Genomic DNA, 57,671 nt, shown 5'->3' on the forward strand with positions numbered 1-57,671 from the left:
TAGCGATAAAATTGTTTTACATAGCGCAAAAATGCCAAATAGTAAGCAGAAGATAATTATTAAGAGAACATACGTGTTTTTATATAGGGGTAATTGCCGCTTTTTTGTTTTCTTATTAATTTTCATGTAGCAAAAGTTAAAAACCTGTAAATAAGATGTATATGTGTAAATACATGTTTTTTTACTTGTCCAGATTTAGTGTCTCACATGAAGATGTGGAACTATGTTGAAAATTTGACTTATATATTGATTGTTAAAATAGCATTTACAAAAGCGTAAACTCCAAAGAACAAGCAAAATAAAGTAACAATTAAAATAGTTAAGTTTGTTGACGGTTGACGTTGATTTTGTGATGTCATAGCGCTGATTATTAATTTTACATTACAAATGTTTAAAAATCAAAACCTGTAGACATCGGTAAAAACACGTATTTTTTAAATAGTCTCTATTTTGGCTGGTAAATACTTGTTTTTATGAATACTTAGAAATTTTCAATGCTATTTTAAATATAGATTTTTCTTTTTGTAGTCAATGACTGCTTTTCCCTTTTTAAGTACGTCTGCGCCAATAATGCCATGTACTGGTAATGCATCTTGCATGGTTAAGGCTTCATTAACGTGTGTAAGGTCAAAAATAACCACTTCAAGGTTCTTCTTGTTCCATCCTTTAATATGTAGTATGTTGTCTTTAGATGCTTTGGTGTGAAGGTTGCTACCTCCGGCTCCGGAAGCTTTAATCTCAGATTCTTCAGTATGTAAATTAAAATGCTCTATACAGTCGGTACCTACACAGGTGTTAGAGGCACCTGTATCTAATATAAACCTGCCAGATATACCATTTAAATGAGCTCTTACTTCAAAATGATTGGTATTGGTATACGTTAAAGGAATTTTAGTGTATCCTTTTTCTTTTAGAAAATGTTTTAAACTTACTGTTTCTTCCATGATTTGGTTTGATGCCCCAAAATTATAATTTTTATTGAAGATTACAGTTTTTTGTGAAGGTATAATAAGATGAAGTGTAAAGAAAGAAGGTTATAGAGGTAGGTGTAATTTCTTTTTTAGTAAGATAGTACAAGCTATGCTTATAGAGTGATAATTTTATGCCGATTCCAGAGGATTAGAGCCTGCTTTTTTTATTTTTGCTTCATGATTACAGATACACATACACATTTATATTCCGAAGCCTTTGAGGAAGATAGAGATGAAATGATTGCCCGCGCAAAAGAAAACGGGGTAGGAAGGTTTTTTCTTCCAGCAATAGATTCAACTTATACAGATAAAATGTTGACGCTTCAGAAGGCATATCCAAAGGAAATTTTTTTAATGTTCGGGTTGCATCCCACACATGTAAAAGAAAACTATAAAGAAGAGTTGGCGCATGTTGAAGAGATGATGGCAAAGCACACTGCTTATGCGGTTGGGGAAATAGGGATGGATTTGTATTGGGATAAAACCTATATAAAAGAGCAAAGAGCTGCGTTTAAAATGCAAATTCAATTAGCTAAGAAAAATAAAATGCCTATTGTGATTCATTGCAGAGAAGCCTTTGATGAAGTGTTTGAGGTGTTGGAGGAAGAAAAAGGGGATGATCTTTTCGGGATTTTTCATTGCTTTACTGGAACTATTGAGCAAGCTCATAAGGCTATCTCTTATAATATGATGTTGGGTATTGGTGGAGTGGTAACGTTTAAAAATGGAAAAATAGATATGTTTTTAAAAGAAATTTCACTTGATAATATAGTGGTAGAAACAGACGCACCTTATTTGGCTCCGGTTCCGTATCGTGGAAAAAGAAATGAGAGTTCTTATATAGTGAATGTGGTGGAGAAATTGGCTACTATCTATCAAAAAACACCAAGTGAAATAGCTTCAATAACAACAGAAAACTCTAAAAAGATATTTGGTGTATAATGGGAGTATACAGGTCTAAAATACTATTGATATATACAGGTGGTACTATTGGTATGATGAAAGATTATGAAACAGGTACACTCCGTGCTTTTGATTTTGATCAGTTACTGAGTAGGATACCTGAGTTGTATCAAATTGATTGCGATATTGAGACTGTATCTTTTGAAGTGCCTATAGATTCGTCTAATATGAATCCTTTGTATTGGGTAGAGTTGGCAGAGATTATTGAGCAGCACTATAAACAGTTTGATGGATTTGTTGTGTTGCATGGTAGCGATACGATGAGTTATACTTCTTCTGCTTTAAGTTTTATGTTGGAAAACCTTACCAAGCCAGTTGTGTTTACCGGATCTCAATTGCCTATTGGAGATTTGAGAACCGATGCTAAAGAGAATTTAATTACTGCAGTACAAATAGCTTCGTTAAGAGAAAAAGGGCAAGCTTTGGTGCAAGAGGTGTGTTTGTATTTTGAATATAAGCTGTACAGGGCTAATAGAACTACTAAGGTAAGTGCCGACGATTTTGAAGCTTTTTTGTCGTTAAATTATCCTCCGCTAGCAGAAAGTGGGCTTCATTTGAAAATTTCTAGAGAAAAATTATTGAATAAAAATAATAAAAATGACCTTAAGGTTCATAAAAAAATGGACAATGCTATTGCTATTGTAAAATTATTTCCGGGAATTACAGAGGGCGTTTTGTCTTCGATGATGTTAAATCCGAATTTGAAAGGAGTTATTTTAGAAACTTTCGGAGCCGGAAATACGACTACAGAAGCATGGTTTTTGAATATTTTAAAAGAAGCTGTAAATCAAGGTGTTATGGTGGTGAATGTTTCGCAGTGTATGGGAGGAAGTGTTTCTATGGGGCAGTATGAAACCAGTACAGCACTAGAAAAAATGCGTGTAGTAAGTGGGAAAGATATGACCACTGAGGCGGCATTGACTAAATTGATGTATTTGTTAGGTGAAGGAATTCAGCCACGTGTTTTCAAAACAATCTACGAAACATCGCTTCGAGGTGAGCTATCCTAAAATTAACTCCTTAAATTTTATCATTCCAAAAAAAATTTGTTATTTGCTGCCCTGAAAAAGTAACGGAAACAGAGAGGTGGCCGAGTGGTCGAAGGCGCACGCCTGGAAAGTGTGTATACGTCAAAAGCGTATCGAGGGTTCGAATCCCTTCCTCTCTGCTTATTTTTTTTACAAATTGAACTAAAAATTTTATATCTTTAAACCCTATTAACTAACAAATTTTAAGTCGAAAGAAATGAAAAGAGTATTCTCAATGTTTGCTTTTGCAGCATTAACAATTTTAAATGTTGCCACTGTAAGTGCACAAGAAGAGACCACAAAAGGATTTCACCAGGAATTGAAAGAGCGTTTCATCCAGGGGGGGCCTGAATTTATGGGTATCGTATTATTGTGTTTAATTTTAGGTTTAGCTGTGGCTATTGAAAGAATTATCTATTTAAACATGGCTACTACTAACACTAAGAAATTAGCTGCTAATGTAGAAGAGGCACTTACGTCTGGTGGTGTAGAAGCTGCAAAAGAAGTATGTAGAAACACAAAAGGACCTGTTGCTTCAATCTATTACCAAGGTTTAGATAGAATTGACGAAGGTCTTGATGCTGTTGAAAAAGCTGTTGTAGCTTATGGAGGTGTTCAAATGGGGCAGTTAGAGAAAAATGTATCTTGGGTGTCTTTATTTATTGCTGTAGCTCCGATGCTTGGTTTCATGGGTACGGTAATTGGTATGATTTTGGCATTCGATAAAATTAGTCAGGCTGGTGGTCTTGATGCATCGTTAATCGCAGGTGATATTAAGGTTGCGTTATTAACAACTGTATTTGGTCTTATCGTGGCTATTATTCTTCAAATTTTCTACAACTACATCATTGCTAAAATTGATAGTATTGTAAATGATATGGAGGATGCTTCTATTATTTTAATAGATTTATTAATTAGAAACAAAGTACAAGGTTAATCTAATTAATAATTTAATCCACTTAAGAACATTTATAAGATTTAATTATGCAACAAAAAGTATTTAATATAGGTATTGTAATTTTAGGTGTCATTTGCTTTGTATTTTGGTATCTATTATTAGGAAGTACCGATCCGTATTCAGATATCTTATTCTATGTTTCTTATATCTTATTAGCAATAGCTGTTGTAGGAGTAGCGATATTTAGTTTAATAAATATCTTCTCTTCAGGTGAAAAGATTAAAAGAACATTAATAGGATTAGGAGCGTTAGCCGTTGTAGTTATCTTAGGATTTGTATTTGCAAGTTCGGGTAATATCAACGTACAAGATTTATCAGATCAAGGTATTACAGTTTCAGAATCTACTTCTAAAACTGTTGGAGCTGGTTTGGTTATGTTTTATATCCTAACAGCAGTAGCAATACTTTCTATGGTATTCGCTGGAGTTAAAAAATTGATTAAGTAATTTATTATGGCAAAAAGAGCAGCACCGGAAGTAAACGCAGGTTCTATGGCGGATATCGCCTTCCTTCTGCTTATCTTCTTCTTGGTAACTACTACCATTGAAACCAATCAAGGGTTAAGTGCAAGGTTACCTGAAAGACAACCAGTAACAGAAGATGCACCTCCTTTAAGGAAGCGAAATGTGTTCGAGGTTATGGTTAACCAAAATGACCAGTTGTTAGTAGAGAATGAGTTAATGGAGATAGGTGATCTTAGAGAAGCAGCTGTAGCGTTTTTAGATAATGGAGGTGATGGTTCTTGCGCTTATTGTCAAGGTACTAAAGATGTAAACTCTTCAGTAAACCCTAATAAAGCTATAATTTCTTTACGTAACCAACGTGGTACTTCTTATAAGATGTATGTTGCAGTTCAGAACGAACTTCAGGCAGCATACAACGTGTTAAGAGAGCGTGAGCGTGAAAGATTATATCCTAATGAGGTTAGCTGGACAGAGATGTGGGCGCAGTATAATGCTGCTAAAACATCTGATGCTAGAAAAGATGCTTTAAAGCCTAAGATTGAAAAGTTACAAGAACTTTTTCCATATAAATTATCGGAAGCAGAACCTAAAAAAGATTAAAACTCATAACTATGTCTAAATTTAAGAAAAAGAAATCAGGTGATTTACCAGCGGTATCTACGGCATCGTTACCAGATATCGTATTCATGTTACTTTTCTTCTTTATGACGGTAACAGTTATGAAAGATAGTGACCTGATGGTAACTAATAAGGTACCAACAGCGTCTGAAGTACAGAAATTAGATAAGAAAGATCCTGTTATGTATATATATGCAGGAAAACCTACTATGAAATACCAGAAAAAAGCAGGTACTTCAAATAAGGTTCAGATAAACGATAAGTTTGTTGTTCCAGATGAAATTCCAAATTTTGTTTTAGAATATCAGTCTGGTTTACATCAAGATTTACAAAATCGTTTTATCACAGCATTAAAAATCGACGAAGACACAAACATGGGTATTGTTACCGATGTTAAAGAAGCGTTGAGAGATGCGAATGCATTAAAGATTAATTATATTACAAAAGACGGCGATCCTCTTGTTGGCTTAAAAAAGTAAATATTATTAATCTTTACAGATATAAAAAAAGCGTTTCAGAAATGGAACGCTTTTTTTATTTTATGATATTTGTACTATGAGAAATATTGTTTTTACATTATGGGTTGGGGTGTTAGGTGTTGTTGCCGTGAATGCGCAGGCAAGCGTTATAGATAGCTTGCATTATAAATATGTAGATGATACTTATTATGAAGATCAGTTTTATGCTGGTATGGTGTATAATGTTTTGTATAATGGACCTGAGAATCTCTCTCAGAATAACTTTTCTAATGGGTTTTTAGTTGGCTTTATTAAAGATATGCCTATTAATAAACAACGTAATAAAGCAATTGGTTTAGGAGTAGGGTATAACAATATGTCTTTTTATTTTAATATGCGTGCTGCTAAGAGTAACGGTATTATTACCTATGATTATATAGATAGTAATACCTCTTATAAACGAAGTAAGATTGAAACTCATGCTATTGAGATACCTTTAGAGTACCGTTGGAGAACTTCTACGGCTACTTCTACTAAGTTCTGGAGAGTTTATACAGGTGTGAGGGTTAGTTATGCATTTTCGCGGATTTCTAAATATATCTCGGAAACTGAAAAAGACGTGTTTGAAAATACAGATATTAAGCCTTTGCAATGTTCGGGTTATATAAGTATTGGGTATAATACTTGGAATTTGTATGGTAGTTTTGCTTTTACTAAACTTTTTGAAGATGGTGCTAAAATAGAAAGTACCGGAGAGCCGTTAGATATGAGTTATTTAAGTGCAGGGTTGATGTTTTATATTTTATAACCAGTATTGAAAAGTTAATAGCTGGGGTAAAATTCCTGTTATAATGCCAATAATTAGTTCTGTATTACTATGTGCTTTTAAATACAAACGTGATGAGGCTACAAAACCAGCTGCTATAATGAGAAGTGCTAATAGCAAAGTAATGTCTATAGCATAGTGTATCCCTAATCCTATAATAAACATCATAAGTCCCGAAATACCTGTCATATGAATACTTGCCTTTACTTTAAAAATAGCCATAATTAAACAAGCTAAAGTACTTCCTAATATACCTAAGAAAAAATAGTATAGTTCGGCAGCGTCTATTTTTGGAAGTAACTTAAGTAAAATAGTTGCGGTAATAAGAAGATTTATAAACAAGGGAAGTATCCGTTCTCTTGCATTACTAATTTCATAATCTGCCAAAAAACGAAACTTTTTTAAAATTATAGCTATTAATAACGGAACAATAATGGTTAAAATAGCAATAGAAATATAGGTTGCATTTTTAATCTCGGTAGAGTAGAATATAGGGCATATTCTATAAAATAGTAAAACCCCAAATAAAGGCATACTAATAGGGTGAAATACAACAGAGATGCTTCTAAAAAACCACTTCATATTACAGTTGTTTTCTTAAGCGTGCTACCGGAATATCTAGTTGTTCTCTGTATTTGGCAATAGTTCTACGGGCAATAGGATACCCTTTTTCTTTTAATATAACGGCTAGCTTATCGTCTGTTAAAGGCTTTCTTTTATCTTCATCAGCTATAATGTCCTTAAGTATCTTTTTAATTTCGATAGTAGAAACATCTTCTCCTTCATTGTTTTTCATGGCTTCAGAGAAAAATTCTTTAATTAGCTTGGTGCCATAAGGGGTTTCTACATATTTACTGTTGGCTACTCTAGATACGGTAGATACATCCATCCCTATAATATCGGCAATGTCTTTTAAGATCATTGGACGAAGTTTCTGTTCATCTCCAGTTAAGAAATATTCTTTCTGATATTCCATAATAGCGCTCATGGTAACATAAAGTGTTTGTTGGCGTTGCAATACAGCGTCTATAAACCATTTGGCGGCATCTAATTTTTGCTTAATGAATTGTACGGCATCTTTTTGAGGTTTAGATTTGGTAGCAGATTCTTTATAACCGGCTAGCATATCTTTATAATCTTTAGATACGTGTAATTCAGGAGCATTTCTACCGTTTAAAGTAATTTCTAGTTCACCGTCTCTAATGCGAATAGAAAAGTCGGGAACCACATGTTCTACCACTTTATTGTTGGTGTATGAGCCTCCCGGTTTCGGATTCAGTTTTTCAATTTCATGAATAGCCCCTTTTAGCTCTTCTTCCGTACAGCTACATTTTTGTAAAAGCTTTTCGTAGTGTTTCTTGGTAAACTGCTCAAAAGCACTATCAATAATTTGTATAGCTAATTCGGTTCTTGGGTTTTCTTTTTTACGTTTTAATTGTATAAGTAAGCACTCTTGTAAGTTACGTGCTCCAACGCCTGCAGGATCCATTTCGTGTACCACATTTTTTAGCATACGTTCAATGTCTTCTTCAGTGGTAAAGATGTTTTGGGTAAAGGCTAAGTCGTCCATAATATCTAGTATGGTACGCCTTATATAACCACTTTCGTCTATACTCCCTATTAAGAAATAGGCTATTTCTCGGTCGGTATCACTTAAACTAAAGGTGTTTAATTGGTTTTCTAAATGTTGATGAAATGAAAAAGTAGCTTCAAAGGGCATGGTTTTTTCTTCATCATCACTACTATAGTTATTTGCCTGAAGTTTGTAATCAGGTACTTCATCATCACTTAGATACTCGTCAACATTAATGTCTTCGGCATCTATACGTTCATTATCGTAATCATCGTAATCGTTTTCAAACTCGTCTTTCGTGTCTTCATAGGTTTCTTCCTTCCCTGTATCCAGAGCAGGATTTTCCTCAAGTTCTTGTTTAAGACGTTGTTCAAAAGCCTGTGTAGGCAACTGAATCAATTTCATTAATTGAATTTGTTGCGGCGATAACTTTTGCGATAATTTAAATTGTAAATGTTGTTTTAACATTGATGTATGATGACTTTGTTATAAAAGTAAAAAAAACAATCTACAGCCCATAAGGTGTAGATTGTTTTTGAATTATTTTTAACGGTATTTCTTAAAATTCTGCATTCTTTGGCGTTCTTGGGAAAGGAATAACGTCTCTAATATTAGTCATACCTGTAGCAAACAATACCAAACGCTCAAATCCTAAACCAAAACCACTATGTACTGCGGTACCAAATTTTCTTAGGTCTAAGTACCAAGAAAGTTCTTTTTCATCAATACCCATAGCTTTCATTTTTTCTACTAACACATCGTAACGTTCTTCTCTTTGCGAACCTCCCACGATTTCACCAATACCAGGGAAAAGAATATCCATAGCTCTTACGGTTTTACCATCTTCATTTAAACGCATGTAGAAAGCTTTAATTTTAGCAGGGTAATCAAATAATATTACCGGACACTCAAAGTGCTTTTCTACTAAATAACGCTCATGTTCACTTTGTAAGTCGGCACCCCATTCTTCAATAAGGTATTCAAATTTTTTCTTTTTATTAGGCTTAGAGTTTCTCAAGATCTCTACTGCTTCTGTATAGCTAACACGCTTAAAGTTGTTATCAAGAATAAAGTCTATTTTTTCTCTTAACGGCATAGGACTTCTTTCCGTTTGAGGCTTTGTTTTTTCTTCGTCTAATAGTCGTTTTTCTAAGAAAGCTAAATCATCAGGGCATGTTTCTTTTACGTACGCTAAAACATATTTAATAAAGCTTTCAGCTAAATCCATGTTACCATCTAATTCCATAAACGCTACTTCTGGTTCTATCATCCAGAATTCTGCTAAGTGACGCGTAGTGTTAGAGTTTTCTGCTCTAAATGTTGGACCAAAGGTATATACTTTACCCATTGCCATAGCGTAGGTTTCAGCTTCTAACTGACCAGAAACGGTAAGGTTGGTTTCTTTACCAAAAAAGTCTTCTGTAAAGTCTACATCACCAGCCTCTGTTAACGGTGGGTTTTTAGCATCTAACGCAGATACTCTAAACATTTCTCCGGCACCTTCGGCATCACTACCTGTAACGATAGGGGTGTTTACATAGTAAAATCCTTCTTTTTGAAAAAACTGGTGTACCGCAAACGATAGGGCAGAGCGCACACGCATTACTGCACTAAATGTATTGGTACGTACTCTTAAATGAGCGTTGGCTCTTAAGAATTCTAAAGAGTGTTTTTTAGGCTGAATAGGATATTCTTCCGGATTAGACGCTCCTAATATGATGATTTCTTTTACTTGTATTTCAAAATTTTGTCCACTTCCTTTACTTGCAACCAGAGTTCCTTTTATTTCTGCAGCAGCACTAGTGGTAATTTTTTTAAGAACTTCCTTATCGGTATTCTCAAAATCAATAACACACTGAATATTATTTATGGTAGAACCATCGTTCAAAGCAATAAAACGATTAGATCTAAAGGTTCTTACCCATCCTTTAACAACAACATCTTGTTGTAATGTACCATTTGTTAGCAGTTCTTTTACGCTATAATTTTTCATTGTATTATCTATTCATTATACGAAAGACAAAGATAGTTTTTTACTCTATTTGTAGAAAATACTAACTGGTTAATTGATAGTTAAGACGAAAAATATTTTAAAAAGACTGATTTTTAGAGGTTAAGTTGAAAAATAAGCTTGTAAGATATCTAATAACTTTAGTATATTTGTTTTCATACTCATGCTTAACGTAGTTAAGTAAAAGTAGGTTTGGGGGTGTAAGGCCTGTTAATTTTATTAACAGGCTTTATTTTTTTGCTACTAAATATGTTTCTTTTTCTTATTTTTTAGTTGGTTCATTTTCAGGTTCTTTCTCCATATCATCATCTCCATCTTCTTCGTCATCATGTGTTAGAATATCAATGTTAGGTTCAATAAATTCTTTTTTATTGGCAACACTACGTTCTAAAGATAATAGTAATGTAGGAAGTAATACCAAGTTAGATAACATGGCAAATAATAAGGTGAATGAAACGAGTCCTCCTAGCGCCTTTGTTCCGCCAAAACTTGATATCATAAATACAGAGAATCCGAAGAATAGTACTATTGAGGTATAGAACATACTAACACCACTTTCTCTAAGAGCTGCAAAGACCGATTTTTTAATCTTCCAGTTGTTTAATTTAAGTTCTTGTCTGTATTTGGCAAGAAAGTGAATAGTGTCATCTACCGATATACCAAAGGCAATACTAAAAACTAATATCGTTGAAGGTTTAAGAGGAATGCCTAGATACCCCATCATACCACCGGTAATTAATAATGGTAAAATATTGGGTATTAGCGATACAATAATCATTTTAAACGACCTGAACATATAGGCCATTAATAGTGAGATAAGGAAAATTGCCAAAGCAAGTGAAACAATCAAGTTGTTTATGAGGTAATTGGTTCCTTTAGTGAACATATATGCTTTACCTGTTACGGTAACGGTGTATCTGTCTGCAGGGAATAATTTATCAATTTTGGTTTTTAAATCGTCTTCAATTTTCTCCATTTCATCGGTGCCAATATCTTTCATAAAGGTAGTAATACGAGCAACTTGGCCATCTTCACCTACAAAGTTAGAAAGTACGTTGCCTTGTACTCCTCCATTTTTTAGGTAGGCAAGTATAAATGAATTTTCTTGAGAGGTAGGTAGATCGTAATATTTAGGATTACCATTATAAAATGCCTGTTTTATATACTTGGCTAAATTAACAACCGATAAAGGTTGTGATAGGTGAGGAGTTTCTTCTATAAGTTTTTGAAGCTCTTCCATTCTTCTAAGTGTAGGAAGCTTCATAACACCATTCTTTCTTTTGGTATCAATCATTATTTCAAGTGGCATGATACCATCAAATTCTTTCTCAAAAAACTTAATATCTTTAAAGAAGGAGGCGCTTTTAGGCATGTCTTCAATAATACTACCCGAAACACGTATTTTATAAATACCAATAATACTAGCAGTTAATAACATTACTGCAGCAATATATACAGAGATTCTTCTATTTTTTACAAGATGTTCTAGCCAGCTCACAAAGCCTTCTACCCATTTACTGTTTAAGTGCTTTAGGTGTTTAGTTTTTGGCTTAGCCATAAAACTATAGATAATAGGAATTATGGTTAATGATAATAAGAAGATAGCTAAAATATTTATAGAGGCTACAATACCAAATTCTTTCAGTAGCTTACTTTCGGTAATAATAAACGTTGCAAAACCTGCTGCTGTAGTAGCATTGGTCATTAATGTGGCATTACCTACCTTGCTAATTACGCGTTGTAAAGCTTTTGCTTGATTGTTGTGTTTTTGATATTCTTGCTGGTATTTATTAATTAAGAAAATACAGTTAGGAATTCCAATTACAATAATTAGTGGAGGAATAATTGCTGTTAATACAGTAATTTTATAGTTAAGGAGACCTAAAATACCAAATGCCCACATTACTCCAAAAATTACTACCACCATAGAAATAAAGGTGGCTCTAAACGACCGGAAAAATAAGAAAAAGATGAGCGATGTTACGCCTAAAGCAGCTATGATAAATAGGCTTATTTCATCAATAATGTTTTGAGAGTTTAGGGTACGTATGTAAGGCATACCGGAGGTACGAACATCTAAGTCAGTTTCGTTCTCGAAGTTTTCAATTAACGGAATAAAATCATTGAAAATAAAGTCTTTTCTAACCGAGGTATTTACAATTTCTTTATCCATGTAAACAACACTTCTTAGGGTGCGGTCTTCTTTATTGAATAAAAGTTTATTATAAAAAGGAAGTTTATTGAATAACTTGTCGGTAATACTATCTAGTTGTGATTGGTTTTTAATAGTTCCTTTAGATAGGGGTTTTAGCTCAAACTTCTGTTTCTCTACATTCTTTTTAATCGTCTGTAGGTTCTCGGTAGACATTACTAATGTGGTTTCCGGTAGTGCTTGTAACTGTCTGTTAAGGCGGTTCCAAGCATTAAATTTTTCCGGGGTAAAGAGTGTGCTGTCTTTTACAGCCAGTACAATAAGGTTTCCTTCTTCACCAAAAATGTCTAGAAATTTGTTGTATTGTATATTTACAGTGTCATGATCAGGTAACAAGTTTGCCTCTGTATAAGTGAATCGCATGTTTTTCCATTTCGATCCAAGAAAAACAGTCATACCTATAATTATACAGATAACAAGAATTCTATTTCTAAGTAATTTTCCAGCTAAAAAATTCCAAAAGCCAGAGTACTTTTTCTTCGCCATGATTTAATTTTAAGAGTGGCAAAGTTAGCTAAATAATAAATTTTAGAAAGGGTAGAGGCTTTAAAATACTGCTAAGATTTCTTTGATAATCTAGATTTAATAGATCAAAAGGTATTCTGGTTATTGGGTTATAGGTTAAGTTTAAACGTATAAGTGAATTTAAATGAAATGTTGTCGTCAAAACGGGCTAAATGATAAGGTCCATATCGATAGGCAGCACTTATTCCAAAACCTGAAATAACATTGTTTAATTCGAGTCCGCTTTCATAATATCCTTTATCCATTTTTTTAGAAGTAATAAAACGATGTTTTTCTAAATGGTCAATATCTCCTATGGCAAATTTTGAGAAGAGCGTTAATTGTGGCTTTATCTTGCGACTAATTTTAAAGGGGATAAAATCATGCCTACCCATCATAGTAATATATTTATCTGAGTAAAATTCATTAAAATACATCGTCTCAAAATTGTCTAGACCAGCCACCGAAAAACGTCGCATAATACTAGCTTTATTCGGGTTGTTAGGGTTGGTATGAAAAAGTTCAGTAATAGGTAATTCTCCAAGAGCTAATCCGCCTTTAAATGTAAAGGTTGTTTTTCCTTTTTCTAAGGGTTGTAACTCGTAGTGCGCTCTAAAGTTAAGTTTGGTATAATGGAAATCTCCGTTTAGAAAACCGGCAAACCCTTGCTGAACTTGAAATGTAAACGTAGGAAAGCCTCTTTCTATTTGAGAGAAACCATCGGGGGTTAACATAAATCTACTAAATGGTTGGTAGCTTAATGCTGCTGTGGCTTCAGTAGTGGTGAACTCATGAAAAGTTTCTCCTTTATTTATATATGAATACGCATAAGTTGGATCGATATTACTTTTCTCAAGTTGTACTTTAATTCGTGCTTTAGAAGTAATGTTGTGAGCTATATTAACATTAAGACTTTGGCTTCTTTGAAATGTTTCAATATTAAAAAGACGCGGTTGAAAAACATAAAATGCTCTTCCGTCTGTAATAAAGTTGTGGTTACCGGTTTCTACTAAATCATCGGTATACATAAATCCTACCCAAGTATTGGTAAATTTATGCAGCCTGGCATCGGCTCCTATACTGTACTTTGCCTTTTTATCTTTGGTTCCGTAAACACTATAGCCATGAATCTTATACTTGGTAGAGAACGTTTTATTGGTAGTAGCTCCCATACCCATTCTAAAACCTTCGTAGCTGTTGTACTTTAGGAGGTAACGTAAATCGAGGTCTATATATTTTGTGGGTAAATAACCATTAGTGATTTTTAAAAAGAAATTGATTTTATTTTTAAAGTCGTTGGCTTTTCCTAAGCTGTCAATATACCTATAAGTTTCGGTGCCTCTTGCGGTAAGGCTGTCTGTTCTGTAAGTATTCCAAAACGTTTCGTTTCTATTAAAGGCGTTATCATCATAAGCAATTTCTAATCCTCGCCCTTTAATTTCTACAGGAGTATTTATGCTAATATTTGAATTCTGCTCTTTTAAAATCATTTGGATGGCTTCGGAGTCATCTTTATTGTCGGTTCTAACAACAGTACTATCGTTTTTAAAGCCATCATCATTAATTGTAATACGTCTTCCAAATAAGCTTACTGCTTGGTCTGTTTCCCCTTTTTTAACAATTAACTCTTTCTTCTCAGGAAACCAGATGTTTTCTTTAGGTAAGTAAGTAAATGTTTGTTTGGCATTAACGTTAATGCTTCCTTTTAATTGAGCGATTCCTTTTTGTATAGCAAATGTTTGGGTGTCAATGTACAATACTCCTTGTAGGCCGGCAATGTCATCTTGAGCTTTGGGTTTATAATAAACAACGTAGCATGAATGGTTATTGGTGCTTAGTGTGTCTAAAATTTTATACTTGTACTCTTTTGGAGCATTATTAGAAATGGGGCCTGTGTAGGGAGTGCCAAAAATAGTATAGATGTCATCGTAAAAAGAAAATGATTGCATTTGAATAGCCATTACCTGATAAATGGGTTGGTCGAAACCTGCCATACGGTTGGCTAGCACGTTTTCTCGTTTACCTTTACTTTGATTGAATTTGAATTCTGATATTTTCTCAGTAATGTATAAATGTGATTTTTCTAATCGTTGTTTCAAATCATAGTCGCTAGAGTCTATATAGGCAAGATTCTTTTTACCGTCTTTTATAGTGTAAACCGTATCTATGGTGCTCGAAATAGAGTCGGGGTTTGCTGTAACCAAAAGTTTACAATAAGATTGAAATTTGAAACTTTCTAGTGCTTTTTCAGGATTGTTATATTTTTTGTTAGCAATGGTTTGCTGTATAATTTTAAGTGCAGAGCTATCTATAGCAGATACAGTTATTTCTTTTAGGTTCTGAACATTCTCTAGCAACGCTACGTTTAAATAGGTTTGCTTTGGTGTTATATGCACTGTTTTAGTAGTGTAACCAATATAGCTAAATGTGAGGGTTTTAATGGAGTCCTTTTGTTTTATGGTAAAATATCCATCTCTATTGGTAATGGTTCCTGTACCATTTTCTGAGACAACATTGGCAAATGGCAGGGGTTCTTGTGATTTTTCGTTCGTTAAAACACCAGACACCTGATATTGTGCCATCATAGTTGTGGACCAAAATAAAAAAACAAAAGTTAAGAACTTATGCATAAAACTAACGTCAATTCTAGGGGTTCGGGGAATATAGATATAATAACGAACAAAAGCGACTTTTATGTTTAAAGTCGCTTTTATTTAATAAATTATTAAGATTTTAAAGCTTAAACTGTTAAAATCTCTTTTTCTTTAAGAACTAATAATTCGTCTGATTTTTTAATGTAAGTGTCGGTAAGTCCTTGAATGTCTACTTCGGCATTTTTCTTAAGGTCTTCTGAAGCATCTAATTTTTTAACTTCTTTATTACCGTCTTGTCTGGCACTTCTAATACTAACTTTAGCATCATCGGTAGCAGCTTTAGCTTGTTTTACCAATTCTTTTCTTCTTTCCTCTGTTAACGGTGGAACATTAATAATAATAAGGTCACCATTGTTCATGGGGTTAAAACCAAGATTGGCTATCATAATTGCTTTTTCTATTGGTTGTAACATGGCTTTTTCCCATGGTTGAACACTAATAGTACGAGCATCGGGAGTGTTTACATTGGCAACCTGAGCAAGAGGTGTCATGGTTCCGTAGTAATCTACAAATACGCTACCTAGCATGGCAGGGCTTGCTTTACCTGCTCTAATATTAGTAAATTCTTTTTCAAGGTGATTAAGTGCTCCTTCCATTGATTCTTTGGCACTATCTAGTATAAAGTCAATTTCCTCGTTCATATAATCCTACATTTAAGAATTTTATAAATTTACTTTTGTTCCTATATTTTCTCCTTCCATCACTTTAAGTAAATTACCTTGTGTGTTCATGTCAAAAACAATTATAGGTAATTCATTCTCCTGACTTAATGTAAAGGCTGTAGTGTCCATAACCTTAAGCCCTTTTTTAAGTACATCGTCAAAAGAAATAAAGTCAAATTTAGTGGCAGATTTATCTTTTTCAGGATCTGCAGTGTAAATACCATCTACACGGGTTCCTTTTAAAATAACATCAGCTTCTATTTCTATAGCTCTTAGAACTGCAGCAGAGTCGGTTGTGAAGTAAGGATTTCCAGTACCTCCTCCAAAAATAACAACACGTCCTTTTTCTAAATGTCTCACTGCTCTTCTTCTAATAAACGGTTCTGCAACCTCGTTTATTTTAATAGCCGATTGTAATCGGGTTTCTATTCCGGCATCTTCAAGTGCACTTTGTAATGCCAAACCGTTTATAACGGTTGCAAGCATACCCATGTGATCTCCCTGAACTCTATCCATACCATTACTAGCTCCGGCCAAACCTCTAAAGATGTTACCGCCGCCAATAACTATAGCTACCTGAATACCTTTGTCTACTATTTGTTTAACTTCTTGTGCATACTCTGAAAGTCTTTTTGGGTCTATTCCGTATTGTTTTTCGCCCATAAGCGCTTCCCCGCTTAATTTGAGAAGGATTCTTGTGTATTGCATTTTTTTTAGAATGTGTTGTAAGAGTTTTAATAAACTGTGTCAAAGGTAATGAAAAATATTAATGTTAAAAATAGTTATCTATTCTTAAAATTTTAATTAATCGGTTAAAATGAAGCTAAGATATTGTGCTGTGTTGTGATTGATTTTGACGTTTATTAAATGAAGAGGAGGTAATTGTTTGTGTTAGTTTTTGTTGTGGGACACGATTAGCTGATTGTTTTTTGTGTGAATTCTTATAGAAATTGATAGCGTTAGCATTTGTTATAACCTATATAAGAATTTAAATATACTGTAATAAAAAAGCCGATTGTGTACACAATCGGCTTTTTTTATATGGTAAGAGTGTTTTAGATTATCCTAAAGCAACTCTTTTAAATCCAGTAACTGTAAGGTCAGCGCTAACAGATTTTACATACTGAGCAACACTAACTTTAGAATCTTTAATAAAAGACTGGTTAACTAAAGTGTTATCTTTAAAGAAACGGTTTAATTTACCTTTAGCGATGTTGTCTAACATAGCTTCTGGTTTTCCTTCTTGTCTTAATTGCTCTTTAGCAATTTCGATTTCTTTATCGATAGTCTCTTGGTTAACTTCGCTTTCGTTTAATGCTACAGGGTTCATAGCGGCAGCCTGCATAGCTACATCTTTAGCAGCTTCTTCAGCTCCTTCTACATTAGCAGATAAACTAACAATAGTAGCAATTTTGTTACCAGCGTGGATATATCCACCAACAAATTGAGCTTCTAATTTTTCAAAAGCACCAATTTCAATTTTCTCACCAATAACACCAGTTTGCTCAACAAGTTTGTCGGCAACTGTCATACCGTTATAATCTAAAGCTAAAAGATCTTCTTTAGTAGCAGCGCTAACTGCTAATTCAGCTAAGTCATTAGCTAGAGCTATGAAAGATTCGTTTTTAGCAACGAAGTCTGTTTCACAGTTTAAAGAAATGATAGCTCCGGTAGTTTTAGCTTCGTTGATTTTAGCTATAACAGCACCTTCAGAAGAATCTCTGTCTGCTCTTTTAGCAGCAACTTTCTGTCCTTTTTTACGAAGAACTTCAATTGCTTTATCAAAATCACCTTCAGCTTCAACCAATGCTTTTTTGCAGTCCATCATACCTGCACCGGTAGCTTTTCTTAATTTGTTTACTTCAGCGGCTGTGATATTTGCCATGATTATAGTAGTTTTTTTAAAGTCTGTACAAAAATCAGTTTTATAGATTACCTGTTAGTTGTACAGACTTTATGAAATTGTTATTATTTTTTTTCTGTAGCTGTAGCTGCAGTTTCAGTAGCTACTGTAGCTTCTTCTTTTTCAGTTTTTTTCTCTTCTTTTTCAGCTTTTCTTTCAGCTAAACCTTCACCAATAGCTTCTGTAACGTAAGCAAGAACTTTTTCTATAGACTTAGAAGCATCATCGTTAGATGGAATTACATAATCAACCTCTCTTGGGTCAGAGTTTGTATCCACCATCGCGAAAATAGGAATGTTTAATTTTTGTGCTTCTTTCACTGCTATGTGTTCACGCATTGTATCAATAATAAACAATGCACCAGGTAAACGTGTCATATCAGATATAGATCCTAAGTTTTTCTCTAACTTAGCTCTTAAACGGTCAATTTGTAATTTCTCTTTTTTAGATAAAGAATCAAAAGTACCGTCTTTCTTCATTCTGTCTATAGAAGCCATTTTTTTAACAGCTTTTCTAATGGTTACAAAGTTTGTAAGCATACCACCTGGCCATCTTTCAGTGATGTAAGGCATGTTTACGTTAGAAGCTTTATCAGCAACAATGTCTTTAGCTTGTTTTTTGGTAGCAACAAATAAAATTTTTCTACCAGATACTGCAATTTTCTTAAGGGCTTCGTTAGCCTCTTCAATTTTAGCAGCAGTTTTATATAAGTTGATAACGTGAATCCCGTTACGCTCCATGTAAATGTAAGGAGCCATGTTTGGGTTCCACTTTCTAGTTAGGTGACCAAAGTGAACACCTGCATCTAGTAAGTCTTTTACTTCTATGTTATTTGCCATTTTTGTAATAGTTTACGTTCCGTTGGAAAAGTTGCTAGCAATGTTGAAGCGGCAATGTTGTATTGGCCTTCATCATTTGGATGCTAAACTAACTCTCTTTTGAAAGAGACAACGACAACTGATTTTAATTAAATAATAAATTCTTTTTAAAGAACGTGATAAAAAATTAACGTTTAGAGAACTGGAATTTCTTACGAGCTTTCTTCTGACCGAATTTCTTACGCTCTACCATTCTTGGGTCTCTTGTTAATAAACCTTCAGGTTTTAAACTAAGTCTGTGCTCTGCGTCAATTTCGCATAAAGCTCTAGAGATAGCTAATCTTACTGCTTCAGCCTGTCCGGTTGCTCCTCCTCCATATACGTTTACTTTCACATCATACGCATCTTCAGTGCTAGTTAAAGCAAATGGTTGCTTTACTTTGTACTGTAAAGTAGGCGTTGGAAAGTAAGTGTTAAAGTCTTTTTTGTTTACGGTAATGCTTCCTGTTCCAGGGGTAACATATACACGTGCAACGGCAGTTTTTCTTCTACCAATTTTGTGAACTACTTCCATTACTTAAGTTCGTTTAAGTTAATAGCAGTTGGTTTTTGAGCTTCTTGACCGTGCTCTGTTCCAACATACACTTTTAAATTACGGAATAACTCTGCTCCTAATTTGTTTTTAGGCAACATTCCTTTTACTGATTTCTCGACTAAACGAGCAGGGTCTTTTGCGAAAAGCTCTGTTGCGTTTAAACTTCTTTGTCCACCCGGATAACCTGTGTGACGAATATACGTTTTATCGTTCCACTTGTTACCTGTTAAATTGATTTTCTCTGCATTGATAATAACTACATTATCTCCACAATCAACGTGCGGGGTGAAACTAGGCTTGTATTTACCTCTAAGTAACTTGGCTACTTTAGAAGCAAGACGCCCTAACGTTTGTCCTTCAGCATCTACTAAAACCCATTGCTTGTCTGCATTGGCTTTAGTAACTGACATTGTTTTGTAGCTTAATGAATCCACACTAAATTAATTTATATAATTAAACATTCCATTCCCAATTAAGGGAGTGCAAAAGTACAACTATTTGTATTAATTGCAAATCTTAGTTAATAAATATTGAATTACAAAGTGTTTGTGTTTTAAATGTTTAGGGTTTTGTAGGGTGGGTTAGGTACTTAAATGACTGTGGTTAAAGGTGGTTTAGATGCATAAGTTATTTATATTGAATAATATGTTTTTTTATAGGAAATCAATTGGGATGTGAGCTTTGTAGATGTAATAATGTAAAATTGTTATGTAATTAAGTGTTTTTTGTAATCTTATTGTTAGGGTACTACATTATGAGAGGTGAAATGTTGATTTGTAGTGTTATAGTAATTTAACAATGGGTTTTACTTATAGTTAAAACGAACACTAACTAACTATGTTTATGAAACAATCGTACTCAATAATTGAGATTAAATGCTTCTTGGGCTCGCCCCGAAGTAGTTTAGCTTTTTCTTCTTCTATCTATTGTAAAAATAGAAGGCACCAACAGGTTTCTCTAAGGGCCTTAAAGTTTTTTTAAAACAGCGTATGGACTATGGTTTAGTGTGCCTCTAGCCAATCGTTACCCATGCCAATTTCTACATCTAACGGAACGCTAAGTTTATAAGCATTCTCCATTTCGTATTTAATCATGGATTGTACTTTTTCCAGTTCAGGTTTGTAGGTATCAAATACCAATTCATCGTGTACCTGTAAGAGCATTTTGGTTTTATAATTGTCTTCTTTTAAACGCTTATGAATATTAATCATGGCCAGTTTAATAATGTCTGCGGCACTTCCTTGTATTGGGGCGTTAACAGCATTACGTTCTGCGGCACCTTTTACAGTTCTGTTTTGAGAGTTAATATCCGGTAGGTACCTTCTTCTTCCTAAAACTGTTTCAACATATCCATGGTCTTCAGCAAAATGTACTTGCTTGCTTATATAATCTTTTAATTTAGGGTATGTTCCGTAATAGGTTTCTATCAGTTCTTTAGATTCGGTCACGTTTAAACTGGTTTGGTTGCTTAAACCAAATGCCGAAACTCCATAAATAATACCAAAGTTTACAGTTTTAGCGTTGCTACGTTGCTCACGGGTTACCTCTTCTAGTGCTACGTTAAACACTTTTGCAGCAGTAGCGGCATGAATATCTTCACCGTGCTTAAATGCGCTAATCATGTTTTCTTCTTCGCTTAATGCGGCAATGATACGTAGTTCTATTTGTGAGTAATCGGCGGCAAGTATAGTGTATTCTTCACTACGCGGAATAAACGCTTTACGTACTTGTCTACCTCTTTCGGTACGAATCGGAATATTTTGCAAGTTAGGGTTGTTACTGCTTAAACGACCTGTAGCTGCAACTGCCTGACTGTATACGGTGTGTATTTTTCCGGTATTCGGATTTATTTCGTTTGGAAGGGCGTCTACATAGGTGTTAAGTAGTTTGTTTAAAGATCTCCAGCTAAGAATATCTTCAATTATTTTGTGGTCTTTTGCTAAATAAGATAGTACATCTTCTGCTGTGGAGTACTGTCCTGTTTTTGTTTTCTTAGGCTTGTCTACCAGTTTTAGCTTGTCAAAAAGAATAGGGCCTAATTGTTTTGGAGACGATAAATTAAATTCTTCTCCGGCTTGCTCAAAAATACTTTTTTCAAGTTCTGCAATGTCTGTTTTCAAGGCTTCGGATAGGGTGCCAAGATATTCTTTATTTACACTAATACCTTCTATCTCCATATCGGCTAAAACTTTTACTAAAGGAGCTTCTACTTTTTCAAATAGTTTGTTAGCTTCTCTTTCTTCTAATTCGGGAGCAAAGGTTTCTTTTAGCTGTAGTGTAATATCAGCATCTTCAACAGCGTATTCGGTTTGGTTTTCTACCGGAACCGTGCGCATTGATTTTTGGTTTTTCCCTTTTTTACCAATTAAGGTTTCTATGGCTATAGGTTGGTAATTAAGATACGTTTCTGCAAGTACATTCATGTTATGACGCATATCTGGATTAATTAGATAATGCGCAATCATGGTGTCAAAAATACTTCCTTTAACATTTATATCGTAATTGGAAAGTACCTTGATATCGTATTTTAAATTCTGACCAATTTTGGTGATTTCTTCATTTTCGAAAAACGGTCTAAATTCTTCTGTAATGGCCTGTGCTTCTTCCTTATCTTCAGGAACTACAACATAGTATCCTTTTCCAGGTTCCCATGAAAAAGCAATCCCTACTAAAGAGGCTTCTAGCGACTTTAAGCTAGTAGTTTCGGTATCAAAACAGACTTCTTTTTGAAGTAATAATTTTTCTAACAGTAATTTACGAGCTACAGGAGAGGTTACAGATTGGTATAGATGCGGGTGTGTTTCTGCTGTTATATAGCTATTTATAACAGTAGTTTTTGTAGAAGCATTATCATCTGCAACAGCAAATAAATTGGTTTGTCCGTTTGCGGAAGCAGGTTCAGCAGCAGCTGTTTGTAGACTCTTATCTTTATCAAAGATTTTCATCAGGTTTTCTGCCATACGTCGAAACTCTAATTCCTGAAATAGTTCATTTACCTTTTCAAAATCAGGATCACACATTTCAAAGTCTTGCTCATGAAATTCCACCGGAACATCTAACATTATACGAGCTAATTTTTTAGAAAGAAGACCAAGTTCAGCATTAGCTTCTACTTTCTCTTTCATTTTTCCCTTAAGCTGATCGGTATTGGCGAGTAGTTCTTCCATGCTGCCAAATTGATTTAAGAATTTCATGGCTGTTTTTTCACCCACTCCCGGTAGTCCCGGAATGTTGTCTACAGAGTCACCCATCATCCCCAAAAAGTCAATCACTTGCTCAGGCCTTTCTACTCCAAACTTAGCTTGTACCTCAGGGATACCCCAAATCTCAATACCATTCCCCATTCTTGCAGGGCGATACATAAAAATGTTTTCAGAAACTAACTGAGCATAATCTTTATCGGGCGTTACCATGTAGGTCATATACCCTTGTTGTTCTGCTTTTTTGGCAAGTGTGCCAATAATATCATCGGCTTCATATCCTGCCTTTTCAATACACGGGATATTCATAGCTTTGATAAGTTCTTGAATAATCGGCACGGCAATACGAATAGCTTCTGGTGTTTCATCTCTATTGGCTTTGTACTCAGGAAACATTTCGGTACGGTCTGCACTTCCACCTTTATCGAAACAAACAGCTAAATGATCGGGCTTTTCCTTTTTAATAACTTCCAGTAACGAGTTCATAAAACCTAAGACTGCACTGGTGTCCATTCCTTTAGAGTTTATTCTCGGATTTTTAATAAAAGCATAATAACCTCTAAAAATAAGTGCGTATGCGTCTAATAAGAAAAGCCTTTTCTTTGCCATTGGGTTTGTTTTTTTGTTGCGTAAACTACACCGAAACGAGTCTCGGTATAGGTGATCTCGGTTACCGATTGAGTTACCAAAACTACAAAGATTTTGGCTTTCTGCCGTATAAAACCTTTTAAATAGAGGTGAGTTTATCGTCGATTTTTATCAAATGCTAATGAAAATCAGGTATTAATGTGATGCTTAATAGAACTAAAATTATGAACATACTTATGTACATAATGCTAGTCTCTGGCAAATAACAAATCGGTTTGTTTGCTCAATAATTGAGATTAAATGCTCTGTGGACTTGCCCTGAAGTAGTTTACGTATGGGCGCTTCCAATATTTTCTGTGCTTCGGCTGTGGCTTGTAGTTTTGTAGTCTCGCTGTAAGGTTCTGCTAATTTTAGAAAGCAGAATAAAGGGGTATGGGCTACTACTTATGGTAGTAACCCGATTCTTTGTTTTCATTTTTACCATTAGTGTGTTTGGTCATCCAAAATCCTTTATGGATACTGTAAAAACCAGTTTCACCTTTTTTGTTCATAGCAATGTAACCTACCTGAAAGTTTTTATAATTGCTATCTGGTTTTGTTACAATACGTTTTACGGCTTCCTCACAAGCCTCCTGTGGTGTTTTTCCTTGGCGCATTAACTCTACAATTAAAAAACTACCTACGGTTTTAATAACTTCTTCTCCAAGTCCGGTAGCTACGGCAGCACCCACCTCATTGTCTACAAACAATCCAGATCCTATAATAGGTGAATCTCCTACACGACCATTCATTTTATAGGCAAGTCCACTAGTAGTGCAGGCTCCGGCAATATCACCATTAGCATCCATTGCTAAAATACCAATAGTGTCATGGTTTTCAATATTAATAACGGGTTGGTATTCCGATTTTACTTTCCATTCATCCCATGCTTTTTTCGCCTTTTCGGTAAGTAGATTTTCTTTTTTAAGACCCATTTCGTAGGCAAATTGCTCAGCACCTTTGCCAGCTAGCATTACGTGAGGCGTTTTTTCCATGACCATACGGGCAACAGAAACAGCATGGGTTACATTTTGCAGATAGACTACAGATCCGCAATTTCCTTTGCTGTCCATAATACTAGCGTCTAAAGTTACATGCCCGTCTCTGTCGGGTAAGCCACCTTTACCCACTGTAATATTGTCTATATTGGCCTCGGCCAGTTTGCAACCTTCTTCTACTGCATCAAGTGCCGATTGACCATTTTGTAAGGTTTCCCAAGCCTTTTCGGTTTCTTTATTTACATTCCATGTTGCTATAATAAGGGGTTTTTGGGCAGCTTGTGTTTCAGAGACTACAGGGGTAAGTGCATCTGTGTTTGCTGCTAATCCTTTACCGGCTACAAATATGCCTGCGGTACCAAGGGAAGTGTTTCTTAAAAACTTTCTTCTTTTCATAAACGTACGTCAGTAGTGTTATTAATTAGTGGCAAATTAATGAAAATAGGGCAATATGTAATATTGATAATGTAAGTGTTCTAAATATTTGTTAAAATACCGTGAATATGTAACGAAATTAGGGGATTCCGTTAACTTGCTATAGTTTTAATAATTTAATTTATCATCCAAATGAAAAATAGTATGAAGTGGGGCTGTTTAGGCTTGTTCTTGTTTCAGTTTGCTCATATAAATGCTCAGGAGGTAACTCCTAATAATCAATCAGAGTACAACCCGATTATGTATCGTCAGAGCTCTGTGTATAGGTCGGCATCTGGTAAGCCAGGGCCTGAATATTGGCAAAATACTGCTGATTATAAAATAGAAGCAACGCTTAATGATCAAGAAAACACTTTAACAGGTAAGGTAACTATTACTTATCATAATAACAGTCCTGAACCTTTAGAATATATTTGGTTGTATGTAGAACAGAACCGTTTTACTGAAACTTCCAGAGGCACGCTTACTACTCCCATAAGGGGGAATAGGTATTCAGGTGATACCGATGGCGGATACAGTATCTCTAGTGTACAGGCAAAAGTGGGTAAAAGAGGAAAAGCATCTGATAGGTATTTAATTAATGATACACGTATGCAGGTGTTTTTTGCAGAACCAATTCCTGCAGAAGATGGAATGGCAACTGTGCGTATGAATTTTAGTTTTAAAATTCCGGAAGCTGGGATGGATCGAATGGGGCGTTTAGAAACCAATAATGGAACTATTTACTCTATAGCACAATGGTACCCAAGAGTAGCTGTTTTTGATGATGTAAAAGGATGGAATACCGAGCCATATCTTGGAGCAGGAGAATTTTATTTAGAGTACGGTACTTTTGATTATAAAATAACGGTGCCATACAATCATATTGTAGTAGCTTCTGGGGAATTAGAGAATCCTAAAGAGGTATTAACTGCTACCGAAATAGATCGTATGGAGAAAGCTTCTAAGAGCGATGATCGTGTTTATATTATTACCCCTGATGAGGTAAACAACCCGTCGGTTACTAGACCTGTTTCTAGTGGTATGGTTACATGGCATTTTAGTATGGAGCATACCAGAGATGTTTCGTTTGCTACATCAAAGGCATTTATTTGGGATGCTGCTAAAATAGATTTACCAAGTGGTAAAAAGGCAATGGCACAATCTGTATATCCTAAAGAATCTTCAGGTAATAACGCTTGGGGGCGTTCTACAGAATATGTAAAAGGTTCTATAGAAAATTATTCTAATCAATGGTTTGAGTATCCGTATCCAAATGCTATTAATGTAGCTTCTAATGTTGGGGGTATGGAGTATCCTGGAATTGTTTTTTGCGGATCTGATAGTAGAGGTAGAGGTTTGTGGGATGTAACCGATCATGAATTCGGACATATTTGGTTCCCGATGATTGTAGGGTCTAATGAGCGTTTGTATCCTTGGATGGATGAAGGGTTTAATACGTTTATTAATCACTATAGCACCTTGGCTTTTAATAATGGGGAGTATCCTTCAGATTTAAACAAAGGAAGACAGCATTTAGGGTATTATACTAAAAAAGATAGAGAAGGGATAGATACCTATCCTGATATTGCGAATACGAGTAACTTAGCTTATACGGCCTATTACAAACCGGCTTTAGGATTGATTATGTTAAGAGAGTATATTTTAGGACCTGAACGTTTTGATTATGCATTTAAAGATTATATAAAATCATGGGCTTATAAGCACCCACAACCATCAGACTTTTTTAATGCAATGGAAAGTGCAGCAGGCGAAAATTTAAATTGGTTCTGGAGAGGTTGGTTTTATGGTAATGGTAATATTGATTTAGCAATAAGTCAAGTGCAGCAGTTTCAGGGGGCTTATTTAGTGGTTTTAGAGAACAGAGGAGATTTCCCTATGCCTGTTAAATTAAAAGTTACCTATACCGATGGTACTGATGAAATGAAGGAACTTCCTGTGGAGATTTGGGAACGTGGAGATAGTTGGAACTACTTGTTAAAAACGAAAAAGGTGGTAGAGTCTGTTGAAATAGATCCTGATAAAATTACTCCGGATGTAAATAGTTCTAACGATGTATGGCCTAGTACTATTTATAAAAAATAAGAAATAATATATTAAGAAAAGGCTGTCTAAAAAGGCAGTCTTTTTTGTTTGTAAAAAGTTAAATAAGGAATGGTACTGTAAGTATTTGTGTTATTGGTAGACTTAACCCTTATTTTTGTAATTGACAAATACAAATTATGCGATTTATTTTTATTGTGATGTTAGCGCTTTATGTGCTAATAGATGTTTATGTTTTTAGAGTGTTAAGAGGAACAGGGCGTTCTTTTTGGCCGTATGTATACCTATTTGTGTCGGCAGTTATTATAGGCAACTTAATTGTTCGGTTTTTTGTAATTAATGATGAGGGGGGAAGAGTATTGTCGGTTTCTAAAAGCTATGCTATAGGATTCTTTATCTCTTTTATAGTATTCAAAGTGTTCTTTTTGTTGTTTTTTTCAAGTGAGACTCTAATACGATTTTTTATTGGTGGATATAAACGTTTGTTTGGGAGTGATGAGGTTTTTACAATGCCGGATAGAAGAGCTTTTGTGAAAAATATGTTGTTAGGTATAGCAGCTGTACCTTTTGCTTCTATGTTATATGGAATGTACAGGGGGAAGTATAATTATAAAGTGTTGTCTTATACTTTGGAGTTTGATGATTTACCAGAAGCATTTGACGGATATACCATTACTCAGGTGAGCGATATTCACTGTGGTAGTTTTGATAATAAAGAAAAAATACAATACGGAATTGATTTAATAAACGAGCAGCAAAGTGATGTGTTGCTATTTACCGGTGATATGGTAAACAATAAAGCTGATGAGCTTGATGGCTGGATGGATGTTTTTGCTGGGTTGTACGCTAAAGACGGGAAGTATTCTGTACTGGGTAATCATGATTACGGAGATTATGTAGAGTGGGAAACAGAGGAGCAAAAAGTAGCCAACTTAGAGGATTTGAAAGGCAGACAAAAATCTATGGGTTTTGATTTGCTGTTGAATGAAAATAGGTTTTTAGAAAAAGACGGACAACGTATAGCGTTGGTTGGTGTAGAGAATTGGGGAGGCGGTCATTTTAAGAAAGCTGGGGATTTGCAAAAAGCTAAGCAAGGCGTTTCTAAAGATGATTTTAAAATAGTAATGAGTCACGATCCGACGCATTGGGAAGAAAAAGTGCTACCTGATGAAGATCATTTTCATATTACCTTATCTGGGCATACCCATGGTATGCAATTTGGTATAGAAATTCCAGGTTGGATTAAATGGAGTCCATCAAAGTGGAGGTATAAGCATTGGGCAGGTATTTATGAAAGTAATGGGGAATTTCTGAATGTAAATAGAGGGTTTGGTTATCTTGCTTTTCCGGGTAGAGTTGGTATATGGCCAGAAGTTACTGTGATAAAACTTAAGAAGAAGTTAGTGTAAATAATTGCTCTAGTTTTGATACTGTGTATCTCTTTAGATATATGATTCTTTAGGTCTAGGTTGGTTTGTAGTTGCTAATCGAGATGTGTTTGAATAGATGTTATTTTGAGACTCCAACAGTTTAGGGTGTTTTTATCGGCTCCGGTGCTGCTGAATATGAGGTAACTTTTGTAGATACTGTAAATACTGGTAGAATTAGATGCTAATGATTGTATTAAGGTTATGTCTAGAGTGTTATAGTAGATTTGGGAGTGTATTAACTGTTTCTTTGAATGTTGTAGTGCATTAAATATAATTTAGTAATTTTATTATAGCTAACAGATAAACTTATAGATCTATGTCGAAATTTGGAGATTTAATAGATGTTACAGTTCCGGTGTTATTTGATTTCTATGCACATTTAGGTACGGAGTCCACCAATCATCCTGTGCTGTTAGATGTGGCTACCACAATGGGTGATAATGCTAAGATTATTAAAATTAATGTGGAAAAGAATCAGGAGCTAATCGAGGCGCTTAAGATTACGGTAGTACCAACCTATATCATCTATAAGAATGGTGAAATGGTTTGGAGGCAGTCTGGAAACTTAGATGCCAGTATGCTTGCATTAACATTGCAAGAGTTTGTATAACGTTAGATGGCTTTAAAGGTATATCCTTTATTGCTTAGATGTTCTAACACTTTGGGTAAAACGTTATGTAAATTTTTAAAGGCCTTTTTACTATCATGAAAAACAATAATACTACCCGGTTCTACGTGGTTTACAACATTGTTGTATACTTTTTCTGTAGTTAAGGTAGTGTCATAATCTTCGCTAATAATATCCCATGCTATAATCGTGTAACACTCTTTACGCAAGCGTTTGATGAGGCTGGGTGTAAATTTCCCGTATGGAGGTCTAAATAATTTTCGATTTTCTGTAAATTCAGGATAATATTCTTTTATAACCTCTTCTGTCTGTAAAACATTATTCATGTAATTTTTCTGATTAGTTTTCCAAGCATTTAGGTGATTGTAGGTGTGGTTTCCAATAGCATGACCTGCATGGATAATCTTATTAAAGATTTCAGGTTCTTCAGTTATGTTTTTACCAATACAAAAAAAGGTGGCTTTTGCATGGTATTGTTCTAATTGTTTTAAAACCCATTCAGTTATTTCTTTCGTAGGGCCATCATCAAAAGTAAGGTATACCACTTTTTTGTTGGCAGGGATATTCCAAACCAATTTTTGGAATAGCAACTTAATTATTTTTGGGGTTTTTACTAGTAACATAAAAAAAGCAGCAGGGTTAAACCTGCTGCTATAAAATTATAAAATTATTTATTGTATTCTTTATTCTTTAACAAAGTTTAGAGTTAAAGCTACTCTGTTGCTTCTGTAGAAGTCTCAGGGATACTCATGTTTTCAATGGTATCCTTCGTTTGAGTACTATCTCCCTCCTGTAATAAACCTTCTGATGTTAGTCCTTCTGGTTCTTCTTCCATTGGGAATTTAGACATATACGCGTTGTATTTAGTAGCTTCCTCTTTAAAGAAGTCCATGTCTTGATTCATACCTATAATATCAATTAGAGAAGAGTATCTGTAGGCACTAGAATTAATATCATTTTCTGCCTCCTTCATGGCTATATTGTCAAGGGTGGCATAGTATTTTAATTCTTCTTGATAGTGTTTTGCTACTTGGGTAAACAAGTCTCTTGCTTTTTGTTTTTCACCTACTTTGTAATAAGCATCAATATAAGCATCTAGTAAGAAGTAATAACCAAATCTATCAGCAGGCATATTCTTCATAGCAATTTCAATAGCCTCTTTAGCTTTGTCTATTTTGTTTTCATTAATTAAGGTTTCAACAAGGCGAGCTATGTTACCACGATAGTTAATACTGTTTCTTCTAGTTTCAGGATCTAGGTAAATATTAGGATCTCCAGAGTTACCCCAATCCCATTTCTTAACAATATCAAACATTAGGTCGCTATCAATGCGTCCCATTTCATAAGGGTTGTTTTTGTCAATAGGAGTTTCAATAGGCACTAATTTGTAAACCATACCGTCAAGTTGCAGATAGTCCTTCATCCAAATGTATTCCTGATCATCAAAACTACCACCTGTAAAGTAAATAGGGCGTTTCCAATCGTTGTTTGCTAGTATATCTAACATCATCATTCGGTGTTTTCCGATGGCAGATTTTGGTAAGTCAATGTCAATATGATCTACAATAAGGTCGGCATCTTCAGGTTTTACTAATCCACTCTTAAGTACATTTTCTTTATTAACCGGAACTCTAATCTTATTAGTAGGGTAGTAGTTTGTTTCTAATAAACTTTCAGGAATATTAGCTGTATTATTAAGTACATAACCCATTTTATATTTAGGGTTTTCGCTGGTAATAAACTCCATGAATTTTTTGATATCCCAACGTTGCTTTGAAACGGTTTCACTTACGGGTTGGTAATAGATAGCATCACGAGTCCCCCATTTGTATTGGCTATGCTTTAGGCTGCTAGGGATCGGTTCACTTTCGTACGTTTTACGTTTCATTTGATCTATATACCATGCAGTAGCAAATAATTGGGTGTTAATAGTTCTGATATCGGTTCTATATTCCTCAATTTCCTGAGCGTACCATAATGCAAAGGTGTCATTATCTCCAATAGTAAAGAGGAGCGCACCGGCGTCTTCTTGAACCGAATCTAAATACGATTTCGCCATAGATTGTGCCGTATATCTGTTAGAACGGTCATGATCGTCCCAGTTTTGGTATGCCATTACGGTTGGTACCGATAGGAAACATACCGCCACTACTAAAGGTGAAAGTGCTTTTGGAGAAAGCATTTCTCTAAATACATCAAAAAGGGCATATACACCAAAACCAATCCATATACAGAATACGTAAAACGATCCTACTAAAGCATAATCACGTTCACGAGGTTCAAAAGGACGTTCATTTAGGTACAGCTTTAAGGCAATACCTGTAAAGAGAAATAGCATTAAAAGCACCCAAAACTTTTGCTGACTTCTAGAAGCTAAATAGAATACCCCTATAAGTCCTAAAATTAATGGCAATAAGAAATAGGTGTTGCGAGCTGGGTTGTTGGCTACATCGCTAGGTAAGTTGTCTTGTGACCCGTGGAAAATTTCATCAATAAATTTAATACCCGTTAATACCGATCCATGGTCGTCTAACTTACCTTGTATATCGTCTTTTCTTCCAATAAAATTCCATCCAAAATAACGTACATACATGTAGGCTATCTGAAAGTTGAAGAAGTAGTCTATATTCTGGGCAAAAGATGGTTTTTCTATTTCTAAATAGTCTTTATAATCATTTAAAAACTGTTCATAGTTGTCGGTAGAAATTTCACCTGATGCTACTTGCTTTTTAAAACTTTGTACCAATGATTGCAGTTCAGGACTCTCAACATAATCAGCATTAATGTTAAAGTCAAGTTTGCCGGTAAGTTTCATATAATTGGCAGCATGTTCTTCACTCCACATTCTAGGTAGTAATCCTTCTTGTTTGCTATTTGCATTTTGTATTTCACCTTTCCAGTGATTCACAATTTCATATTTTCCTAAAACTTCATTTTTCTCATATTTAGGTTTACCATCAACATACGGTTGGTTCTCATCTAATCCTGCGTATTTGTTAGAATACATAGGTCCGTAGAATAAATGCGTTTCAGGGTACTGCTCTAAGTTGTAATAGGCTAATAAGGTACGCGCATCCGATGGGTCATTCTCGTTAATTACGGTATTTGCATTGGCTCTAATAGGAACCATTAACCAGGTAGAAAAACCAATAAGTACAAAAATGGTACATAGGATACCTGTGTTTAAATTTACAAAGCCTTTTTTGCTAGAATATGAAAGTCCGTAGTAGAACCCTCCTATAATTAATAGCCCTGCAATAATAGTTCCTGAATTGAAAGGAAGCCCTATAGAGTTTACAAAGAAAACTTCTAAGTACCCGAAAAAGGATAAGGTATATGGTAATAGTAATTTGAAAATAAATAAAAGAATAGCAATAGAAACAATGTTTGCTATGATAAAGTTTTTTACATTTTTCTCAAAGTGCGACTTAAAGAAGTACATCATTCCAATAGCCGGAATGGTAAGTAATGCCATAAAGTGAACCCCAAATGATAACCCTATAACAAGTGCTATTAATAGTAACCATTTACTTCCGCGTGGAGAATCTAAATTTTCTGTCCATTTAAGACCAAGCCAAAACATTAACGACATCATAAAGATAGCCATTGCATATACCTCGGCTTCTACGGCGTTAAACCAAAAACTGTCTGAAAAAGCTAATGCTAAACCACCAACTACACCACTTCCTAAAATAGCAAATGCTTTAGCGTTTGTAAACTCTTCAGTTTCTTTGGTTATAAATTGTTTTAAAATACCTGTAATACTCCAAAACATAAAAAGAATTGCAAAGGCACTAGAGGTAACAGACATATAGTTGACCATTAGTGCAATATGTTCTTTAGAAATAGCAAACATAGCAAAAAAGGCTCCCATCATTTGGAAGAACGGAGCTCCCGGTGGGTGTCCTACTTGTAATTTAGCTGCAGTAGGTATGTATTCTCCACAATCCCAGAAGCTTGCTGTAGGTTCCACGGTAAGTCCGTATGTAGTGAAGGCTATAATAAAAACTATCCATCCTATGATAGTATTCCATTTTTTAAAGTCTTTTGAGAACATAGAAGTGTTTCTTTTTCTTATATTTATATAATTGTGGCGAATTTACTAATTATTATAAAAGTTGCGTCAGGTTTTTAAACGATAAAAAAAGATTAATATTTTTTTAAGAAATAAAAAGACTTTTCTTATTGATAATTAATTGGCTAAAAGTAGGTTGAAATTTTATTTCAAAAAATATTCAAATTTTTTGCTTAAAAACTTGTTCAATTGGATATTTGTTGTAGTTTTGCATCCGCAATAAAGCATTGGCCTATGGTGTAATTGGTAACACAGCTGATTTTGGTTCAGTCGTTCAAGGTTCGAGTCCTTGTAGGCCAACAAAAAAACCTCTTAGTTTTCTAAGAGGTTTTTTTATTTTTGGTAGCCTATATTTTTAAAGTGATTACGGGTCTTATGGCGTGGTTTACTAAATCTTCGCTCAGGCTTCCGTTAAAGAAGTGTGCTAAGCCTCTTCTGCCGTGTGTGCTTACGCTTAGTAAATCGGCATTAATGCTGTTAGCAAAATTAAGGATGCCTTCTTCTATGGTTTCGTCATTGTAAATATTAACGGTGTAATCTGTTACTTCGGCTATGTTTAAAAATTCGTTTATACGGTCTTTAATAGCGTGTGTAGTTTTAAAGTTATTGGGGGTGTTAACGTATAGTAGGTGTAGGGTGTAGCCAAATTGCTTCGACATTTCTACTGCTTTCTTAAAGCTTTCGTGGTAGTTGTGTAAAAAGCTACTTGCGTACACCATGTGTTTGAAGTTAATCTCAAGAATTGGTTTTTTAATAACCATTACTGGGATGTTTGCATGTCTTACAACTTTTTCTGTGTTAGAGCCTACGAAGATTTCTGAAATACCTGAAGCGCCACTAGATCCAATAACAATTATATCTATATTATTTTCCTCGGCAACCCTGTTGATGCCTGTGGTTATTTCGTCTTCTTCAACTAATTCGTGAATAGTAAGTCCTTCAAGGTAAGGTTTGTCTAAAAAGGTATTGAATTTTTGATGTGCTAGTTTAAGGAAGAAAATAGCTTCCGGTAGCTCATTTTTATCGGTGCTTAGTAAGTGAACAGGTAAATCTAATAAATGGAGTATGTAAAGTTCAGCGTTATGCTTTTTAGCAATTGATGCTGCTGTTTGAAGGGCATGCTCTGCCTGTTCGGAAAAATCTGTTGGTACTAAAATTTTCTTCATCTTTTGAATAAATAGTTGAAATAATATGGTTTCTTATAAAGGTATGAATTATTTGCGTAATTGCTTTATTATAACCGTAAAAAAGTATTATATTTGCAGCCTAAAGAATAATATAAAGTTATTTGGAGGGGACGGGAGTCCCCTCTTTTAATTAGTAATAATTCGAATATGTTTAGAGAAAAGGTAGAAGAATTGTTGGCAGAAGCACTAAAAACAAGGGAAGATTTGTTTTTAATAGACCTAACTATTTCATCATCTAATGCAATTTATGTAATTTTGGACGGTGATAATGGAGTCTCTCTGAATGATTGCATTGAGGTTAGCCGTAAAATAGAACATAATTTAGATAGGGAAGAGGAAGATTTTTCTCTGGAAGTTGCTTCAGCCGGAATTTCAGAACCTTTAAAAATAAAAAGGCAATTTGTGAAAAATATTGGTAGAAAAATATCGGTGAAACTTATTGGTGGTGCTAAATCAACAGAGGGGACTTTGACCGATGTAGATGATGCTAGTATTTTTTTGGAATATAAGGTTAGAGAACCTAAACCGGTAGGTAAAGGGAAGGTGACCGTTTTGCGAAAAGAAGAAATAGCTTTTGATGCTATACATGAAGCAAAAGTGATGGTAATATTTTAATTAAAGACATGACATGGAAAATCTTGCGTTGATCGATTCGTTTTCGGAGTTTAAAGATGATAAACTAATAGATCGTGTAACACTTATGGCAATTCTGGAAGAAGTTTTCAGAAACGCACTTAGAAAAAAATATGGTTCAGATGATAATTTCGATATTATTGTAAACCCTGATAAAGGGGATTTGGAAATATGGAGGAACCGTATAGTAGTTGCTGATGGTGAGGTTGAGGATCCGAATCAGGAAATAGAGTTAACCGAAGCAAGAAAGATTGAGCCTGATTTTGAGGTTGGTGAAGATGTGTCGGAAGAAGTGAAGTTGGTAGATTTAGGAAGAAGAGCTATTTTGGCTTTGCGTCAAAACTTAATTTCTAAAATTCATGAACATGATAATACTACCATCTATAAGCAATTTAAAGATTTAATTGGTGAGATATACACTGCAGAGGTGCACCATATTAGACATAGAGTTGTGATTTTGCTTGATGATGAAGGGAATGAAATTGTATTGCCAAAAGATAAGCAAATACCATCTGATTTCTTTAGAAAAGGAGAGAATGTAAGAGGTATTATTGATAGTGTTGAATTAAAAGGTAGTAAGCCTGCTATTATTATGTCTAGAACTTCTCCTGTGTTTTTAGAGAAGTTATTTGAGCAAGAGATTCCTGAGATTTTTGACGGATTAATTTCTGTTAAGAAAGTAGTGAGGATTCCTGGAGAGAAAGCAAAAGTAGCGGTAGATTCTTATGATGACAGAATTGATCCTGTTGGTGCTTGTGTGGGTATGAAGGGATCTAGAATTCATGGTATTGTAAGAGAGTTAGGGAACGAAAATATTGATGTTATTAATTATACTGGTAACACGCAATTATATATTACAAGAGCGTTAAGCCCTGCAAGAGTAAACTCAGTTTCTATTAATGATGAAACTAAAAGAGCTCAGGTGTATTTACAGCCAGATGAAGTTTCTAAAGCAATTGGTAAAGGTGGTTTTAATATTAGATTGGCCGGCTTTTTAACAGGTTATGAGATTGATGTTTATAGAGAAGGAGTTGAAGAAGATGTTGAGTTAACCGAGTTTGCGGATGAAATCGACATGTGGATTGTTGAAGAATTCAAGAAAATTGGTTTAGATACTGCAAAGAGTGTATTAGAGCTTGATGTAGATGATTTGGTTAAGAGAACCGATCTAGAAGAAGAAACTGTTCAGGAAGTTGTTAGAATCCTGAGAGAGGAATTTGATGAGTAAACACTCATAGGGTTCTTCGGGTTTCAAAATTAAATTGAGGAATAAAAAATAATATATGTCTGAAAACAAAACAATTAGACTTAACAGAGTACTTAGGGAATTGAATATTTCTTTGGACCGTGCTGTGGAGTTTTTGACCTCTAAGGGACATGAGGTCGAAGCACGTCCTACTACCAAAATATCAGGAGAAGTATATGATATTTTGCAACAGGGATTTCAAACCGATAAGAGTAAAAAAGTTGCGTCTAAAGAGGTGGGCGAGGAAAAGCGAAAAGAGAAAGAGGCGATTCGTATTGAGCTTGAGAAGGAGCAAGAGCTTAAACGAAAAATGTCGGAAGAGGTGGTGAAGGCAAGAGTTCAACTTAGCGGACCTAAAACTATTGGTAAAATAGATTTAGAAGCGGCTAAAGAAGAAGTGCCTGCGCCTGCAGAAGAGCCTGTTAAAGAAGTAGCTAAGCCTGAAGTAGAAGCGAAGCCGAACGTGGTAGCTGAGAAAGAAGAAAAAGAGGAGAAAGAGCCTGTGGTACAAGAAGCCCCGAAAGCGGAAGAACCAAAAGCAGAAGCTCTAAAAGTAGAAGCTCCAAAAGCAGAAGAAGCGCCTAAGGTTGAGGAAAAGAAAGTGGTAGAGGAAAAGAAACCTGAAGCAGGTGTTGTTAAAAAGGAAGGTAAGCTTTTTGTTAAAGAAAATATCTTTAAAAAGGACACTGCTTTTAAAAGAGAGCGTGATTCTAAAGAGACATCACAAAACAGACCTCCTCATTCTAAGCCTCAGTTTAATAAAGTAAGACAAGATAAAAAGTTTACTCCTAAGCCTGAATCTCCTAAGGCTAAAGAACAACCGCGTCAACCGGAAAAACCTGATAATGAAACTCCAGAAAATCAGGAACCAGAAGTAATTCAGACAAAATATAAAAAGCTTTCAGGTCCTAAGCTTGTAGGTGAGAAGATAGATCTTACCAAGTTTGAAAAGCCTAAAAAGAAGAAAGAAGATCCGAAAGATAAAAAGGATAACAACCGTCCTAATAAAGAGCGTAGAACAAAACGTAGAAGAATTTCGGGAGATTCTAACAATAGTAATGGCAATAATAACGCCAATAATAGCGGAGGTAATAACCGTAATAATAACAATCAGCGCCCTAATAACAATAATAACAAACCTAGAAGAGGTGGCGTAAGTAAATTTAAGCCTGTTACTAAAGTAGAGCCGACTGAGGAAGATGTACAAAAACAAGTACGTGAAACCCTTGAAAAATTGCAAGGGAAGGGTGCTAAAAATAAAGGTGCTAAATATCGTAGAGAAAAAAGAGATTCTCACCGTCAGAAAACGGAAGACGTATTAGCATTACAACAAGCAGAAAGTAAGTTATTAAAAGTAACCGAGTTTGTTACGGTTGCAGAAGTAGCCACCATGATGGATGTGCCAATTAATAAAGTAATTGGAGCATGTATGTCTTTAGGTATTATGGTTACCATGAACCAGCGTTTAGATGCAGAGACGCTTTCTATTGTTGCTGATGAGTTTGGATATGAAGTTGAATTTGTAACGGCTGATATTGAAGAGGCAATTCAGGAAGAGCCAGATGCAGAAGAAGATTTAGTAGCTAGGGCTCCTATTGTAACAGTAATGGGGCATGTAGATCACGGTAAAACATCGTTGTTAGATTATGTTCGTCAAGAAAATGTAATTGCTGGTGAAAGTGGTGGTATTACGCAGCACATAGGTGCTTACGGGGTACAATTAGAAGGTGGACAGAAAATTACATTCTTAGATACACCTGGTCACGAAGCGTTTACCGCGATGCGTGCTAGAGGTGCTCAGGTAACCGATATTGCTATTATTGTAATTGCTGCAGATGATGATATCATGCCGCAAACAAAAGAAGCTATTTCACATGCGCAGGCAGCTGGTGTACCTATGATATTTGCAATTAATAAGGTTGATAAGTCTACTGCGAATCCTGATAAGATTAAAGAAAGACTTGCTAGTATGAATTTACTAGTGGAAGATTGGGGTGGTAGTATTCAGTCACACGATATTTCTGCTAAAAAGGGAACAGGAGTTTCTGAATTACTTGAGAAAGTGTTGTTAGAAGCTGAGATATTAGACTTGAAGGCGAATCCTAAAAAGGCTTCGGCAGGTACTGTAGTAGAAGCTTTCCTAGATAAAGGTAGAGGTTATGTAGCTACTATCTTAGTGCAGTCGGGTACGTTGAAAATAGGGGATTATGTATTGGCTGGTAAGCATAGCGGTAAGGTAAAAGCGATGCATGATGAGCGTGGTAATATAGTTAAAGAGGCAGGGCCTTCTACACCGATATCTATTTTAGGTTTAGATGGTGCTCCGCAGGCAGGTGATAAGTTTAATGTTTTTGAAGATGAAAAAGAAGCGAAACAGATTGCTACCAAAAGAACTCAGTTACAGCGTGAACAATCGGTTAGAACGCAACGTCATATTACCCTTGATGAAATTGGTAGACGTATTGCTTTAGGCGACTTTAAAGAGTTGAATATTATACTTAAAGGTGACGTGGATGGATCGGTTGAGGCATTAACAGATTCGTTCCAGAAATTGTCTACTGAGGAAATTCAGGTGAATATTATTCACAAGGCAGTGGGGCCTATTACGGAATCGGATGTATTGTTAGCTTCGGCTTCAGATGCAATTATTATCGGATTTAATGTTAGGCCTATGGGTAATGCTAGGTCTATTGCAGATAAGGAAGAAATTGATATTAGAACATATTCTATCATTTATGACGCTATAAACGATCTTAAAGATGCGATGGAGGGGATGCTTTCTCCAGAGATGAAAGAAGAGATTACGGGTACTGCGGAAATACGTGAAACATTCAAAATATCTAAAGTAGGTACAATTGCCGGATGTATGGTTATGGATGGTAAAATCTTCAGAAACTCTAGAATACGTCTTATTAGAGACGGTGTGGTAATATTTACCGGAGAGTTGACTTCCTTGAAACGTTTTAAAGATGACGTTAAAGAGGTGTCTAAAGGATATGATTGTGGATTACAGATTAAGAACTATAACGACATTAAGGAAAGTGATATAGTAGAAGCTTTCCAGGAGGTTGCTGTGATGAAAAAAATCAAGTAACTTCTAAAATAAATGTTACAATAAAAAAAGCGGCTTTTGTAAAAAAGCCGCTTTTTTTATTTACTCAATAATTGAGATGAAATGTGCTGAGACTTGTCTCGAAATAGAAGTACAATGCTTGCTAAATGTTTCGTGGGTTTGCCTCTGAGTAGTTTACTGTTTTGGGTTTATAACAAACGCATTTGGGTAAAATTCTTTGATAGCTGTAAGTTCTTTGTCGGCTTCTAAGCGCTTTCTGTATTTGCCAATTTTTATTTTATAATTAGGGTACTCGTAATACATGTCTACAATCCATTCTGGATGATTTTCACGAACCTCCTTTAGGGTTTCTAATGCATTGGGTTTATTGCCGCTAAAAATCTGTACAGTATAGATTTTATCGAAGCTCTCGTTGGGTCCGATGCTTTTTTTAAGGGTTATTAGTTTTTCGATAACCGGACTCTGTTCTATAATTTTTTTTGACTCAGGAATGCTATCTTGTGCAGTGCATAACTGGGTAGATAAGGCTGTTCCGAATAGGATGTAGTAAAACGTTTTCATTCTTAAAATTCTCATATTGAATACTTAATAGTGCAAAATTAAAATATATTTAAGATGTTGGTTAAAACTGTTATTATTTAGAATCTATATAAATTAATAATTAACGCTTCTTTAGCATTTCTTAACTCAACTTGATATTGTATTTTTGCTCACAGTTCATCACGAATCTATGATTTTTATCATTGTAAAAATCGTGCCAAATTTAGATTGATAATACAATTTATTAATATGAAAAAGGTGAAACACCGCAATTCAGCCTCGAGTATTTTAGGGTTAAGTCTAGCACTTCTGCTAGCATTTTCTACCACTGTTTTTTCGCAAGAAACTGACACAGCCGCAGCAGCTACAGAAACCACTGCAGATGCAAGCGTCGGTGCTGGTGATCCTGTGAATGGAAAGAAACTATTTAATACCAATTGTGCCGCTTGTCACAATTTGGATAAAAAAATGACTGGTCCTGCGTTGAGAGGTGTGGGAGATAAGCATGATAAGGAATGGTTGTACAGTTGGATTCACAATAGTAGTGCGTTAATCGCTTCAGGTGATGCTGATGCTGTTAAGATATTTGAAGAGTTTAATAAAACGCCTATGACAGCGTTTCCGCAGTTGTCGGAAGCTGAGATAGATGATATTATTGCTTATACAATGGCTCCTAAGCCTGCGCCACCGGTTCCGCCGACTGTGTCAGGAGAAGGGGGAGGGGAAGGTTCTTCGGGTGGTATTGATACTAATATAGTGTTGGCTGCTTTAGCACTTGGTTTTGCGTTAATGATTGCGATGCTTTATGTGGTTAATCAAACATTAAGAAGAATTGCTGAGGCGAATGGTATTGAACTTCAGAAAGAAAGTGAAAAGAGATTGCCGTTATGGAAAGCGTTTATTCAAAATCAATTCTTGGTAATTGTTTCTGTGATATTGTTATTGTTGGTGTCTGCATGGTTTGCTTATGGCTACTTAATGCAGGTGGGTGTTGATCAGGGGTATAAGCCTAATCAGCCAATTCATTTCTCTCACAGAATTCACGCTGGTGATAATGGTATTGATTGTAAATACTGTCACTCTTCTGCAAGAGTTAGTAAAACTTCTGGTATTCCTTCTTTAAATGTTTGTATGAACTGTCATAAAAATATTAGTGAAGTAGCTGAGACTACGGCTACACCAGATCATTCAAAAGAATTTTACGATGAGCAAATCCAAAAGTTGTATAAAGCAACTGGTTGGGATGCTGAAAATATGAAATATACTGGTGAGACTGATCCTGTTAAATGGGTTCGTATTCATAACTTACCAGACTTTGCTTACTTTAATCACTCACAACACGTTACTGTAGCAGGAGTTGAGTGCCAGAAATGTCACGGTCCTGTAGAAACATTTGAGGTAATGGAGCAATTTGCGCCACTTACTATGGGATGGTGTATTAACTGCCACCGTGAAACAAATGTGAAAATGGAAGGTAATGAGTACTATGAGAAAATCCACGAACAACTTTATAAAAAGTATGGTAGAAAAGATTTTACTATTGCTGAGATGGGTGGGTTAGAATGTGGTAAGTGTCACTATTAATATTGTTAAAGAGCTAATTTTATATATAACATGGCATCAAACAAAAAATACTGGAAAAGTGTTGAGGAGTTAAATCCTGATAGCTCTATTGTTGATACACTAAAACAGAATGAGTTTGTAGATGAGATTCCTGTAGATGAGTTCTTAGGAGATAAGCAGTCTTTGGATTCGTCTTCAACTACACGAAGAGATTTTTTAAAGTTTGTTGGGTTTAGTACTGCAGCTGCTACTTTAGCAGCGTGTGAAGGGCCTGTTAAACACGCTATACCTTATGTTGTGCAGCCGGAAGAAATTCGTCCGGGTGTGGCTAACTACTACGCTTCTACGATTGCGGATGGGTATGACTTTGCAAGTGTTTTAGTTAAAACAAGAGAGGGTCGTCCAATTTTCATTAACAATCATGATAAGGCGACGGTTAATAGTAGTGCTAATGCTCGTGTAGTTGCTTCTGTATTATCTATGTATGATAGTATGCGAGTGCAGGGTCCTAAAAAAGGAGGTAATAGTACTGACTGGGCAACTTTAAATACTGATGTGAAAGCTGGTATTAAGAATGCCAAAGCAGCAGGTAAAGAAGTTGTTTTCTTAACACAAACTTTTGCAAGTCCATCTACGTCAAAGCTTATTAGTGAGTTTTCTGAGAGTGTTGGTGGCGTGAAGCATGTTGTGTATGATGCAATATCTGAAGATGCTGCGTTAAATGCATTTGAGGCTAAATATGGTGTAAGAGCCATGGCTGATTATGATTTTGCAAAAGCAGATGTTGTGATTTCATTTGGTGCTGATATTTTAGGAGATTGGCAAGGTGGTGGTTTCGAAAGCGGTTACGCTAAGAAAAAAGTACCTACGCATGGAAAAATGAATAAGCACTTCCAATTTGAATCTAATATGAGTCTTACAGGGGCTAATGCAGATGTTAGAGTTGCATTAAAGCCTAGTGAGGTTAAAATAGCATTGGCTAAGTTTTACGGTTATGTAACTGGTGTTTCTTATGGAGGGTCACTTTCTGAGAAAGCAGAAGAAGCTGTAAAAGCTGCGGCTAAGGCATATAAAGCTGCTGGAGGTAAAGCGGTTGTTGTTACAGGGATAAAAGATGTAACAGCACAATCTTTAGTGTTAGAAATGAACGAAGGTAAGTCTGAGGTGTTTGATGCCGAAGCGCCATTAAAGGTTCGTTCTGGTAATGCTAATGCAGTGGCATCGTTAATTGCTGATATGAAAGCTGGTAAAGTTGGAGTATTGGTTACAGCGGGTGTTAATCCTATGTATACATTAGCGGATGCTGAAGGTTTTGCTGCTGGTTTAGAAAAAGTTGGTTTGTCGGTTGCTTTCTCTATGAAAGAGGATGAGACTTCAACTAAAACTACTTATGTTGCTGCTACTCCTCATTACTTGGAGTCTTGGGGTGATGTAGAAATTAAAAAAGGTCATTATAGTTTAATGCAGCCTACTATCAAGCCATTATTTGATACGTTACAGTTTCAGGATGCCTTGTTAACATGGATGGGTAGTGATGTTGCTTACTATGATTATATAAAATCTAACTGGACTGATACTATTTTAGGGGGTTCAGGATGGAATCAAGCTTTACATGACGGTGTGTTTACTTCTTCAACTCCTGTAGTTTTGGAGGAAATGGATCCGGAAGGTGAGCCTGTTGAGATGTCTGGTGTTAGTGCTGGTGAATTAGCTTTAAAGTTATCAAAAACATCAGTTCCTGGTGGTTTTGAATTGGTATTGTATGCTAAGACAGGTATGGGAGACGGGCAACAAGCTAATAACCCTTGGTTACAAGAATTTCCTGATCCAATTACCAGAACATCTTGGGATAACTACTTAACAATTTCTATTGATGATGCTAAAGGTAAGTTTGAAAACTGGAATGTTGATAACGGTGCACTAGATGGAGATTTAGCCAATGTTACTGTAAATGGAGTAACCATTACAAATGTTCCTGTGTTAATTCAACCGGGGCAGGCCAAAGGAACTGTTGGTTTATCGTTTGGTTACGGTAGAGAGCTTGGTGTTAAAGAAGAAATGAAAACAGGTGTAAATGCGTTTAAGTTTTACACTGATTTTAATAATGTGCAGTCTGTTTCTTTTGAAAAGGCTAACGGAACACATGAGTTTGCATGTATTCAGTTGCACAATACATTAATGGGTAGAGGTGATATCTTAAAAGATACAACATTAGCTACTTTTAATGATGAAAAACCAGAGGTTTGGAATCCGCAACCTCAGGTTTCTTTAGATCATCAGGAAGTTCCTTCTACAACAGTTAGTTTGTGGGATGATTTTGATAGATCTATAGGTCATCACTTTAATTTATCTATTGACTTAAATGCTTGTACGGGTTGTGGTGCTTGTGTGATTGCTTGCCATGCCGAGAACAACGTTCCTGTAGTTGGTAAGTCAGAGGTGAGAAGATCAAGAGATATGCACTGGTTGCGTATTGATAGATATTATTCGGCAGAAGAGACTTTTATTGAAGATGTTGAAGTTGTTGAAAATATTTCAGGATTAGGAGAGTCTTTATCTACTTTTGGTGAGTTAGAGCATCCTGGAGTTAATCCTCAGGTAGCTTTCCAACCTGTAATGTGTCAGCATTGTAACCATGCTCCTTGTGAAACTGTTTGTCCGGTTGCGGCAACATCACATGGTAAGCAAGGTCAAAACCATATGGCTTATAACCGTTGTGTAGGTACTCGTTACTGTGCAAACAACTGTCCTTATAAAGTACGTAGATTTAACTGGTTCTTGTATAATGAAAACGATGCGTTTGATTATCACATGAATGATGATTTAGGTAGAATGGTACTTAATCCAGATGTAGTTGTTCGTTCGAGAGGGGTAATGGAAAAATGTTCAATGTGTATTCAAATGACACAAAAGACCATTTTAGATGCTAAGAGAGACGGAAGAGTAATTAAAGACGGTGAATTCCAAACAGCTTGTTCTGCGGCTTGTAGCTCAGGAGCAATGACTTTTGGAGATATCAACGACAACGAAAGTAAGATAGCAGAATTAAAAGAGAGCGACAGAATGTATCACTTATTAGAGCATATAGGAACACAGCCAAATGTTTTCTATCATGTGAAAGTTAGAAATACAGAAGAAGCTTAAACAAATTATTAATAAAGAAACAATTTATAAAGTATTATGGCGTCGCATTACGAAGCACCTATACGTAGACCCTTAGTTACAGGAGATAAAACTTATCACGATGTAACTGTAGATGTAGCTGCTCCTGTAGAAGGAAGAGCAAACAAACAATGGTGGATAGTGTTTTCAATATCACTAGCAGCTTTTGTGTGGGGTTTAGGATGTATAATTTACACGGTTTCCACAGGTATTGGTACTTGGGGATTGAATAAGACTGTTGGATGGGCCTGGGATATTACCAACTTTGTATGGTGGGTAGGTATCGGGCACGCCGGAACTCTTATTTCTGCAGTACTTTTATTATTCCGTCAAAAGTGGAGAATGGCTATTAACCGTTCTGCAGAGGCAATGACAATTTTCTCGGTAGTTCAGGCAGGTTTATTTCCAATTATTCACATGGGACGTCCATGGTTAGGATATTGGGTATTGCCAATACCAAACCAATTCGGTTCGTTATGGGTTAACTTTAACTCTCCGTTGCTTTGGGATGTATTTGCGATTTCTACTTATTTGTCTGTTTCTTTAGTGTTCTGGTGGACAGGTCTACTTCCTGACTTTGCAATGCTTAGAGATAGAGCAGTAAAACCTTTCCAAAAGAAAATTTACAGTCTTGTTAGTTTTGGATGGAGTGGACGTGCTAAAGATTGGCAACGTTTTGAAGAAGTATCTTTGGTACTTGCTGGTTTAGCAACTCCGTTAGTACTTTCTGTGCACACCATCGTATCTATGGACTTTGCAACTTCGGTTATTCCGGGTTGGCATACTACCATTTTCCCTCCATACTTTGTTGCAGGGGCAATCTTCTCAGGATTTGCAATGGTAAACACGTTATTGATTATTATGAGAAAGGTATGTCACCTAGAGGCATACATTACACTACAGCATATTGAGTTGATGAACCTTGTAATTATGATTACAGGATCTATTGTTGGATGTGCCTATATTACAGAGCTCTTTATTGCATGGTATTCAGGAGTTGAATACGAACAATATGCGTTCTTAAACAGAGCTACAGGACCTTACTGGTGGGCATATTTCATGATGATGTCTTGTAACGTGTTCTCACCTCAGTTTATGTGGTTCAAAAAACTGAGAACAAGTATTATGTTCTCGTTCTTTATCTCTATTGTAGTAAACGTAGGGATGTGGTTTGAGCGTTTCGTTATTATTGTTACCTCATTGCACAGAGACTTTTTACCATCATCATGGACAATGTTCTCTCCTACATTTGTAGATATAGGAATTTATGTTGGTACTATTGGATTCTTCTTTGTATTGTTCTTATTATATTCTAGAACATTCCCTGTAATTGCACAGGCAGAGGTAAAATCTATTTTGAAATCATCTGGTGAAAAATATAAAAAATTAAGAGACGGCGATCATGAGTAATAAAATTATACAAGCCATCTATAACGATGATGATGTTTTAATGGCTGCAGTGAAAAAAATTAAAGCAAAAGAGCTTCATATAGAGGAAATTTTCACACCTTTTCCGGTTCACGGACTTGATAAGGCAATGGGACTACCTCATACAAGAATTGCTGTTGCTGCATTTATTTACGGTTGTATTGGATTAGCTGTAGCAAGTAGCTTGATGGGATATATTATGATTGCTGACTGGCCACAAGATATTGGAGGTAAACCAAGTTTTAGTTTCTTAACTAATTTGCCTGCATTTGTGCCTATTATGTTTGAATTAACGGTATTCTTTGGAGCTCACTTAATGGTAATCACTTTTTATATGAGAAGTAGGTTATGGCCATTTAAAGAAGCAGAAAACCCAGACGTAAGAACTACAGATGATCACTTTTTAATGGAGATCGCGGTAGATAATAACGAAAGTGAATTAACTGCATTGTTAGAAGAAACAGGAGCAGTTGAAGTAATTGTTACAGAAAAGCATTAAACCAGGATATGAAAAGCTTGATTAAACTAGGAATTGTTTTAGGAGTAGCTGCCTCTGTTACCTCTTGTTTTAACAGTTCGAAGCCAAATTATCAGTACTTCCCTAACATGTACGAAGGTGTAAGTTATGAGACTTATCAAGAGTCTGACGCTTTCGCAAATGGTAAAGAAGGGCAGTTACCACCGGCTCACACCATTAAAAGAGGATGGAAACCTTACGAATACGAAAACACCACAGAAGGGTATGATTTAGCAAAAGCTAATCTTGTGAATCCTTTAATGGCTGATAGTCTTGATGTAAAATATGATGCTACTAAGGCGGCTGAATTATATACGATCTATTGCGCTATATGTCACGGTGATAAAGGTGACGGTCAAGGTACTTTAGTACAAAGAGAAAAGTTTTTAGGGGTACCTAATTATAAAGACAGAGATATAACCGAAGGTAGTATTTACCATGTAATTTATTACGGGTTAAATTCGATGGGTTCTTATGCTGTGCAACTTAATGAAGAAGAGCGTTGGCAAGTTGCAGAGTACGTATTAGAGTTACGAAATAAATAAAACAATACAATAAAGAGATATATTAAAGATATGTATACGTTTTCAAATAAATTAAGAATGGGGGCAATCATTTTAATGGTTGTTGGACTTCTTGGTATTGTATATGGTTTTTTAAGTGCACCTGGAACACCTGAAGAAGCCATGGAAATTATTGCAGCATCAAGCCATGAGGATCATGGTGCCGAAACGCATGTGGTAAAACATGAAGAGGCGGTAACTGCACATCACGGAGAAGAGGCACACGAAGTACATGCCACAGGACACGATAAAGAACATGCACACCATGTTTTTAGTCAATTACAAAATAAGCCTTGGGCAGCTTTATACGTTGCAGCATTTTTCTTTATGATGATCTCTTTAGGAACATTGGCATTCTATGCCATTAATCGTGCTGCTCAAGCAGGATGGTCTCCTGTATTGTTTAGAGTAATGGAGGGTATTACAGCATACTTATTACCGGGTGCTGTTTTGATGATTGTTATTTGGGTTGTTGCTAACCTAGGGGATCACCATTTATTTATTTGGACAAACAAAGAAGTTGTAGACAGCGATCACTTGTTACAAGGTAAAAGCAGTTACTTAAATATGACTGCGTTTATTATAAGAGCGGTTGTATATATTGGTGGTTGGGTTGCTTACCGTCAAATCTCTCGTAAATTCTCTATAGCTCAGGATACTGCTGAGGACGATAGTTACTTTAAGAAAAACTTTAGAGCTTCTGCTATTTTCTTAGTATTCTTTTTAGTAACAGAATCTATGATGTCTTGGGATTGGATTATGAGTGTAGAACCACACTGGTTTAGTACCTTATTTGGGTGGTATGTGTTTGCTAGTATGTTTGTATCTGGTATTACAATGATTGCAATTGTTACATTATATTTAAAATCTAAAGGATACTTAGAATATGTAAACGATAGTCATATTCATGATTTAGGTAAGTTTATGTTTGGTATTAGTATCTTCTGGACATACTTATGGTTCTCTCAATTTATGTTATACTGGTATTCTAACATACCTGAAGAGGTAGGATATTTTGTGCAAAGAATCAGAGATTATCAATTACCATTTTTCGGTATGATTGCATTGAATTTCTTATTCCCGTTATTAATATTAATGAATAGTGATTTTAAACGTAAGAGCTGGTTTATTATCATGACTGGTTGTATTATACTATTTGGTCATTATTTAGATATTTATAACATGATTATGCCTTCTACGGTTGGAGATCAGTGGTTTATTGGAATTCCTGAAATTGCAAGTATACTATTCTTCTTAGGATTATTTATTTTAGTTGTGTTTACAGCGTTAACTAAAGTGCCGTTGTTGGCTAAGCGTAATCCGTTTATTGAAGAGAGTAAACATTTCCATTATTAATAATTTAAAGTAAACAAAGAATAGAATGACTACTTTATTAGCTATCATAGTTGTAGTACTAGTTGCCATCGCCATTTGGCAGATGTCTAAAATTTTCGAATTATCGCAGGTAGGTGCAGATAAGTCGCAAATAGCAAATGATAAGGATAACAAATTGAATGGTTATTTAATGTTTGCTTTCTTAATATTTCTTTACGTATTCATGATTTACTCTATGTGGAAGTGGGGTAGTTTCTTATTAGGAACTCCGGCTTCTGAACATGGTGAGAATTATGATTTGTTATTGACAATATCTTTTATACTTATTTTTGTAGTACAATTTATTACGCAAGCATTATTACATTACTTCGCATTTAAATACAGAGGAGAAAAAGGTAAAAAAGCCCTTTTCTTTGCAGATAACACTAAATTAGAAATGATTTGGTCTGTTATACCTGCATTAACGTTAGCGGGTTTAATTATCTTCGGATTATTTAGTTGGGTGAATGTTACTACGATTACAGAGGATGATGACCCAATTATTGTTGAATTATATGCTCAGCAATTTAACTGGAAAGCGAGATATGCAGGTACAGATAATGTATTAGGTAAAGCAAATGTTAGGTTAATTGACATTGCGAAAGCTAATATCTTAGGTTTAGATGAATCTGATCCGTATGCTGCTGATGATAAAATTACAACAGAATTACATTTGCCTGTAGGTAAAAAGGTAGTTTTTAAAATGCGTTCTCAAGACGTATTACACTCTGCTTACATGCCACACTTTAGAGCACAAATGAACTGTGTTCCTGGTATGATTACGCAATTTTCATTTACTCCAACGGTAACTACTGCTGATATGCGTTTAGATGATGGTATTGTAGAGAAAGTAGATGGTATTAATAAAATTAGAGCAGACAAGAGAGCTAAAGGAGAAGATGCTGACCCATATGAGTTTGATTACTTATTACTTTGCAACAAAATATGCGGGCAGTCTCACTATAATATGCAAATGAAAATTATTGTTGAAACTGAAGAAGAGTACAACGAGTGGTTAGCTACCCAAAAAACATTTGCTAGCTCAATGGGCTTAGATGAAGAAACCAAAACAGATGATACATTAGCTCAGGTAATTGTTTCTGATGAGGAAGCAGAAATTATGGGAGTTAACTAGTAGTAAGAAATTAAAATATTATAACTTAAACAGAAGAGCATAAATCATGTCGGGACACGAACATCATAAAGAAACTTTTGTAACAAAGTATATCTTTAGTCAAGATCATAAGATGATCTCTAAACAATATTTAATAACCGGACTTTTAATGGGGGTTATTGGTATTGCTATGTCTTTACTTTTCAGAATGCAATTAGCTTGGCCAGGAGAGTCTTTCAAAATTTTTGAAGTATTACTTGGTAAGTGGGCACCTGAAGGTGTTATGGATGCTAATATTTACCTTGCCTTAGTTACCATTCACGGTACTATTATGGTATTCTTTGTGTTAACACAAGGATTGAGTGGTACTTTTAGTAACTTATTAATTCCGTTGCAAATTGGTGCTCGTGATATGGCATCTGGATTTATGAACATGCTATCATATTGGATGTTCTTTTTATCGAGTGTTATCATGGTAGGTTCTCTATTTATTGAAGCTGGGCCTGCTGCTGCAGGATGGACAATTTATCCTCCGTTATCTGCTTTAGAAGCTGCACAACCTGGTTCTGGATTAGGGATGACATTATGGTTAACATCTATGGCTATATTTATTGCTTCTTCTTTATTAGGATCGTTAAACTATATTGTTACTGTATTAAACTTACGTACAAAAGGAATGTCTATGACTAGACTTCCGTTAACAATTTGGGCGTTGTTTGTTACAGCTGTAATAGGGGTAGTTTCTTTCCCTGTATTATTATCAGCAGCTTTATTATTAATAATGGATAGAAGTTTAGGAACATCTTTCTTCTTATCTGATATCTTTATTGGTGGTGAAGCATTACATTATCAAGGTGGTTCTCCTGTATTATATGAGCACTTATTTTGGTTCTTAGGTCACCCAGAGGTATATATTGTATTATTACCGGCATTGGGTATTACCTCTGAAATTATTGCAACTAATTCTCGTAAACCTATCTTTGGTTACAGAGCTATGATATTATCTATTTTAGCAATTGCATTTTTATCAACTATTGTATGGGGTCACCACATGTTCGTTTCGGGTATGAATCCGTTCTTAGGATCTGTGTTTACTTTTACAACCTTATTAATTGCAATTCCTTCTGCGGTAAAAGCATTTAACTACATTACTACTATTTGGAAAGGTAATCTTCAGTTTAACCCTGCTATGTTATTCTCTATCGGTTTAGTATCTACTTTCATTACCGGTGGTTTAACAGGTATTATTCTTGGAGATAGTATGCTAGATATTAACGTACACGATACGTATTTCGTAGTGGCTCACTTCCACTTAGTAATGGGTGTTTCTTCTTTATATGGTATGTTTGCCGGTATTTACCACTGGTATCCTAAAATGTTTGGAAGAATGATGAATAAGAATTTAGGTTATTTACACTTCTGGATTACTGCTGTTGGGGCATATGGGGTATTCTTCCCAATGCACTTTATTGGACTAGCAGGTTTACCAAGACGTTATTATAATAATACGAACTTTCCATTATTTGATGAGTTACAAGATACAAACGTGGTAATTACTGTATTTGCTATCATTACTGGTTTAGCGCAGTTAATCTTCTTATACAACTTCTTTAAGAGTATGTTCTACGGAGAGAAAGCTGTTCAAAATCCATGGAAATCAAATACATTGGAATGGACTACACCAGTTGAGCACATTCACGGTAACTGGCCTGGTGAAATACCAGAAGTACACAGATGGGCTTATGACTACTCTAAGACCGGCGAGGATGGAGAGTATGTTATTCCTGGACAGGATTTTGCTCCGCAAACTGTTCCTCTGCAGGATGGTGAAGAAGTTTTACACCACTAAAAACCACCAAATAAAATTAAAAAAGGCTATTCTTTCTAGAATAGCCTTTTTTGTTTCTTGTATTTAGGTACTTCAATTTCTATTATATTTATTATGCTACTAACAATGATTTTATATGCCGGATTTTCCGGTATTACTGTTTTACTAGGAGGTGTATTAGCAAATGTTTTTAATTATCATATAAAATAAAGCCGTGTTAAGTATGAAATTACCCATGGTCTAATATAATTTGGTGGGGGTGTAATGTTATTTGGAATGGAAACATTAAATGTGTATGTGTTGGCGATTTCATTTTTGGTAGGTGCTATCTTCTTTATGTATTTAGATAGGTATTTATCTTCTAAGGGAGGTAGAATAGCTACCTTACTGGCTATGATGATGGATTTTGTGCCAGAATCTATATCCATTAGGCGCTACATTTGCTACCAAACCTTCCGTAGGTATTTTGCTTGCCGTATTTATTGGGTTGCAGAATTCACCTGAGGTTTTTAGTTCATTTAGAGATTGGGTGTTAAGTGGCTTTACTACAGGTAAAACATTGGTTGTATTTTTATTGTTGAGTTTTAGTGGAGTAATAGGTTCGCTTGGAGGGCATTTTTATTAATGGATTATGAGCGTGTTAAAGCCATTCTAATGACCTTTTCCGGCGACTGTATACTTTACCTGCTTATACAGGATATAATTCCGGAAAGTAAGCTTTCTAATAATTATAACACTTCTATAGGGGCAGTATTTGGCTTTTTAGTAGGTATAATAGGGGAGATGCTTATATAGCCCGTAATATATAATTTTATCGATTCATATATGTAACCAAAAAGCCTCCTGGAATACAGGAGGCTTTACGAGATTGATTTTTAACACAACTTATACTTCAATCTTATTTATAACTATTTATTTAAAGTTTAAGCGTCTACTAAGTCTTTAGGACCAGCTGCTAAAATTTCTTCATTTACACCTTTAGCAAATTGCTCGAAGTTTTTCTGGAATAAAGAAACTAATTTGCCTTTTGTATTGTTGTAAGCAGCTTTATCAGCCCAAGTGTTTTCTGGTACTAAGATTTCAGCTGGTACTTCAGGACAGCTAGTTGGAATATCAAATCCAAAACTTGCATCTTTAACGTACTCTACATTTTCAAAAGATCCGTTGTGGATAGCGTCGATCATAGAACGAGTGTATTTTAATTTCATTCTGCTACCTACACCGTAAGCTCCACCAGTCCATCCTGTGTTCACTAACCAAGCAGTTACACCTTGTTTTTTAATTTTTTGAGCTAATAACTCAGCATATTTGTTAGGGTGCCACATCATGAAAGCAGCTCCAAAACATGCACTAAATGTAGCTTCTGGTTCAGTTACTCCCATTTCAGTACCTGCAACTTTAGCGGTATATCCTGAGATAAAGTGGTAACTAGCTTGCTCTGGAGTTAATTTACTAACCGGAGGAAGTACACCGAATGCATCACAAGTTAAGAAAATGATGTTTTTAGGTTGACCAGCTACACATGGTATTTGTGCATTTTCAATATAGTTAATAGGGTAAGATGCTCTAGTGTTTTGAGTGATAGATACATCTGTATAATCAACTGCTCTTGTAGCTTCATCATACACTACGTTTTCTAATACAGTACCAAATTTGATAGCGTTAAAGATGTCTGGTTCTTTTTCAGCAGATAAGTCGATAGCTTTTGCATAACATCCACCTTCAATATTGAAAGTACCTTCATCTGTCCAGCAGTGCTCATCATCACCGATTAATTTACGTTTAGGATCGGCACTTAAAGTTGTTTTACCAGTACCAGATAATCCGAATAAGATAGTTACATCTCCTTCTTCACCTACGTTAGCAGAACAGTGCATTGGCATTACACCTTCTAATGGCATTAAGTAGTTCATGATAGAGAAGATACCTTTTTTCATCTCACCAGCGTACTCAGTACCTAAGATTACAATTTCTTTTCTTTCTAAAGATACATCTACAGAAGTTTTAGATGTCATACCAGTTGTATAACTGTTAGCTTTAAAACCACCAGCGTTAAAGATTACGTAATCTGGTTCTCCAAAGTTAGCTAACTCTTCTTCTGTTGGCATAATAAGCATGTTTTGCATAAATAATGCGTGGTATGCTCTTGTACAAATAATACGTACTTTAAGTCTATATTTTGGATCCCAACCAGCAAAAGCATCTACAACATATAAGTGATCTTTAATGTTTAAGTAGTCAATAGCTCTTTCATGGTTAAGCATAAATACTCTTTCTTCTAAAGCGATGTTGATATTACCCCAGTCGATATTATTTTCAGACTCTGGATGTTTAACAACTCTTTTATCTTTTGGGCTTCTTCCTGTTTTTTCGCCTGAGTAAGTCATTAAAGCCCCTACATCAGATATTGCAGTTCCTTTTTCAAGTCTCAAACCTAGTTCGTATAGAACTGGTACACTACTGTTTCTAAAGATAGTCTCTACCTCAATTCCGTATTGCTTAAGATTAAATCCCATTTTAATTAATTTTATGTAGTTAGTAATTAATTTTAATTATGTTTTTATTTTACATTGTAAAAGTCCTTTATTTTTTCGATACCTGATATGATAATTATCATCGAATGATTGTGTAATTATTCTTATAATATTATGAACATTCTTTTAGTATCTTTGCTGTGTAGGGGGGAATTCTTTGTGAAGAATTATTCTCTAAGGTAAGCAGAAAATATATGAATAGTAATCTAGATCCCGAAAAATCTCACTTTTCACCAGAAGAGCTTGATGTAGAAAAGGCGTTAAGACCCCTTTCGTTTAGTGACTTTACTGGTCAGGCCTCTGTATTAGAGAATCTTGAGATATTTGTGCAGGCAGCTAATTTAAGAGGTGAAGCGTTAGATCACACCTTGTTTCATGGTCCTCCTGGACTAGGAAAAACAACCCTAGCAAATATATTAGCCAATGAGTTGGAGGTGGGAATTAAAATTACTTCCGGACCTGTTTTGGATAAACCAGGTGATCTTGCCGGATTGCTTACAAATCTTGACGAGCGAGATATTTTATTTATAGATGAAATCCATAGATTGAGTCCTGTAGTAGAAGAGTATTTGTACTCTGCTATGGAGGATTATAAGATTGATATAATGCTTGAGTCTGGTCCCAATGCCCGAACAGTTCAAATTAATTTGAATCCGTTTACATTGGTTGGGGCAACAACACGTTCTGGTTTGCTTACAGCACCAATGCGTGCCCGTTTCGGAATTCAAAGTAGATTACAATATTATTCTACCGAACTTTTAGCAGATATCGTTCAGCGTAGTGCTGGTATTTTACGAGTACCCATAACTATGGAAGCCGCCATAGAAATTGCTGGAAGAAGTAGAGGTACGCCTCGTATTGCGAATGCGTTATTACGTAGAGTTAGAGATTTTGCACAGATAAAAGGAAATGGTTCTATTGATATTGAAATTTCAAGATATGCCTTAAAAGCATTGAATGTAGATGCACATGGATTAGATGAAATGGATAATAAAATTTTAACCACCATTATAGATAAGTTTAAAGGGGGGCCGGTGGGGATTACTACCTTGGCAACTGCCGTTTCGGATAGTGCCGAAACTATAGAAGAAGTATACGAGCCTTTTTTAATTCAGCAAGGGTTTATTATTAGAACTCCGAGAGGTAGAGAGGTAACCGATTTAGCCTATAAACATTTAGGTAGAATTAAAGGGAATATTCAAGGAGGATTGTTTTAAAAACGGATTTATGAGTTTGCAAACAAATATACCTACTGTGTCTACTTTTCGTTTTTTAAGAAATGCAGCGCAGATTCTTAAAAATCCGTTGCCTTTTCATCGGGCTAATTTTAAAAGACTAGGAGATACTTTTAGATTAAAAATAGGAGCAAAAACGTCTTTGCTGTTTTCCAGAGACGCCGGATTAGCACAATATGTGCTACAAAAAAATCAGAAGAACTATTATAAGTCTAGTATTCAGACAGAGGATTTAGCTAAGTATGTTGGACTAGGTTTGTTAACTACCAATGGGGAGCATTGGAGAAAACAACGCAAATTAATTCAGCCTGCTTTTCATAAAAAGCATTTAACCCGATTATTAGATACCGTAGAAAAGGCTATAATTTCTGAAATTGAAAGGATTACGGTTACTGAGCCTATTGATATATTTCCTATTCTGAACGATTTGGCTTTTCAAACGGTTGTAAAGGCCTTGTTTAGTGGCGCAGCAGATGCTAATGATATAGCCGAATTGCAAGAGATTACGGAAACGGCTCAAAAAATGTTAGTTTCGGAGTTAAGACAACCTTACAAAGCATGGTGGTTTAAGTTAACTGGTAAAATAGAACGTAATATTGCCTATACGCACCAAGCCAGAACTATTCTTAAACAAATTGTTGACGAGCGAAGAAAAGCCGAAGAACGTTTCGGAGATTTATTGGATATGTTGTTAGAGGCTACTTATGACGACGGCAGTGTAATGGAGGAGGAGCAACTAATAGATGAAATTCTGATCTTATTTATAGCCGGACATGAAACAACTTCTAATGCGCTTACATTTTTTTGCGAACTCATGGCAAGGCATCCGGAAGTGCAGGAGAAATTAGCAGTGGAGGTACAGCAAAATACGTCTCTTGATATTATGACGCGTATACAAGAAAGTGTTTATGCTAATGCAGTTATTGCGGAGGTAATGCGTTTGTATCCTCCGGTGTATTTTATAGATCGTGTTTGTTTAGAAGATGATGCCTATAATGGTATGCTAATAGCCAAAGGAACCAGTATACTTATGTCGGTTTATGAGATTCATAGAAGTGTTGATTTTTGGGACGATCCGCTTACTTTTAAACCAGAACGTTTTGAGGATGCTACTGTTCAGAATACGATGGCGTACTACCCATTTGGTGCGGGACCTAGAAAATGCATAGGGAATAATTTTGCGATGTTTGAAATGATCTTGGCAATGTCTGAGCTTTTAAAGCGATTTAGAATAGAAACTAAAAACACGCCTATTGAAATTTTACCATTGATTACCTTAAAACCAAAGAATGCTATATTGCAATTTAAAACCCGATAATTTTTGGATTCTAATGTTAGCAGATATACCAACTTTGTAAAAGCCAAAGCTAAAGAGCTTGGGTTTATGGGGTGTGGTATATCGGAAGCAACATTTTTAGAAGAAGAAGCTCCCCGATTAGAGAAGTGGTTGTCTGAAAATAGACAGGGTGAAATGCATTATATGGAGAATCATTTTGATAAACGCTTAGATCCTCGTTTATTGGTAGATGATGCTAAATCGGTTATATCGCTTCTTTTAAATTATTATCCTGAACAAACACAAACAGATATAGAAGCTCCTAAGCTATCTAAATATGCCTATGGTACCGATTATCATTTTGTGATAAAAGACAAACTAAAGCTATTGCTTACTGATATGCAAGCGTATATTGGAGAAGTAAACGGACGAGCTTTTGTAGATTCGGCTCCTGTATTGGATAAAGCATGGGCGGCTAAAAGTGGCTTAGGCTGGATAGGTAAGCACTCTAATTTATTAGCAAAGCAAACAGGCTCATTTTTCTTTATTGCTGAACTTATTGTAGATATACCTTTGGTGTATGACGGACCAACTACCGATCATTGCGGTACATGTACTGCTTGTATAGATGCGTGTCCTACCGAGGCTATTGTGGCTCCGTATGTGGTAGATGGTAGTAAATGTATATCGTACCTAACAATAGAACTTAAAGACCAAATACCAACCGAGTTTAAGGGAAAAACTGATAATTGGATGTTTGGTTGTGATGTGTGTCAGGATGTATGTCCGTGGAACCGATTCTCTAAACCGCATAATGAACCGCTTTTTAATCCACATCCTGAGTTGTTAGATATGACGTATAAAGACTGGACAGAACTTACTCAGGAAACATTTAGCAAAGTGTTTAAAAAATCGGCTGTTAAGCGTACTAAGTTTGCCGGCCTTAGCCGTAATATCTCTTTCTTGAAATAGCTCTTATTTAAAACTTATACTATAAGTGAATTTAAAGGCTAGATTGTCTTTAAATTTAGATGTAGCATAATATCCGTAATTAAGGAAGGTTCCAAGTTCCAGATTAATAGTAAACATAGTAAAGTAATTGGTGCTTTAGTATTGCTGTTTTTTTAGGTAAGGCTAGGTTTACTGATGATGAATAGATGTGTTGTTTTAAATGTAACCATAATTAGTATACCATATAGTAGTGTGTAACTAGTTTTGGTAAATATGATATTTGTCAAATTTATCTTTAAAATATTGTTTATATCTGAAAAAGCGAACTGTTTTTTTGTTAATACATGTATCTTTGTTTAGATATCTTAATCAATATATTATGTCAAAAAAAGATACTAGACCAAGAGAAGCTTTAGTTTATCATTCGAAGCCACAACCAGGAAAAATTAAAATAGTGCCAACCAAGCCTTATTCAACACAACGCGATCTTGCGTTGGCGTATTCACCTGGGGTAGCAGAACCTTGTTTAGAGATAGAAAAAGATGTTAAAAACGTATATAAATATACCGCAAAAGGAAATTTAGTAGCAATAATTTCTAATGGTACAGCTGTATTAGGGCTAGGCGATATTGGACCAGAAGCGTCTAAGCCGGTAATGGAAGGAAAAGGACTTCTGTTTAAAATTTTTGCGGATATTGATGGAATCGATATTGAGCTTGACACAAAGGATATAGATAAGTTTGTTGAAACAGTAAAGATAATTGCCCCAACCTTTGGGGGGATTAACTTAGAA

The 57,671-nt window shown here is 35.3% G+C and carries 45 protein-coding genes and 2 tRNA genes (1 of these 47 running past the window's edge); 28 read left to right on the forward strand and 19 right to left on the reverse strand.

Annotated features, from left to right (window positions below):
• Nucleotides 1-497: 497 nt before the first annotated feature.
• Entirely contained in the window at nucleotides 498-944 is a 447-nt protein-coding gene (locus NBRC110019_RS00005; RefSeq protein WP_281751020.1) for a retropepsin-like aspartic protease, read from the reverse strand.
• 204 nt (nucleotides 945-1,148) lie between these two features.
• Here NBRC110019_RS00005 and NBRC110019_RS00010 point away from each other — a divergent pair, with 204 nt between their 5' ends.
• The 8 genes from NBRC110019_RS00010 to NBRC110019_RS00045 all read left to right on the forward strand — a co-directional run bounded on the left by NBRC110019_RS00010 (nucleotide 1,149) and on the right by NBRC110019_RS00045 (nucleotide 6,268).
• The gene (locus NBRC110019_RS00010) at nucleotides 1,149-1,913 is read left to right on the forward strand and encodes a TatD family hydrolase (RefSeq protein WP_281751022.1); all 765 of its coding nucleotides are present in this window, start codon (nucleotides 1,149-1,151) and stop codon (nucleotides 1,911-1,913) included.
• Entirely contained in the window at nucleotides 1,913-2,944 is a 1,032-nt protein-coding gene (locus tag NBRC110019_RS00015; RefSeq protein ID WP_281751025.1) for an asparaginase, read from the forward strand. The genes NBRC110019_RS00010 and NBRC110019_RS00015 overlap by 1 nt, the downstream gene beginning before the upstream one ends.
• A gap of 70 nt (nucleotides 2,945-3,014) precedes the next feature.
• A tRNA-Ser gene (locus NBRC110019_RS00020) sits at nucleotides 3,015-3,102 on the forward strand.
• A gap of 77 nt (nucleotides 3,103-3,179) precedes the next feature.
• The gene (locus tag NBRC110019_RS00025) at nucleotides 3,180-3,899 is read left to right on the forward strand and encodes a MotA/TolQ/ExbB proton channel family protein (protein WP_281751026.1); all 720 of its coding nucleotides are present in this window, start codon (nucleotides 3,180-3,182) and stop codon (nucleotides 3,897-3,899) included.
• Between the two features lie 47 nt (nucleotides 3,900-3,946).
• Nucleotides 3,947-4,366, forward strand: a complete 420-nt coding sequence (locus NBRC110019_RS00030; RefSeq protein WP_281751028.1) for a hypothetical protein — start codon at nucleotides 3,947-3,949, stop codon at nucleotides 4,364-4,366.
• Between the two features lie 6 nt (nucleotides 4,367-4,372).
• Nucleotides 4,373-4,984 (forward strand): ExbD/TolR family protein, encoded by a 612-nt coding sequence (locus NBRC110019_RS00035; RefSeq protein ID WP_281751030.1) that lies wholly within the window; start codon nucleotides 4,373-4,375, stop codon nucleotides 4,982-4,984.
• A gap of 11 nt (nucleotides 4,985-4,995) precedes the next feature.
• Nucleotides 4,996-5,481 carry an ExbD/TolR family protein gene (locus NBRC110019_RS00040; RefSeq protein WP_281751032.1) on the forward strand — a complete coding sequence of 162 codons (486 nt, stop codon included), beginning with the start codon at nucleotides 4,996-4,998 and terminating at the stop codon, nucleotides 5,479-5,481.
• Between the two features lie 76 nt (nucleotides 5,482-5,557).
• On the forward strand, nucleotides 5,558-6,268 hold the full coding sequence (locus NBRC110019_RS00045) for a porin family protein (protein WP_281751035.1): 711 nt from the start codon (nucleotides 5,558-5,560) through the stop codon (nucleotides 6,266-6,268).
• On the opposite strand, the gene NBRC110019_RS00050 is transcribed toward NBRC110019_RS00045, so the two are convergent.
• The 13 genes from NBRC110019_RS00050 to NBRC110019_RS00110 all read right to left on the reverse strand — a co-directional run bounded on the left by NBRC110019_RS00050 (nucleotide 6,263) and on the right by NBRC110019_RS00110 (nucleotide 24,439).
• Nucleotides 6,263-6,868: a hypothetical protein gene (locus NBRC110019_RS00050; protein ID WP_281751037.1), complete on the reverse strand. Its 606-nt coding sequence runs from the start codon at nucleotides 6,866-6,868 to the stop codon at nucleotides 6,263-6,265. The genes NBRC110019_RS00045 and NBRC110019_RS00050 overlap by 6 nt on opposite strands.
• 1 nt (nucleotide 6,869) lies before the next feature.
• Nucleotides 6,870-8,327 carry an RNA polymerase factor sigma-54 gene (rpoN, locus tag NBRC110019_RS00055; RefSeq protein ID WP_281751039.1) on the reverse strand — a complete coding sequence of 486 codons (1,458 nt, stop codon included), beginning with the start codon at nucleotides 8,325-8,327 and terminating at the stop codon, nucleotides 6,870-6,872.
• 91 nt (nucleotides 8,328-8,418) lie between these two features.
• On the reverse strand, nucleotides 8,419-9,852 hold the full coding sequence (asnS, locus tag NBRC110019_RS00060; RefSeq protein WP_281751042.1) for an asparagine--tRNA ligase: 1,434 nt from the start codon (nucleotides 9,850-9,852) through the stop codon (nucleotides 8,419-8,421).
• A gap of 280 nt (nucleotides 9,853-10,132) precedes the next feature.
• A complete protein-coding gene (locus NBRC110019_RS00065) occupies nucleotides 10,133-12,568 on the reverse strand; it encodes an efflux RND transporter permease subunit (protein WP_281751044.1) in 2,436 nt (811 codons plus the stop codon).
• Nucleotides 12,569-12,696: 128 nt separating this feature from the next.
• Nucleotides 12,697-15,171, reverse strand: a complete 2,475-nt coding sequence (locus NBRC110019_RS00070; RefSeq protein ID WP_281751046.1) for a DUF5686 and carboxypeptidase-like regulatory domain-containing protein — start codon at nucleotides 15,169-15,171, stop codon at nucleotides 12,697-12,699.
• A gap of 155 nt (nucleotides 15,172-15,326) precedes the next feature.
• Nucleotides 15,327-15,881: a ribosome recycling factor gene (gene frr, locus NBRC110019_RS00075; protein ID WP_281751048.1), complete on the reverse strand. Its 555-nt coding sequence runs from the start codon at nucleotides 15,879-15,881 to the stop codon at nucleotides 15,327-15,329.
• 21 nt (nucleotides 15,882-15,902) lie between these two features.
• Nucleotides 15,903-16,610: a UMP kinase gene (gene pyrH, locus NBRC110019_RS00080; RefSeq protein WP_281751051.1), complete on the reverse strand. Its 708-nt coding sequence runs from the start codon at nucleotides 16,608-16,610 to the stop codon at nucleotides 15,903-15,905.
• A 352-nt stretch (nucleotides 16,611-16,962) separates the two neighbouring features.
• Nucleotides 16,963-17,787 carry a translation elongation factor Ts gene (tsf, locus tag NBRC110019_RS00085; protein ID WP_281751054.1) on the reverse strand — a complete coding sequence of 275 codons (825 nt, stop codon included), beginning with the start codon at nucleotides 17,785-17,787 and terminating at the stop codon, nucleotides 16,963-16,965.
• 83 nt (nucleotides 17,788-17,870) lie between these two features.
• Nucleotides 17,871-18,644 (reverse strand): 30S ribosomal protein S2, encoded by a 774-nt coding sequence (rpsB, locus tag NBRC110019_RS00090; protein WP_281751056.1) that lies wholly within the window; start codon nucleotides 18,642-18,644, stop codon nucleotides 17,871-17,873.
• A gap of 166 nt (nucleotides 18,645-18,810) precedes the next feature.
• Nucleotides 18,811-19,197 (reverse strand): 30S ribosomal protein S9, encoded by a 387-nt coding sequence (gene rpsI, locus NBRC110019_RS00095; protein WP_281751058.1) that lies wholly within the window; start codon nucleotides 19,195-19,197, stop codon nucleotides 18,811-18,813.
• Nucleotides 19,197-19,652 carry a 50S ribosomal protein L13 gene (gene rplM / locus NBRC110019_RS00100; protein WP_281751060.1) on the reverse strand — a complete coding sequence of 152 codons (456 nt, stop codon included), beginning with the start codon at nucleotides 19,650-19,652 and terminating at the stop codon, nucleotides 19,197-19,199. The genes rpsI and rplM overlap by 1 nt, the downstream gene beginning before the upstream one ends.
• A gap of 567 nt (nucleotides 19,653-20,219) precedes the next feature.
• Entirely contained in the window at nucleotides 20,220-23,027 is a 2,808-nt protein-coding gene (gene polA, locus NBRC110019_RS00105) for a DNA polymerase I (protein WP_281751062.1), read from the reverse strand.
• A 419-nt stretch (nucleotides 23,028-23,446) separates the two neighbouring features.
• Nucleotides 23,447-24,439 carry an isoaspartyl peptidase/L-asparaginase family protein gene (locus NBRC110019_RS00110; protein WP_281751065.1) on the reverse strand — a complete coding sequence of 331 codons (993 nt, stop codon included), beginning with the start codon at nucleotides 24,437-24,439 and terminating at the stop codon, nucleotides 23,447-23,449.
• A 171-nt stretch (nucleotides 24,440-24,610) separates the two neighbouring features.
• Here NBRC110019_RS00110 and NBRC110019_RS00115 point away from each other — a divergent pair, with 171 nt between their 5' ends.
• From NBRC110019_RS00115 to NBRC110019_RS00125, 3 genes are all read left to right on the forward strand, one after another.
• Nucleotides 24,611-26,563: a M1 family metallopeptidase gene (locus NBRC110019_RS00115; protein ID WP_281751067.1), complete on the forward strand. Its 1,953-nt coding sequence runs from the start codon at nucleotides 24,611-24,613 to the stop codon at nucleotides 26,561-26,563.
• Nucleotides 26,564-26,700: 137 nt separating this feature from the next.
• Nucleotides 26,701-27,930: a metallophosphoesterase gene (locus NBRC110019_RS00120; RefSeq protein WP_281751069.1), complete on the forward strand. Its 1,230-nt coding sequence runs from the start codon at nucleotides 26,701-26,703 to the stop codon at nucleotides 27,928-27,930.
• A gap of 337 nt (nucleotides 27,931-28,267) precedes the next feature.
• Nucleotides 28,268-28,561, forward strand: coding sequence for a thioredoxin family protein (locus NBRC110019_RS00125; RefSeq protein WP_281751071.1), 294 nt, complete (start codon nucleotides 28,268-28,270; stop codon nucleotides 28,559-28,561).
• Nucleotides 28,562-28,563: 2 nt separating this feature from the next.
• On the opposite strand, the gene NBRC110019_RS00130 is transcribed toward NBRC110019_RS00125, so the two are convergent.
• The gene (locus NBRC110019_RS00130; RefSeq protein WP_281751073.1) at nucleotides 28,564-29,202 is read right to left on the reverse strand and encodes a polysaccharide deacetylase family protein; all 639 of its coding nucleotides are present in this window, start codon (nucleotides 29,200-29,202) and stop codon (nucleotides 28,564-28,566) included.
• An 89-nt stretch (nucleotides 29,203-29,291) separates the two neighbouring features.
• Complete coding sequence (locus tag NBRC110019_RS00135; protein WP_281751076.1) at nucleotides 29,292-32,636, reverse strand: glycosyltransferase family 117 protein; 3,345 nt, start codon at nucleotides 32,634-32,636, stop codon at nucleotides 29,292-29,294.
• A gap of 246 nt (nucleotides 32,637-32,882) precedes the next feature.
• On the opposite strand from NBRC110019_RS00135, the gene NBRC110019_RS00140 reads away from it, so the two are divergent.
• A tRNA-Gln gene (locus tag NBRC110019_RS00140) sits at nucleotides 32,883-32,954 on the forward strand.
• Nucleotides 32,955-33,001: 47 nt separating this feature from the next.
• On the opposite strand, the gene NBRC110019_RS00145 is transcribed toward NBRC110019_RS00140, so the two are convergent.
• A complete protein-coding gene (locus NBRC110019_RS00145) occupies nucleotides 33,002-33,820 on the reverse strand; it encodes a universal stress protein (protein ID WP_281751077.1) in 819 nt (272 codons plus the stop codon).
• A gap of 168 nt (nucleotides 33,821-33,988) precedes the next feature.
• On the opposite strand from NBRC110019_RS00145, the gene rimP reads away from it, so the two are divergent.
• From rimP to infB, 3 genes are read left to right on the forward strand one after another with little or no spacing between them, the layout of a single operon-like run.
• On the forward strand, nucleotides 33,989-34,456 hold the full coding sequence (gene rimP / locus NBRC110019_RS00150) for a ribosome assembly cofactor RimP (RefSeq protein ID WP_281751079.1): 468 nt from the start codon (nucleotides 33,989-33,991) through the stop codon (nucleotides 34,454-34,456).
• A 13-nt stretch (nucleotides 34,457-34,469) separates the two neighbouring features.
• Nucleotides 34,470-35,702 carry a transcription termination factor NusA gene (gene nusA / locus NBRC110019_RS00155; RefSeq protein WP_281751081.1) on the forward strand — a complete coding sequence of 411 codons (1,233 nt, stop codon included), beginning with the start codon at nucleotides 34,470-34,472 and terminating at the stop codon, nucleotides 35,700-35,702.
• Nucleotides 35,703-35,757: 55 nt separating this feature from the next.
• Entirely contained in the window at nucleotides 35,758-38,814 is a 3,057-nt protein-coding gene (gene infB, locus NBRC110019_RS00160) for a translation initiation factor IF-2 (RefSeq protein WP_281751083.1), read from the forward strand.
• A 153-nt stretch (nucleotides 38,815-38,967) separates the two neighbouring features.
• On the opposite strand, the gene NBRC110019_RS00165 is transcribed toward infB, so the two are convergent.
• On the reverse strand, nucleotides 38,968-39,369 hold the full coding sequence (locus NBRC110019_RS00165; protein ID WP_281751086.1) for an SPOR domain-containing protein: 402 nt from the start codon (nucleotides 39,367-39,369) through the stop codon (nucleotides 38,968-38,970).
• A 213-nt stretch (nucleotides 39,370-39,582) separates the two neighbouring features.
• Between NBRC110019_RS00165 and NBRC110019_RS00170 the strand changes: the two genes are divergently transcribed.
• From NBRC110019_RS00170 to NBRC110019_RS00210, 9 genes are all read left to right on the forward strand, one after another.
• On the forward strand, nucleotides 39,583-40,917 hold the full coding sequence (locus NBRC110019_RS00170) for a c-type cytochrome (protein ID WP_281751088.1): 1,335 nt from the start codon (nucleotides 39,583-39,585) through the stop codon (nucleotides 40,915-40,917).
• A gap of 30 nt (nucleotides 40,918-40,947) precedes the next feature.
• Nucleotides 40,948-44,040: a TAT-variant-translocated molybdopterin oxidoreductase gene (locus tag NBRC110019_RS00175; protein WP_281751090.1), complete on the forward strand. Its 3,093-nt coding sequence runs from the start codon at nucleotides 40,948-40,950 to the stop codon at nucleotides 44,038-44,040.
• Nucleotides 44,041-44,076: 36 nt separating this feature from the next.
• A complete protein-coding gene (nrfD, locus tag NBRC110019_RS00180; RefSeq protein ID WP_281751092.1) occupies nucleotides 44,077-45,468 on the forward strand; it encodes an NrfD/PsrC family molybdoenzyme membrane anchor subunit in 1,392 nt (463 codons plus the stop codon).
• Nucleotides 45,461-45,985: a DUF3341 domain-containing protein gene (locus tag NBRC110019_RS00185; RefSeq protein ID WP_281751095.1), complete on the forward strand. Its 525-nt coding sequence runs from the start codon at nucleotides 45,461-45,463 to the stop codon at nucleotides 45,983-45,985. Before nrfD ends, NBRC110019_RS00185 begins: the two co-directional genes overlap by 8 nt.
• Before the next feature lie 8 nt (nucleotides 45,986-45,993).
• Complete coding sequence (locus tag NBRC110019_RS00190) at nucleotides 45,994-46,548, forward strand: c-type cytochrome (RefSeq protein ID WP_281751097.1); 555 nt, start codon at nucleotides 45,994-45,996, stop codon at nucleotides 46,546-46,548.
• Between the two features lie 30 nt (nucleotides 46,549-46,578).
• On the forward strand, nucleotides 46,579-47,922 hold the full coding sequence (locus NBRC110019_RS00195) for a quinol:cytochrome C oxidoreductase (protein WP_281751099.1): 1,344 nt from the start codon (nucleotides 46,579-46,581) through the stop codon (nucleotides 47,920-47,922).
• Between the two features lie 25 nt (nucleotides 47,923-47,947).
• Nucleotides 47,948-49,075 (forward strand): cytochrome c oxidase subunit II, encoded by a 1,128-nt coding sequence (locus NBRC110019_RS00200; RefSeq protein ID WP_281751101.1) that lies wholly within the window; start codon nucleotides 47,948-47,950, stop codon nucleotides 49,073-49,075.
• 46 nt (nucleotides 49,076-49,121) lie between these two features.
• Nucleotides 49,122-50,903, forward strand: a complete 1,782-nt coding sequence (locus NBRC110019_RS00205; protein ID WP_281751103.1) for a cytochrome c oxidase subunit I — start codon at nucleotides 49,122-49,124, stop codon at nucleotides 50,901-50,903.
• A gap of 255 nt (nucleotides 50,904-51,158) precedes the next feature.
• Nucleotides 51,159-51,386 (forward strand): hypothetical protein, encoded by a 228-nt coding sequence (locus NBRC110019_RS00210; RefSeq protein WP_281751106.1) that lies wholly within the window; start codon nucleotides 51,159-51,161, stop codon nucleotides 51,384-51,386.
• 419 nt (nucleotides 51,387-51,805) lie between these two features.
• Here NBRC110019_RS00210 and pckA read toward each other — a convergent pair whose 3' ends face one another.
• Nucleotides 51,806-53,398: a phosphoenolpyruvate carboxykinase (ATP) gene (pckA, locus tag NBRC110019_RS00215; RefSeq protein WP_281751108.1), complete on the reverse strand. Its 1,593-nt coding sequence runs from the start codon at nucleotides 53,396-53,398 to the stop codon at nucleotides 51,806-51,808.
• A 212-nt stretch (nucleotides 53,399-53,610) separates the two neighbouring features.
• Here pckA and ruvB point away from each other — a divergent pair, with 212 nt between their 5' ends.
• From ruvB to NBRC110019_RS00235, 4 genes are all read left to right on the forward strand, one after another.
• The gene (gene ruvB / locus NBRC110019_RS00220; protein ID WP_281751110.1) at nucleotides 53,611-54,633 is read left to right on the forward strand and encodes a Holliday junction branch migration DNA helicase RuvB; all 1,023 of its coding nucleotides are present in this window, start codon (nucleotides 53,611-53,613) and stop codon (nucleotides 54,631-54,633) included.
• 10 nt (nucleotides 54,634-54,643) lie between these two features.
• Nucleotides 54,644-55,969 carry a cytochrome P450 gene (locus NBRC110019_RS00225; RefSeq protein ID WP_281751112.1) on the forward strand — a complete coding sequence of 442 codons (1,326 nt, stop codon included), beginning with the start codon at nucleotides 54,644-54,646 and terminating at the stop codon, nucleotides 55,967-55,969.
• Nucleotides 55,970-55,972: 3 nt separating this feature from the next.
• Entirely contained in the window at nucleotides 55,973-56,899 is a 927-nt protein-coding gene (gene queG, locus NBRC110019_RS00230; RefSeq protein ID WP_281751114.1) for a tRNA epoxyqueuosine(34) reductase QueG, read from the forward strand.
• A gap of 358 nt (nucleotides 56,900-57,257) precedes the next feature.
• On the forward strand, nucleotides 57,258-57,671 hold the 5' portion of the coding sequence (locus NBRC110019_RS00235; RefSeq protein WP_281751116.1) for an NADP-dependent malic enzyme. It continues 1,878 nt past the right edge of the window; 414 of the gene's 2,292 nt are visible here — the first part of the coding sequence; it begins with the start codon at nucleotides 57,258-57,260; its stop codon lies off the right edge, out of view.

Source organism: Neptunitalea chrysea (assembly GCF_027924145.1).
GTDB lineage: Bacteria > Bacteroidota > Bacteroidia > Flavobacteriales > Flavobacteriaceae > Neptunitalea > Neptunitalea chrysea.

Coding starts and splice junctions, on each gene's coding strand:
- NBRC110019_RS00005 (WP_281751020.1), bottom strand. CDS start 944: ATGGAAGAAACAGTAAGTTTAAAACATTTTCTAAAAGAAAAAGGATAC.
- NBRC110019_RS00010 (WP_281751022.1), top strand. CDS start 1,149: ATGATTACAGATACACATACACATTTATATTCCGAAGCCTTTGAGGAA.
- NBRC110019_RS00015 (WP_281751025.1), top strand. CDS start 1,913: ATGGGAGTATACAGGTCTAAAATACTATTGATATATACAGGTGGTACT.
- NBRC110019_RS00025 (WP_281751026.1), top strand. CDS start 3,180: ATGAAAAGAGTATTCTCAATGTTTGCTTTTGCAGCATTAACAATTTTA.
- NBRC110019_RS00030 (WP_281751028.1), top strand. CDS start 3,947: ATGCAACAAAAAGTATTTAATATAGGTATTGTAATTTTAGGTGTCATT.
- NBRC110019_RS00035 (WP_281751030.1), top strand. CDS start 4,373: ATGGCAAAAAGAGCAGCACCGGAAGTAAACGCAGGTTCTATGGCGGAT.
- NBRC110019_RS00040 (WP_281751032.1), top strand. CDS start 4,996: ATGTCTAAATTTAAGAAAAAGAAATCAGGTGATTTACCAGCGGTATCT.
- NBRC110019_RS00045 (WP_281751035.1), top strand. CDS start 5,558: ATGAGAAATATTGTTTTTACATTATGGGTTGGGGTGTTAGGTGTTGTT.
- NBRC110019_RS00050 (WP_281751037.1), bottom strand. CDS start 6,868: ATGAAGTGGTTTTTTAGAAGCATCTCTGTTGTATTTCACCCTATTAGT.
- rpoN (WP_281751039.1), bottom strand. CDS start 8,327: ATGTTAAAACAACATTTACAATTTAAATTATCGCAAAAGTTATCGCCG.
- asnS (WP_281751042.1), bottom strand. CDS start 9,852: ATGAAAAATTATAGCGTAAAAGAACTGCTAACAAATGGTACATTACAA.
- NBRC110019_RS00065 (WP_281751044.1), bottom strand. CDS start 12,568: ATGGCGAAGAAAAAGTACTCTGGCTTTTGGAATTTTTTAGCTGGAAAA.
- NBRC110019_RS00070 (WP_281751046.1), bottom strand. CDS start 15,171: ATGATGGCACAATATCAGGTGTCTGGTGTTTTAACGAACGAAAAATCA.
- frr (WP_281751048.1), bottom strand. CDS start 15,881: ATGAACGAGGAAATTGACTTTATACTAGATAGTGCCAAAGAATCAATG.
- pyrH (WP_281751051.1), bottom strand. CDS start 16,610: ATGCAATACACAAGAATCCTTCTCAAATTAAGCGGGGAAGCGCTTATG.
- tsf (WP_281751054.1), bottom strand. CDS start 17,787: ATGGCAAATATCACAGCCGCTGAAGTAAACAAATTAAGAAAAGCTACC.
- rpsB (WP_281751056.1), bottom strand. CDS start 18,644: ATGGCAAATAACATAGAAGTAAAAGACTTACTAGATGCAGGTGTTCAC.
- rpsI (WP_281751058.1), bottom strand. CDS start 19,197: ATGGAAGTAGTTCACAAAATTGGTAGAAGAAAAACTGCCGTTGCACGT.
- polA (WP_281751062.1), bottom strand. CDS start 23,027: ATGGCAAAGAAAAGGCTTTTCTTATTAGACGCATACGCACTTATTTTT.
- NBRC110019_RS00110 (WP_281751065.1), bottom strand. CDS start 24,439: ATGAAAAGAAGAAAGTTTTTAAGAAACACTTCCCTTGGTACCGCAGGC.
- NBRC110019_RS00115 (WP_281751067.1), top strand. CDS start 24,611: ATGAAAAATAGTATGAAGTGGGGCTGTTTAGGCTTGTTCTTGTTTCAG.
- NBRC110019_RS00120 (WP_281751069.1), top strand. CDS start 26,701: ATGCGATTTATTTTTATTGTGATGTTAGCGCTTTATGTGCTAATAGAT.
- NBRC110019_RS00125 (WP_281751071.1), top strand. CDS start 28,268: ATGTCGAAATTTGGAGATTTAATAGATGTTACAGTTCCGGTGTTATTT.
- NBRC110019_RS00130 (WP_281751073.1), bottom strand. CDS start 29,202: ATGTTACTAGTAAAAACCCCAAAAATAATTAAGTTGCTATTCCAAAAA.
- NBRC110019_RS00135 (WP_281751076.1), bottom strand. CDS start 32,636: ATGTTCTCAAAAGACTTTAAAAAATGGAATACTATCATAGGATGGATA.
- NBRC110019_RS00145 (WP_281751077.1), bottom strand. CDS start 33,820: ATGAAGAAAATTTTAGTACCAACAGATTTTTCCGAACAGGCAGAGCAT.
- rimP (WP_281751079.1), top strand. CDS start 33,989: ATGTTTAGAGAAAAGGTAGAAGAATTGTTGGCAGAAGCACTAAAAACA.
- nusA (WP_281751081.1), top strand. CDS start 34,470: ATGGAAAATCTTGCGTTGATCGATTCGTTTTCGGAGTTTAAAGATGAT.
- infB (WP_281751083.1), top strand. CDS start 35,758: ATGTCTGAAAACAAAACAATTAGACTTAACAGAGTACTTAGGGAATTG.
- NBRC110019_RS00165 (WP_281751086.1), bottom strand. CDS start 39,369: ATGAGAATTTTAAGAATGAAAACGTTTTACTACATCCTATTCGGAACA.
- NBRC110019_RS00170 (WP_281751088.1), top strand. CDS start 39,583: ATGAAAAAGGTGAAACACCGCAATTCAGCCTCGAGTATTTTAGGGTTA.
- NBRC110019_RS00175 (WP_281751090.1), top strand. CDS start 40,948: ATGGCATCAAACAAAAAATACTGGAAAAGTGTTGAGGAGTTAAATCCT.
- nrfD (WP_281751092.1), top strand. CDS start 44,077: ATGGCGTCGCATTACGAAGCACCTATACGTAGACCCTTAGTTACAGGA.
- NBRC110019_RS00185 (WP_281751095.1), top strand. CDS start 45,461: ATGAGTAATAAAATTATACAAGCCATCTATAACGATGATGATGTTTTA.
- NBRC110019_RS00190 (WP_281751097.1), top strand. CDS start 45,994: ATGAAAAGCTTGATTAAACTAGGAATTGTTTTAGGAGTAGCTGCCTCT.
- NBRC110019_RS00195 (WP_281751099.1), top strand. CDS start 46,579: ATGTATACGTTTTCAAATAAATTAAGAATGGGGGCAATCATTTTAATG.
- NBRC110019_RS00200 (WP_281751101.1), top strand. CDS start 47,948: ATGACTACTTTATTAGCTATCATAGTTGTAGTACTAGTTGCCATCGCC.
- NBRC110019_RS00205 (WP_281751103.1), top strand. CDS start 49,122: ATGTCGGGACACGAACATCATAAAGAAACTTTTGTAACAAAGTATATC.
- NBRC110019_RS00210 (WP_281751106.1), top strand. CDS start 51,159: ATGGAAACATTAAATGTGTATGTGTTGGCGATTTCATTTTTGGTAGGT.
- pckA (WP_281751108.1), bottom strand. CDS start 53,398: ATGGGATTTAATCTTAAGCAATACGGAATTGAGGTAGAGACTATCTTT.
- ruvB (WP_281751110.1), top strand. CDS start 53,611: ATGAATAGTAATCTAGATCCCGAAAAATCTCACTTTTCACCAGAAGAG.
- NBRC110019_RS00225 (WP_281751112.1), top strand. CDS start 54,644: ATGAGTTTGCAAACAAATATACCTACTGTGTCTACTTTTCGTTTTTTA.